Genomic DNA, 54,794 nt, shown 5'->3' on the forward strand with positions numbered 1-54,794 from the left:
ATCGCGCGTAGCGAGCCGAATCGCGCGTAGGAGGTCGAATCGCGCGTAGGAGGTCGGAAGTTCCGGCCTCCTACGCGCGATCCGGCTTCCTATTGCACGCGTTGTGGGAGGGAACGCGCGCGGTGCCGAGCTCGTCGTGCGCGGTCAGCGGACCGGGTGCAGGGCCACCAGCAGGATGCCGACCCACTGCGCGGCGAACGCGGCGACCGTCAGCGCGTGGAAGACCTCGTGGAACCCGAAGACGGTCGGGGACGGGTTCGGCCGCTTGAAGCCGTAGACCAGCGCGCCGACGACGTACGCGAGCCCGCCGGACAGCACGAGCACCGTCATCGGGACGCTCGCCGCGAAGAGCTGCGGCAGGATCCCGAGCGCAGCCATGCCGAGTGCCAGGTAGAGCGGCACGTAGAGCCAACGCGGTGCGCCGATCCAGAACACCCGGAACGCGATGCCGAGGAGCGCGCCGCCCCACATCACCCAGAGCACGACGAGCATGAGCGTGTGTGGCAGGGCGCACACCGCCACGGGCGTGTACGTGCCGGCGATGAGCAGGAAGATGTTCGTGTGGTCGATCCGCTTCAGGACCTTCTTGACCACCGGTCCCCACGGGAAGCGGTGGTAGGTCGCGGAGACGCCGAACATGATCAGCGACGTGGCCATGAACACGGCGGACCCGGCCTTCGCTGCCGGACTCGCAGCGAGCGAGACGAGCACGATGCCCATCGCGATGGCGAACGGGAACGTGCCGAGGTGGATCCAGCCGCGCCAGGCCGGACGCGGTTCGACGGCCGACGCGGCTGCCTGCGACGCTTCCTCCGCGGCCTCGTCCGCCGCTTCCTCCGTGAACGGGACGTGGGGGAGGGTGTCGCTGTCCCGGTCGTGCTGCATCCTCCGACGATATGTCCGGCCGGCACCCGGACGGCTGGGAGTCCGCACCGAGGAGCCGTGCACTACAGTCGTTGCGTGACCGGCAGGCTGGGACGGGAAGGACGCGGGATCCTCTACCGCGCCTACCAGCAGCGCATCCGGAAGCAGATCGACGGTGCGCCGACCCCGAAGCACGTCGCGATGATCGTGGACGGGAACCGCCGCTGGGCGAAGCAGCTCGGCCTCGAGACCGCCGCGCACGGACACCGGGCAGGCGCGGCGAAGATCCCCGAGTTCCTGACCTGGTGCGAAGACCTCGACGTGCAGGTCGTCACGCTCTACCTGCTGTCGGCGGACAACCTCAAGGGCCGCGGCGGCGACGAACTCCAGGAACTCATCGGCATCATCGCCGCGCTGGCCGATCACCTGTCGCGGCAGGGCACGTGGCGTGTGCAGCACGTCGGTTCGAACGACGGGCTTCCAGACGAACTCGTCGCGGCGCTGTCGGAAGCGGAAGCCAGGAGCGCCGGCAACACCGGGCTGCACATCAACCTGGCGGTCGGGTACGGCGGCCGGCGGGAGATCGCCGACGCCATGCGCAGCATCGTCCGCGCGCACGGGGAAGGCGGTGGGACGCTCGACACCCTCGCCGAGGTGCTGACCCCCGAGCTCATCGGCGACCACCTGTACACGCAGGGGCAGCCGGACCCTGACCTGATGATCCGCACCTCCGGTGAGCAGCGCCTGTCGGACTTCATGCTGTGGCAGAGCGCGCACAGCGAGTTCTACTTCGTCGAGGCGTTCTACCCGGACCTGCGCGAGGTGGACTTCCTCCGGGCCGTGCGCGACTTCGGGCGTCGGTCGCGGCGCTTCGGCGGCTGAGGCGTCAGCGCGCGTTCCGGCGTCGATTCGGGTGCTGACCCGGGTCCCAGTACACTCACAGGGTTCTGTTCCTGTGAAAGGTGTCCGCTGTGACCACGATCGACGAGTACGCCGCCGGCTTCGCCGAGGATCCCGGGTACCTCGACCACGCCGCCTTCGGGCCCGTGCAGACCGCCGTGCTCGAGGAGCAGCGCGTCCTCGGGACCATCCAGGAGCACATGCGGTTCGGCGCGATGGAGACGCTCGACGAGCAGGACGCCCGCGTCCGTGCCGTCGCTGCACGGCTGGTCGGCGTCCGCGAGGAGCAGGTCGTGTCGCAGACCGCGACGACGCCCGGGCTGCTCCACACCGCGTTCGGGCTGACCGGTGGCGTGCTCGTCGCCGCGGACGAGTACCCCTCGATGCCGCTGGCGCTGGCGAGTGCCGCGTCGGCCACCGGGGGCCGTGTGCGCCCCGTCGTCATCGAGTCCGGCGCGGGGTGGGTGACGCCGTCGCTGGTCGCGTCACGACTCGCCGCGGCCGCCGACTCCGGCGCCGATGACATCACCGCCGTCGCCGTGTCGCTCGTGGACTGGCGTACCGGGTACCTCGCCGACCTCGCCGGCATCCGCGAGGTCATCGGCGACCGTCTGCTCATCGTCGACGCGATCCAGGGCTTCGGCGTCGTCGACGCCCCGTACGAGGCCGCCGACGTCGTGGCGACCGGTGGACAGAAGTGGCTGCACGCCGGGTGGGGCACGGGGTTCGTGTCGTTCAGCGACCGTGCGCTCGGCCGCCTGCAGCCGGCGCTGTCCGGCCCGCACGGCACGACCGGGTGGCCGGTCGAGGTGCCGTCGGTGCGTCCTGGAGCCGCCGGCTTCACGATGACGCGGATCGACCCCGTCGCTCAGGCGCGGCTCGCGGTCTCCCTCGAGCGGCTCACCGCGGTCGGGGTGTCCGCCGTGCAGGAGCGCGTCGCGGACCGCGTGGAGCGGGTGTTCCAGATCGCGGACGAGTTCGGGCTCGAGGTCGAGTCGAGCCGCGACCCGGCCGAGCGTGCGGGCATCGTCGTGCTCCGGCCCGCCGAGGGACGACTCACCGCGCTGTCGGCGGCGCTGCACAACCACGGCGTCACGGCGAGCACCCGACTCGGCACGGTCCGGGTGTCGGTGTTCGCGTCGACGACGGACGAGACGCTCGACATGTTCCGGGACGCCTGCATCTCCTACGCCACCTCGTTCTGACGCGCGCGCGTGCGCGTCAGCCCCGTCCGTCCGTGCTGCCAGAGCGACACCCGTTCGCCCGGGGGAGCCGTCCGTCCCGCGAAAGCGACAGTTCCCCGCACGCGTGTGGCGGGAAACTGTCGCTTTCGCGGGACCGGCCGGATCGATCGGCCCAGCCCGGGGATCGCATCGCGCGCTCAGGTCGCGTTCACATGAACGTAACCGAGCAATCCGCGTGTCGCTCGCGCGCTGTCAGAGGGCCGTCGTAGCTTTGCCGCATCGGGCACCGCGCCCGATCGAAGCGGCCACAGATGGTGCTTCGGGACCCGCTCCGTGGCCGTGTCGAGGACTAAGGACCGGGTCGCGTGCGGCCCGGGGATGGAGTGGTCGTGACCTCTCAGAACGTCTCCCACGGAACCTCGTCAGCAGCGTCGACCTCGGCTTCCGCCGCGGTGTCGACCGGCACGGACCAGCGCACCTACGTGCTGGACACCTCGGTGCTGTTGAGTGATCCGCGGGCCCTGTTCCGCTTCGACGAGCACGCCGTCGTGCTGCCCGTCGTGGTCGTCAGCGAACTGGAGTCCAAGCGCAACGACCCGGAGATCGGGTACTTCGCCCGGCAGGCCCTCCGGATCCTCGACGAACTCCGCATCGAGCACGAACGCCTGGACTTCCCGGTCGCGGTCGGCGAAGGCGGGTCGCTCCGCGTCGAGCTGAACCACTCGAACCAGTCCGTCCTGCCCTCCGGCCTCCAGCTCGGCGACAACGACTCCCGGATCCTCGCGGTCGCGTCGAACCTCGCGAACGACGGGCTCGATGTCGTCGTCGTATCGAAGGACCTCCCGCTGCGCGTCAAGGCCGCCTCGATCGGCCTCGCGGCAGAGGAGTACCGCGCCGAACTCGCCGTCGACTCCGGGTACACGGGCATCGCCGAGCTGCAGGTCTCCGGCGAGCAGATGTCCGACCTGTACGAGAAGGAGGAGATCCGGTCGTCGCAGCTCGACGGTGTCCCGGTCAACACCGGCGTCGTCATCCACTCCGAACGGGGATCCGGTCTCGGCCGGGTGCACACCGCCGGTTCGGTCGCCCTCGTGCGCGGCGACCGCGAGGTCTTCGGGCTCCGCGGCCGCTCCGCCGAGCAGCGGCTCGCGATCGACGCGCTCCTCGACCCGGAGATCGGCATCGTCTCGCTCGGCGGCAGCGCCGGCACCGGGAAGTCGGCGCTCGCGCTCTGCGCCGGACTCGAAGCCGTGCTCGAACGGCAGCAGCACAAGAAGATCATGGTGTTCCGGCCGCTCTACGCGGTCGGCGGGCAGGAGCTCGGCTTCCTCCCCGGCGACGCGAGCGAGAAGATGAACCCGTGGGCGCAGGCCGTCTACGACACGCTCGGCGCGCTGGTGTCCGACAACGTCCTCGACGAGGTCGTGGAACGCGGCATGCTCGAAGTGCTCCCGCTCACGCACATCCGCGGGCGCTCCCTGCACGACGCGTTCGTCATCGTCGACGAGGCCCAGTCGCTCGAACGGAACGTCCTGCTGACGATGCTCTCCCGCATCGGGCAGAATTCCCGCGTCGTGCTCACCCACGACGTCGCGCAGCGCGACAACCTGCGGGTCGGACGGCACGACGGGGTCGCGTCGGTGATCGAGCGGCTGAAGGGACACCCGCTGTTCGCGCACGTCACGCTGACGCGTTCCGAGCGCTCCGCGATCGCCGCGCTGGTGACGGAGATGCTGGACTCGCCCGACCTGGTCTAGTCGAGTCCTTCGCCAAAGCGACAGATCCCGCGATCGACGGGCCGAGTCCTTCGCCAAAGCGACAGATCACCGCAGGGTGTCTGCGGTGATCTGTCGCTTTTGCGGGTCGAGGACGGAGGCGCGGCGCACGAACCGAGCCGAGACGGACGGGAGGCCCGGTGCCAGCTGGCACCGGGCCTCCCGTCCGTGAGGGGGTCGCGCGGATCAGTTCGGGTGCGTCATCGAGAGCACGTCGAGCGCCTCGTCCAGCTGCGCCTCGGTGACCTCACCGCGCTCGACGAAGCCGAGCGCGACCACGGCTTCCCGCACGGTGATGCCCTCGGCGACGGCGTGCTTGGCGACCTTCGCAGCGGCCTCGTACCCGATGACGCGGTTGAGCGGGGTCACGATCGACGGCGAGGACTCGGCGAAGGCGCGCGCACGCTCGAGGTTCGCCTGCAGCCCGTCGACGGTCTTGTCGGCGAGGACCCGCGAGCTGTTCGCCAGCAGACGGATCGACTCCAGCAGCGCGGTGCCCATCACCGGGATCGCGACGTTGAGCTCGAACGCGCCGGACGCGCCGGCCCATGCGACGGTGGCGTCGTTGCCGATGACCCGTGCCGCGACCATGAGCGTCGCCTCGGGGATGACCGGGTTGACCTTGCCGGGCATGATCGACGACCCCGGCTGCAGGTCCGGGATGTGCAGCTCGCCGAGCCCGGTGTTCGGCCCGGAGCCCATCCACCGCAGGTCGTTGTTGATCTTCGTCAGGCTGACCGCGAGCACCTTGAGCGCGCCGGATGCCTCGACGAGGGCATCACGGGCGCCCTGGGCCTCGAAGTGGTCGAGGGCCTCGGTGATCGGGAGTCCGGTGTCCTCCGCCAGCTGGGCGATGACCTGCTGCGGGAAGCCCTTCGGCGTGTTGATGCCGGTGCCCACCGCGGTGCCGCCGAGGGGGACCTCGGCGACGCGGGGGAGCGTGGCGTTCACACGCTCGATGCCGAGGCGGATCTGCCGCGCATACCCGCCGAACTCCTGCCCGAGGGTCACCGGGGTGGCGTCCATCAGGTGGGTGCGGCCCGACTTCACGGCGTCGGCCCACAGCGTGGCCTTCGCTTCGAGGGACTCGGCGAGGTGCTCGAGGGACGGGACGAGCGACCGGATGAGGGCGTCCGTCACGGCGACGTGCACCGAGGTCGGGAAGACGTCGTTCGACGACTGCGAGGCGTTGACGTGGTCGTTCGGGTGCACGGCCGTGCCGCTCCGGGACGCCAGGGTCGCCAGGACCTCGTTCATGTTCATGTTCGACGAGGTGCCGCTGCCGGTCTGGTAGACGTCGACCGGGAACTGGTCGTGGTGCTCGCCCGCGATGATGACGTCCGCGGCACCGACGATGGCGTCGGCCACGGCCCCGTCGACGATGCCGAGCTGCCCGTTGACGATCGCCGCGGCACGCTTGATGCGCGCGAGGGCGACGATCTGCGCCGACTCGAGCCCGGTGCCCGAGATCGGGAAGTTCTCCACCGCGCGCTGCGTCTGGGCGCGGTAGAGCGCCGAGACGGGCACACGGACCTCGCCCATGGTGTCGTGCTCGATCCGGAAACCGTCGTCGGTGGTCGGTTCGGTGCCGGAGGCGGTGGGTGTCGTCGCGGTGGTGTCGGTCACGTCGTCGTGGTCCTTCCTGGTGGTGCTGCCGGTCGCGGTCGCGCCCGGGGTGTCGTTCGGGTCGCGGTGGATCGCCGCGGCTCGTGTGCCGTGCCGGTGTCCGTCGGACCGGCGGCGGCCCGTCGTCAGGCCTGGCCGACGACGGTGTCGATGCTGACCTCGCCCGTGGTCAGGTCGTAGGTCGCGCCGACGACGGCCAATCTACCCTCGGCGATGGCGTCGGACACGGCGCCGGAGCGCTCGAGGATCGCGCCGAGGGTGGACTCGAGGTGTGCGGCGCCGATGGCTTCCTGCGGCAGGTCGGCGTCGGTCGCCCTGACCCGCTCGACACTCGGCGAGATCGCGTCCACGAGCGCCTGCAGGTGCGGCGCCGGGACGGGTTCGCCGGATCGTGCCGCCGCCACCGCCCCGCACTTGGTGTGGCGCAGGACGACGACCAGCGGGGTGCCGAGCGCCACGACGGCGAACTCGATCGACCCGAGCACGACGTCGTCGACGATCTGCCCGGCGTTGCGGATCGCGAACACGTCGCCGATGCCCGCGTCGAAGACGTGCTCGAACGGCACGCGGGAGTCCGAGCACCCGAGGACGGCCGCGAACGGCGCCTGCGAGCCGGCGAGCTCGTTGCGGCGGTCGGGGTCGATGCGGCCGGTGCGGCGCTTGTCGGCCGCGAACCGGGCGTTGCCCTCGACGAGGAGTCGGAGGGCGTCGGCTGGGGTGGACGCTGCGCGGTCGGTCATGGGTTCGGCTCCTCGGTGCTGCTTCGGGTGACGGGTTCGGCCTGGATCAGTCGCTCAGCTGCTTCGCGACGCCGGCGGCGATCTTCCGGAACGAGGCGTCGTCGGCGGTGCCGGCCAGCACGACGGTGTTCCGGCCGAAGGTCGCGACGAGGGAGTACGCCTGGTTGCCGGCGTCCTTGCCCTCTGCACGGCGGTCGTACACGGTCCACTTCGTCCCGCCGATGGACCGTGAACCTGTCGCCGCGTGCTGGTCGAGCTGGTTCGCCACCCAGGTCGGGTTGGCGTCGATGCCCTGCTGCAGGCCGACGTACTGCTTGTCCGGCGTCAGGAAACCCACGGTCCAGACGTCCACGCCGTCGGCGGCCTTGTCCTTGTAGTCGGCGCGGTTCGCGCTGTACGAGTCGGGGAGTTCCGGCGCAGCGAGCGTGACCCCCGGGACGTCCGCCTGGGCGGCGACCTGTTGGTAGTCGACGCTGCGGTCCACGGCGCCGTCCGGGCGTGCCACGACCGCGACCAGGAACACCACGATGCCGAGCGACGCGATGAGCGCGAGCACGAGGTTGAAGGCCGTCTGGTGCTGCCGGCGTGCACGGCGCGCCGAGTCCTTGCGTGCCCAGGTCTCCTCGGCCGTCTCGGGGCGGCCGAGCTCGGCGACGACCGGGCGGCCGGTCTCCGGATCGGTCACCGGGACGCCTCGGCAGCGTCACCGTCGCTGGCCGCGCGGGCGGCGTCGAGGCGCGCACGGGCTCCGACGAGCCACTCTTCGCAGCGTGCCGCGAGGGCTTCGCCGCGCTCCCAGAGGGACAGCGAGCGCTCGAGCGTCGCGGAGCCCTGTTCGAGCTCGTTGACGACGCGGACGAGTTCGTCGCGCGCGGCCTCGTAGCTCAGGGACCGGACGTCTGTCTGCCCGCTCGGGGCAGTCTCGGGCTGTTCCTCGGATGACACCCCTCGATCCTACCGAGGGTCCACCGACGCGTTCGTCGGAAGGCTGCGCCTGTGGAGAACGCCGTGGCTGTCGACATCCCCCGCCTGTGGGGAACGCTCAGCCCTCGCCGTCGGGCCCCGGCCCCTCGGGTTCGAGCGTGCCCGTCGCCGTCCCGGCACCGAGCGTCACGCGGACGCCGGTGCTGCCGTCGAGGTCCGCGGCGGCCCGGACGACGCCACCGTCGGCCGTCTGGACGATCGCGTACCCGCGCCGGAGCGTGTCCCGCGGCGAGAGCGCACGGAGGCGTCCGGTCAGGTGCCCGACGTCCGCGTGCGAGCGCTCGATGCGACGGTCGAGGAGCTCGCGCGCCCGGGAGAGGTCTCGTGCCACCTCCTCGGCACGGGTGTCGACGAGCCACGCCGTGGAGGCGAGTGCCGGACGGGAGCGCAGCGCGGCGATGCGGTCCGCCTCGACGGACAGGGTGTGCGAGAGCCGGAGCCCCAGCCGGGCCCGGGCCTGCCGCACGTTCGCCAGTTCCTCGGCGACGTCGGGCACGACCCGCTTCGCGGCGTCCGTCGGGGTCGAGGCGCGCAGGTCGGCGACCTCGTCCAGAATCGGGCGGTCGGCTTCGTGGCCGATCGCCGAGACGATCGGGGTCGTCGCGGCCGCCGCTGCCCGGACCAGTCCCTCGTCGCTGAAGCCGAGCAGGTTCTGGAAGTCGCCGCCACCGCGGGCGACGATGATGACGTCGACCTCGGGGTCGGCATCGAGTTCCTGGATGGCGGCCGTCACCTCGGTCACGGCACGCTCGCCCTGGACGGCTGCGTGGATCGTGCGGAACTCGACCTGCGGCCACCGGAGCTGCGCGTTCCGCTTGACGTCCTTCTCGGCGTCGGAGTCCTTGCCGGTGACCAGCCCGATGCGGTGCGGCAGGAAGGGGAGCCGCTTCTTGCGGGAGACGTCGAAGAGGCCTTCCTCGGCCAGGGTCCGCCGCAGCCGTTCGAGCCGTTCGAGCAGGTCCCCGAGGCCGACGTGCTTCATCTCGACGACCTGCATCGTCAGCGAGCCGCCCTTGACCCAGTAGTTCGGCTTGACCGCGGCGACCACCCGGGCGCCCTGCTTGAGGTCGGCCGGCACCCGGGAGCGCACGCTCGACCAGATGGAGAACGACACGGTGGCGTCGACCTCGACGTCCTTGAGCTTGCCGTACACGTTGCCGCCCGCGACGTTCCACTGCGTGATCTCGCCTTCGACCCACGCGGTGCCGAGCCGGTCGATCCAGTCCCGCATCTTCGCGCCGAGCAGCGCGACGGGCCACGGGTTGTCGGCCGTCGGTGGTCCCTGTTCGATCGCCATGCGCTCCTCCTCGTGGTGCCGTCCCATGGTGCCGGACACCGGTGACACCCGCGCCCAGGCGCCGCCGGACACCGGTGACACCCGTGCCCAGGCGCCGCCGGACACGGACGTTGCCCGCGCCCAGGCCCCGTCGGTCCCGCTCACCTATCATCGGGGACGTGACGATCACCAACGGCCACTCGGTCCCACTCGCCCCGCCGCGCATGCCCGCGCCGCGCGGACGGCTGCGGAACGACCCGGTGACCGGCACCAAGAAGGTCCTGCTCGCCGCCCCGCGCGGGTACTGCGCCGGCGTGGACCGCGCAGTCGTCGCGGTCGAGAAGGCGCTCGAGCAGTACGGCGAACCCGTCTACGTGCGCAAGCAGATCGTCCACAACGTCCACGTCGTGTCGACGCTCGAGCAGCGCGGCGCCGTCTTCGTGGACGACGTCGACGAGGTCCCCCGTGGATCGCATGTCGTCTTCAGCGCGCACGGGGTGTCCCCGGCGGTCGTGGCCGGTGCCGCGGACCGGGACCTGCACGCCATCGACGCCACGTGCCCGCTCGTCACGAAGGTCCACCGCGAAGCCACCCGGTTCGCCAAGGCCGAGCGCACCATCATCCTGATCGGGCACGCCGGCCACGAAGAGGTCGAGGGCACGATGGGGCACGCCCCGGAGCGCACGATCCTGGTCAACGGGCCGGAGGACGTCGCCGCCCTCACCGTGGACGACCCGGACAACCTGGTGTGGCTCTCGCAGACCACGTTGAGCGTCGACGAGACGATGGAGACCGTCCGCCGGCTGCGCGAGAAGTACCCGACGATCCAGGACCCGCCCTCCGACGACATCTGCTACGCCACCCAGAACCGGCAGGTCGCGATCAAGAAGGTCGCCCCACAGGCGGACCTGGTGATCGTGGTCGGTTCGGCGAACTCCTCGAACAGCGTCCGCCTGGTCGAGGTCGCGCTCGAGCACGGCGCCCGTGCAGCGCACCGGGTCGACTACGCCGAGGAGATCCGACAGGAGTGGCTCGACGGCGTCCGCACGGTCGGCGTCACAAGCGGAGCGTCCGTCCCCGAAGAGCTCGTCCACGAGGTCCTCGAGCAGCTCGCCGACGCCGGCTTCGGCTCCGTCGAGGAGGTCGTCACCGCGCACGAGGACCTGATGTTCTCCCTCCCGAAGGAACTCCGCACGGACGCGTCGGGCAAGCCGACGCGCGCCCTCGGCGGTCGTACCCGATGAGCACGGGGGACTGGTCGTCCGTCCCGTCGCGCGGGCACGGCGACGGACAGGAGGCCCGGCTCGATCCGCCGACGTCGGCCGCCGGTACCGCGGACGGTCGCGTCCACGGCCGTCCGGCACCGCAGTACGGCGAGTACGCCCCGGAAGGCTGGGTCAACCCGGTGTTCGTCGAACAGGAACGTGCCGAGCGCGAGCGCCAGGCGCACGAGGCCGCCGTCGCCGCGCGCGAGTCGGCTGCGGCCGGCCCCGGCCCCGGAGCGCAGCCGTCGCGCACGTCGTCGCGCACGCCGTCGAGCGCAGCCGTGCCGACGTCGCGGTTCGGGAAGTCACCAGGCGACTTCCTGCTCACCGTCATGCTGCTGGCGTTCGGGCTCGTGTCCGTCGTCCAGTCGCTGTCCGTCGGCACCGTCGCCTCCGGTGTCCGGCGGGAACTGGAACTCCGCTACACCGCGTTGGAGGACCCCGGCGCACTGACCACAGCGGCACTCGTGAGCGCGATCGTCACGGTCGTGCTGTTCGTCCTCGTCGCCTGGTGGTCGATCGTGCGCCTGCGCCGCCGGAAGCGCACGGTGTGGGTGCCGCTCCTCGGTGGTGCCGTCGCGTCCCTGGTCACCCTGGGTGCCTTCGCGACGGTGCTCGCCAACGACGGGCACTTCGTGGCCTGGATGATGCAGAACGCCGGCGGCTGAGTCCGCTCCGGGCGCCCCGGCTCAGCCGGCCAGGAACGCTGCGACGGCGCCGTGCAGTGCCGACAGGTCGTCGACGTGCACGAGTTCACGGACCGAGTGCATCGAGAGCAGCCCGACACCGATGTCGACGGTGGGGATGCCGAGCCGGGTCGCCGCGATCGGTCCGATCGTCGAGCCGCCGGGGATCGTGTTGTTGTTCACGAACGGCTGGAACGGCACCCCGGCCGATGCGCACGCGGCAGCGAAGACGGCCTCGCCCTTCGCCTCCGTCATGTAGCGCTGGTTCGCGCTGATCTTCAGGAGCGGGCCACCACCCGGACGCGGACGGTTCGTCGGGTCGTGCTTCTCGGAGTGGTTCGGGTGCACCAGGTGTCCGGCGTCGCTCGACAGCAGCCACGAGGCGCGGAATGCCCGTGCTGCTTCGGAACGGGTGGCGCCGAGGCCCTCCTGCACGCGGCCGAGGACGTCCTCGAGGAACGGCCCACCGGCACCGGACGGCGTCGCCGACCCGACCTCTTCGTGGTCGAACGCCGCGAACACCGCGATGTGGTCCGTGTCGTCGGGGGCATCCACGATGCCGCGGAGCCCGGCGTGCACGCTCGTCAGGTTGTCCATCCGCCCGGAGGCCAGGAACGACCCGTCGATCCCGACCCGGGCGGGCGCCTGGGTGTCGGCGAGGAACAGGTCCCACGAGACCGCCGTTTCGCCGACCCGGCCGCGGAGCCACTCGAGGGCGTCGACGCCGCCGGACTCGGTGCCGTCCGTGCCGACGACCGGCAGGGTGTGGCGCTGCCGGTCGATCTCGTTGCCGGTGTTCACGCCGCGGTCGAGGTGGATCGCGAGGTTCGGGATCCGTGCGACCGCGCCGGTGTCCAGGAGCGTGATCGATCCGTCCGCGTGCACGACGCGACCGGCTATGCGGAGGTCGCGGTCGAACCAGGTCGAGAGGATCGGGCCGCCGTAGACCTCGACGTTGAGCTGCTCCCAGCCCCCGACGCGCACGGTCGGGTTCGGCTTGATCCGGAAGCCGGGGGAGTCGGTGTGTGCGCCGAGGATCCGGAAGGGCGTCGTCGCGTTCGCACCGGACGGCGTCCGCCAGGCGATCACCGCGCCGTCGCGGACGACCACGTGGGCACCGGGCTCGGTCGGCCACGCATCGAGCTCCGAGAGCTCCGTGAACCCGGCCGCCACCAGGCGGTCCCGGGTCTCGGCGGCGGCGTGGAACGCCGTCGGCGATCCGGTGACGAACTGGGCGAACTCGGAGGCGATGGCGTCGACGGTCACCCGACCATGGTGGCACGGGACGCGTCCGACGGACGCGCCCCGAGCCTCCAGGCCGATGTCAGCTCTTGCTGTTGCCCGCCGAGCCGAGGACCTTCGCGGCCTCGCCGACGCGGGCGGCCATCGCCGTCTCGGCGACCTTGCCCCATGCGCGCGGGTCGTACTGCTTCTTGTTGCCGACCTCGCCGTCGATCTTCAGGACGCCCTCGTAGTTGGTGAACATCGAGCCGGCGATCGAGCGCGTGAACGCGTACTGCGTGTCCGTGTCGATGTTCATCTTGATGACGCCGTTGCGGACGGCCTCGTGGATCTCGTCGTCGGTCGAGCCGGAGCCGCCGTGGAACACGAGGTCGAGGGGGTTCTCGCCGGTGCCGTGCTTGGCGGCGACGGCGGCCTGGATCTCGCCGAGGAGTTCCGGACGGAGCTTCACGTTGCCGGGCTTGTAGACGCCGTGCACGTTGCCGAAGGTCAGGGCGGCGATCCAGCGACCCTTGTCACCGAGGCCGAGTGCGTCGACGACCCGCTCGACGTCGTTCGGGGTCGTGTAGAGCGCGTCGTTGGTGCCCTCGTGCTGGACGCCGTCCTCTTCGCCGCCGACGACGCCGATCTCGACCTCGAGGATGGCGTTGATGTTGCGGGTCTTCTCGATCATCGTGCGGGCGATCTCGATGTTCTCGTCGAGCGGCACGGCCGAGCCGTCCCACATGTGCGACTGGAAGATCGGGTTGCGGCCGTGGCGCACCTCTTCCTCGCTCGCTGCGATGAGCGGCAGGACGAAGCCGTCGAGGGCGTCCTTCGGGCAGTGGTCGGTGTGGAGCGCGACCGTGATCGGGTAGTTCTTGGCGACCTCGTGCGCGAACTTCGCCATCGCGAGCGCACCGGCGGCGCGGTTCTTCACGGTGTGGCCGGCGAAGTAGTCCGCACCACCCGTGGTCACCTGGAGGATGCCGTCCGACCCTGCCTCGGTCAGGCCCTGGAGGACCGCGTTGATGGTCTGGGACGAGGAGACGTTCACGGCGGGGTACGCGAACTTGCCCGCCTTCGCTCGGTCGATCATCTCGGCGTACTGTTCCGGCGTTGCGATGGGCACTGGGATCTCCTTCGACTTCGGTGGTGGCCGGTCCGATCGTAGTCAGCCGGACTGGAGGCGCGGTGCGGGTTACGCGGTCGCGTCGCGTCGTCCTGCACATCCGTCCACGGCGGCGGCGTCGCCACAGCCGCTCGGTAGGCTGGAGCTGTGACTCCCACGACTGAAACCGGATCCCTCTTCCTGCAGCCCGACCGCAACCTCGCGCTGGAACTCGTGCGTGCGACCGAGGCCGCGGCGATCCGTGCGCAGCCGTGGGTCGGTCGTGGTGAGAAGAACCTCGCGGACGGTGCTGCCGTCGACGCGATGCGGAAGTTCCTCGGCACGGTCAACTTCGACGGCGTGGTCGTCATCGGCGAGGGCGAGAAGGACAACGCCCCGATGCTCTACAACGGTGAGCACGTCGGGAACGGGCACGGCCCCGCGTGCGACATCGCGGTCGACCCGATCGACGGCACCTCCCTGACGGCTGCCGGTCGCCAGAACGCCATCTCCGTGATGGCCGTCTCGGACCGTGGCTCGATGTACGACCCGTCCGCCGTGTTCTACATGGACAAGATCGCCGCCGGGCCCGACGGCCGTGGGGTCCTGGACCTCGAGAAGCCGATCGGCGAGAACATCCGCGCGCTCGCGAAGGCGAAGCACAAGGACCTCGAGGACATGCAGATCGCCGTGCTCGACCGTCCCCGCCACGACGAGCTCATCCGCGCGATCCGGGCGACCGGTGCCGGTACGCGACTGCTGCTCGACGGTGACGTCGCCGGTGGGATCGCGGCGGCCCTGCCCGGTTCGCCGATCGACATGTGCGTCGGCGTCGGCGGGACCCCCGAGGGCATCATCACGGCGTGCGCGATCAAGGCGCTCGGTGGTGTGATCCTCGGCAAGCTCCAGCCCAAGGACGACGAGGAGCGTGAGAAGGCGATCGCCGCCGGGCACGACCTCGACAAGGTCCTCGACCAGGACGACCTCGTCACGGGCGACAACACGTTCTTCGTCGCGACGGGTGTCACGGACGGCGTGCTGGTCGACGGTGTCCGTCGCTCGCGCGGCGTCATCCACACGGACTCGCTCGTGCTGCGGTCCCGCTCGAACACGATCCGCCGCATCCAGGCGGACCACCGCGCCGAGAAGTGGTTCTGATCCGCTGATCCGCGCCGCTGATCCGCTGCGTCGCTGGTCCGGCCTGCCGGGTCGCACCCCTGCACGAACATCGCACCCTGGTCCGACGGGGTGCGATGTTCGTTCCGGGGTGCGACACCGAGGGGCGTCGGCGCGACGTCGGCGCGGGCTCGCCGTTCGTCGCGCACCGACCGCTGGGCGCCGCTCAGTCGCGGTCGGGGGAGCCGACGAGCTCGGGCGCGGTGAGCAGCCGGGGCTCGTCGTCGAGCGTGGCGGGTTCGGCGATGACCTTCGACTCGTCGAGGAGTGACAGCCGTCGAGCGCTCGGCAGCACCTGGCGTTCGAGCGACCCGACGAAGCGGTTGTAGTCGACGACCGTGCCCCGGATCGACCGGCCGAGCTTGTCGACGTGTGCCGCCATCGTCGAGAGCCGGCCGTGCAGCTCCCGCGAGATCGTGAAGAGCTCGCGGGCTTCCTGCGTGACGACGTCCTGCTGCCAGGAGAACGCCACCGTCTTGAGCACCGACCAGAGCGTCACGGGCGAGGCCAGTGCGACCCGCTTGCGGAAGGCGTGGTCGAGCAGTCCCGGGTCGGCGGCGAGGGCGCTGGCGATGAGCGACTCGGACGGGATGAACGCCACCGTGAGTTCCGGCGAGGCGTCGTACCCGGACCAGTACTCCCGGGCGGCGAGGGCATCCACGTGCGCCCGTAGCGCCTTGACGTGCTGCGCCATCAGCTGCGTGCGGCGCGCACCCTCGGCGCCGGTGGCCGACGCCGGGATCTCCATCGCCTGCAGGTAGGCGCTGAACGGCACCTTCGCGTCGACCGCGATGCTCTTGCCACCGGGCAGGTGCACGATCATGTCGGGTCGGGCCGCTCCGGCTGCGGTCGTCACGGAGGACTGCACGTCGAAGTCGACCCGTTCGAGGAGCCCCGCCGCTTCGACCACGTTGCGCAGCTGCGTCTCGCCCCAGACACCACGCGTGCTGTTGGCCGACAGGGCGCTCGCGAGGGTCTCGGCCGTGGCGCGCAGGCGTTCCTCGGACTCGGCGGCAGAGCGGAGCTGGGTGGAGATCGCACCGTACTGCTCGCTGCGGGAGCGTTCGAGCTCGGCGATCTTGGCGCGCATCACGTCGAGGGTCTCGGCGACGGGGCTGAGCGCCGTGAGCACCTTCGATTCGTCCTGTGCCCGGGCGGACTCGGCACCGTGCATGCGCTGCACGAGGTGCTCGAGCTCGGCCGCCCGGCGTTCCAGCGAGTCGACCTGCCGCCGGTACTGGGCGTCCTGTGCATCGAGCCGTTCCTCGGCATCACGGCGCACTTCGTCCAGGCGCGCGCGGAGCGCGGTGGCGGTGGCATCGGCCGCACCGGACCGGGCGCGCGCGACCGACCACGCGATCGCGGCGCCGGCGACGGCGCCGACCAGGAGGCCGATGAGCAGGGCGGTGAAGTCCATGCCCAGACCTTCCCAGGACCCACCGACACCGGTGTTCCGGCGGTGATCCGAGCCTCCAGATCGACCGCTGGAAGCGGTTGGCAACCATGTCATGACATTAAGCCAAGGAGGGTGTACAGTCGTGATCGTCCGCCGATGAAGCCGCACGGAAGGTCCCGCACGTCGCATGACGAACGAAGCTCCCCACGCCTACGACGTGATCACCATGGGTCGCGTGAGCGTCGACATCTACCCGCAGCAGACGGGTCCGCTCGAAGACGTCGAGACCTTCTCGAAGTCGGTCGGCGGCAGCGCCACGAACGTCGCCATCGCCGCTGCACGGCACGGCGCCGACGCCGCGGTCATCACCCGCACCGGCAACGACCCGTTCGGCAGGTACATCGCCAGGACGCTCCCGGAGTTCGGTGTCGCCAACGCCTTCGTGGACACCGTCGACGGGCTGAACACCCCGGTCGCCTTCTGCGAGATCTTCCCGCCGGACGACTTCCCGCTCTACTTCTACCGGGCACCGAAGGCCCCCGACCTGATGATCACCGCCAAGTCGCTGCCGCTCCACGAGATCGAGCGGGCGAAGGTGTTCTGGACGACCGTGACCGGCCTCAGCGAGGAGCCGAGCCGACAGGCGCACCACACCGCGTTCGCTGCCCGCTCCGCGTCGGAGCACAGCACCAAGGTGCACACCGTGCTGGACCTCGACTACCGGTCGATGTTCTGGTCCTCCCCGGAGTCCGCGACGCGCGAGGTCGCCGTCGCACTCGAGCACGCCACCGTCGCGGTCGGGAACCGCGAGGAGTGCGAGGTCGCGGTGGGGGAGACCGATCCGGTCCGCGCTGCCGACGCGCTGCTCGAACGCGGCGTCGAGATCGCCATCGTGAAGCAGGGCCCCAAGGGCGTGCTCGCGAAGACCCGCGACGAGTTCGTCGAGCTCCGCCCGCACCACATCGACGTCGTGAACGGCCTCGGCTCCGGCGACGGCTTCGGCGGCGCGCTCACCCACGGCCTGCTGCAGGGCTGGGGCCTCGAGCGCATCCTCGCGTTCGCCAACGCGGCCGGTGCGATCGTCGCGACGCGGTTCGAGTGCTCCACCGCGATGCCGACGAGCGACGAGATCGAGACGTTCCTGCAGGAGAACCCGACGGAAGAAGCGGTCAATGCCTGAGATCAGCAGTGTCGACTTCCAGCGGCTGCGCGACGTCCGCGCCGGATCACCGGAGACGATCGCGAGCACGCTCGCAGCACGGACCAAGCGGCCGCTCCTGGCCGACGACGGCAAGCTCTTCATCGTCGCCGCGGACCATCCGGCCCGTGGCGCCCTGGCGGTGCGCGACGACGAATCCGCGATGGCCGACCGCTACGACCTGCTCGAGCGGCTGGTCACGGCCCTCGGCCGCCCCGGTGTCGACGGCGTGCTCGGCACGCCGGACATCCTCGAGGACCTGGCGCTACTCGGCGCCCTCGACGGCAAGGTCGTCGTCGGCTCGATGAACCGCGGCGGGCTGCGCGGTGCGACCTTCGAGATGGACGACAGGTACACGGCGTACTCGGCCGGGTCCATCGCGGACGCCGGCCTCGACTTCGCCAAGCTGCTCGTCCGCATCAACCTGTCGGACGCCGGCACCGCTCCGACCCTCGAGGCGACCGCCCGGGCCGTCACCGAGGCCGCCCAGCACCGCCTGCCGATCATGCTCGAGCCCTTCATGTCGACGTGGCGGGACGACAAGGTCGTGAACGACCTGACCGCGGACGCCGTCATCACCTCGATGGCGATCGCCGCGGGGCTCGGCGAGTCCAGTGCCTACAGCTGGCTGAAGATCCCCGTGGTCGAGGACATGGAGCGCGTGATGGCCGCGACGACGCTGCCCACGCTGCTGCTCGGCGGCGACCCGTCGGCGCGTCCGCTCGAGACCTACGCCAAGTGGGCTGACGCGCTCGCACTGCCCGGTGTCCGCGGGCTCGTCGTCGGACGGACCCTGCTCTACCCGCCGGACGGGGACGTCGCGACGGCCGTGGACGTCGCAGCGGGTCTCGTCCACACCCAGGAGGCTCGGGCCGGGTTCTCCACAGATGCTCACGACCCAGCCGCGCGGCTCGCGGGCCCCACCACCATGGACTCGTCCATCTCGGAAGGAACCAACGCATGACCATCTCGGACACCGTCACCACGACGATCGGCCACTGGATCGACGGGGCGCGCGTCGCCTCGACGTCTGGCAACACTGCTCCGGTCTACGACCCGGCGCTCGGCGTCGCGACGAAGCAGGTCGCGCTGGCGAACGAGGACGAGATCCAGGCGGCGATCGCCAGTGCGAAGGCCGCGTTCCCGAAGTGGGGCAACCTCTCGCTGGCCAAGCGTCAGCAGATCCTCTTCGCCTTCCGCGAGATCCTGAACCGCGACAAGGCCGAGCTCGCCGAGATCATCACGAGCGAGCACGGCAAGGTCCTCGACGACGCGCTCGGTGAGATCGCCCGCGGGCAGGAAGTGGTCGAGCTCGCGACGAGCATCCCGCAGCTGCTGAAGGGCGAGTTCAGCGACCAGGTCTCGACGGGCATCGACGTCTACTCGATCCGGCAGCCGCTCGGCGTCGTCGGCATCATCAGCCCGTTCAACTTCCCCGCGATGGTGCCGCTGTGGTTCCTGCCGATCGCCATCGCCGCCGGCAACACCGTCGTGCTCAAGCCGAGTGAGAAGGACCCGAGCGCCGCGATCTGGCTGGCCGAGAAGTTCCAGGAGGCAGGCCTGCCGGACGGCGTCTTCAACGTGCTCAACGGCGACAAGCTGTCCGTCGACGGGCTCCTGACGAGCCCCGACGTCGAGTCGATCTCGTTCGTCGGTTCGACGCCGATCGCGCAGTACGTCTACGAGACCGGCACGAAGCACGGCAAGCGCGTGCAGGCCCTCGGCGGCGCGAAGAACCACATGCTCGTGCTGCCGGACGCCGACCTCGACCTCGTCGCGGACAACGCCATCAACGCGGGCTTCGGCTCCGCCGGCGAGCGCTGCATGGCGATCTCGGTCGTCGTCGCGGTCGAGCCCGTCGCGGACGAGCTCATCGAGAAGATCAAGGACCGTGCTGCCACGCTGCGCATCGGTGACGGGCGTCGCGGCTGCGACATGGGCCCGCTCGTCACGAAGCAGCACCGCGACAAGGTCGCCTCGTACATCGAGGTCGCAGAGCAGGACGGCGCGGTGGTCGTGGTGGACGGCCGCACCGTCCGACCCGACGGCGACGAGAACGGGTTCTGGCTCGGCCCGACCCTGATCGACAAGGTCCCGACGACGAGCCGCGTCTACACCGAGGAGATCTTCGGGCCGGTGCTGTCGGTCGTGCGCGTCGCCACCTACGAAGAAGGCCTCGAGCTGATCAACTCCGGTGCGTTCGGCAACGGCACCGCCATCTTCACGAACGACGGCGGCGCGGCCCGACGCTTCCAGCGCGACGTGCAGGTCGGCATGATCGGCATCAACGTCCCGATCCCCGTGCCGGTCGCGTACTACTCGTTCGGCGGCTGGAAGAACTCGCTGTTCGGCGACCACAAGGCGTACGGCGCCGACGGCGTGAGCTTCTTCACCCGGCAGAAGGCGATCACGAGCCGGTGGCTGGACCCGTCGCACGGCGGCATCAACCTCGGCTTCCCCTCGAACAACTGACGCGACCGATGGCTGAACAGAACTGGTTCAACCCGCGCGGGAGCCGACCGGAGGCCGGCTGGACCGACGTCGTCGACGGGCGCATCGCGGGGTGGGAACACACCGGCCTGCGGACCGGCACGTTGTCCGACGGGGCCGAGTTGCGCCTCCCGGCTTCTGCCGTCGAGCGCATGGTCGTGCCGCTCTCGGGGAGCTTCCACGTCGCGTGGTCCGGCGCCGAATCCGGCGAGCAGGGGCTGGAGGGACGTGGCGGGGTCTTCGAGGGGCCCACCGACGTCCTGTACCTGGGGTCCGGCCTGGAGGCTCGGATCACCGGATCGGGACGGGTCGCGGTCGCCGAGGCGCCCACCGACGTCGTCAAGCCGGTCGGGTACATCGCGAAGGCCGACGTGCCCGTGGAGCTCCGCGGTGCGGGGCAGTCGTCGCGGCAGGTGCACAACTTCGGGACCCCTGCCGGGCTCGACGCGGTGAAGCTCCTGGTGTGCGAGGTCATCACGCCGGCCGGCAACTGGTCGTCGTACCCGCCGCACAAGCACGACACGAACGTCCCGGGCGGCGAGTCGAACCTCGAGGAGATCTACTACTACGAGTCGGCGGTCGCTCGTGGCGTGGATGCCCCTGCAACGGCCGATCCGTTCGCGTTGCACCGGACGTACGCCTCGGACGACCGCGCGATCGACGAGTTCCGTGAAGTCCGGACGGGCGACATCGCGCTCGTGCCCTACGGCTGGCACGGACCGGCTGTCGCGGCTCCTGGCTACGACATGTACTACCTCAACGTGATGGCCGGGCCCGACCCGGAGCGCGTGTGGAACATCACCGACGACCCTGCCCACGGGTGGGTCCGCCAGGTGTGGGAGACCGAGACCATCGACCCGCGCCTGCCCTACGCATCGCAGAAGGAGGACGTGTGACCACCAGCACCACACGCCGCATGACCGTCGGTCAGGCCCTCGTCGAGTTCCTGGCGAACCAGTGGACCGTCGACGGCGACCACCGCGAACGCACCATCCCGGGGATCTTCGGCATCTTCGGGCACGGCAACGTCGCCGGCGTCGGTCAGGCCATCAAGCAGCTCCACGTCGAGCAGCCCGGCCTGCTGCCCTACCACCAGGCCCGCAACGAGCAGGCCATGGTGCACGAGGCAGTCGGCTTCGCCCGCATGCACCGCCGTCGCGCCACCTTCGCCGCGACCGCATCGGTCGGCCCCGGGGCGGCGAACATGCTGACCGCCGCCGCGCTCGCCACGACGAACCGCCTGCCTGCCCTGCTGCTGCCGTCGGACACCTTCGCGACGCGGACCACCGACCCGGTGCTCCAGCAGATCGAGATGCCGCACGACACCTCGCTGCAGGTCACGGACGCGTTCCGCCCGCTCTCCCGGTTCTTCGACCGGGTCGAGCGTCCCGAGCAGTTGTTCTCGATCGCGCTCGCCGCGATGCGCGTGCTCACCGACCCGGCCGAGACCGGTGCGGTGACGATCGCGCTGCCGGAGGACGTGCAGGCCGAGGAGTTCGACGTCCCGGTCGCGTTCCTGCAGCCACGCGAGTGGCACATCCGTCGTCCACTGCCCGAGCACGGGCCCCTCGCCCGTGCGGTCGCTGCGATCCAGGCCGCGGAGCGCCCGGTGATCGTCGCAGGCGGAGGCGTCCTGTACTCCGCGGCGTCCGAACAGCTGCGGGCCTTCGTGGAAGCCACCGGCATCCCCGTCGGCACGTCGCAAGCCGGAGGCGGCGCGCTCGCGTGGGACCACCCGCAGTACCTCGGCGGCATCGGCGCGACCGGCACCGCCGCCGCGAACGCGATCGCGGCAGGAGCCGACCTCGTCATCGGCGTCGGGACCCGCTACAGCGACTTCACGACCGCGTCGCGGACGGCGTTCCAGAACCCGGACGTCACGTTCGTGAACGTCAACGTCGCCGCGTTCGACGCCTACAAGCACGGCACCCAGCTGCCGTTGATCGCGGACGCCCGGGAGGCCCTGGTCGCCCTGACGGAGTCGCTCGCGTCGTTCTCGGTGTCGGACCGGTACGCGTCCGAGATCGCCGAGCAGAAGCGCGCGTGGGACGCGCTGGTCGACGCCGCGTTCGCGCCGTCGGGCAACGCGCTGCCCGGCCAGCCCGAGATCATCGGTGCGGTCCAGTCCGTGTCGGACCCCCGCGACGTCGTGATCCAGGCGGCCGGTTCGCTGCCGGGCGACCTGCACAAGCTCTGGCGCGTCCGGGACGAACTCGGCTACCACGTCGAGTACGCCTTCTCGTGCATGGGCTACGAGATCGCCGGTGGCCTCGGCGTCCGTCGGGGTGCTCCCGACCGCGACGCGATCGTCATGGTCGGCGATGGCTCGTACCTGATGCTGCACACCGAGCTCGTCACCGCGGTGGCAGAGGGCATCAAGATCATCGTCGTGCTCATCCAGAACCACGGGTACGCGTCGATCGGGCACCTCTCCGAGACCGTCGGTTCCGAGCGGTACGGCACCAAGTACCGCTACCTGGACGACACCCAGTCGTTCGAGGACGGCGAGCCCCTGCCCGTCGACCTCGCGGCGAACGCCCGTTCCTACGGTGTCGACGTCATCGAGGTCGAGCCGGGCCCGAACGCGATCGAGGACCTCAAGGCCGCGGTGCGCCAGGCCAAGGCGAACGACCACACCACCCTCGTGCACATCAACTCGGACCCGCTCGTCTACGCCCCGGACGGCGACGGCTGGTGGGACGTCCCGGTCGCGCAGACCTCGACCCTGTCCACCACCCAGGCCGCACGCGCCGACTACGAGCAGCAGGTCGCGGCACAGCGCCCGCTCCTCGGCTGATCCCACCACCACCTCGTGCAGAAAGAAGACGACGACGTCATGACCGACACCGCCACCCCGACCGGCGCCCCGTCCACGGACGCCACCACCGCGTCGATCCGCATCGGCACCGCTCCCGACTCGTGGGGCGTCTGGTTCCCGGACGACCCGAAGCAGGTCCCGTGGCAGCGCTTCCTGGACGAAGCGGCGGCCGCCGGGTACGAGTGGATCGAGCTCGGCCCGTACGGGTACCTGCCGACCGACCCAGCGCAGCTGTCGGACGAGCTCGAGTCGCGCGGGCTGAAGCTGTCCGCGGGGACCGTCTTCACCGGGTTCCACAAGGGCGACGACCAGTTCCAGCGGGCGTGGGACCAGGCCGTCGCGGTGGCCGGACTCGCGGCGAAGCTCGGCGCGGAACACCTCGTGACGATCCCGGACCTCTGGCGCTCGGACGCCACCGAGGAGGTCCTGGAGCCCCGGACGCTCACGGACGAGCAGTGGGAGCGGCTCGGCAAGGGCCACGACCAGCTCGGCAAGGCACTGCTCGAGGAGTTCGGCGTCCACCAGCAGTTCCACACGCACGCCGACAGCCACGTGGGGACCTACAAGGAGACCGTGCGCTTCCTCGAGGTCACGGACCCGCAGTACACGAACCTCTGCCTCGACACCGGGCACTTCGCCTACTACGGCGGCGACAACCTCAAGCTCATCGCGGCGCACCCCGAGCGCATCGGCTACCTGCACCTCAAGCAGGTCGACACCGACCTGCTGTTCGACGTGCTGAAGAACGACGTGCCGTTCGCGACCGCCGTCTCCCAGGGCATCATGACCGAGCCGCCGCACGGCACCCCCGAGCTCGCGCCGATCATCGAGGCAGTGGCCACGATCAACCCGGACGTCTTCGGCATCGTCGAGCAGGACATGTACGGCTGCTCGGTCGACGCTCCGGGCCCGATCGCGGAGCGCACGTTCCAGCACATCTTCGGTTCGACGTCCGCCGCCCGCGCGTCCTGACGCCGACACCGTCCACGCAGCGCCACCACCTCCAGGAGACATCCAATGAGCACCACTGACAACCTCCGCGTCGCCGTCGTCGGCGCCGGGGCCATGGGCAGCGACCACATCCGCCGCATCACGTCGACCATCGCCGGTGCCGACGTCGTCGCGATCGTGGATCCCGACACCGCGCGGGCCACCGCCGCGGCCGCGAAGGCCCCCGGCGCGATCACCGCCGCGTCGTTCGAGGACGCCCTCGACGCCACCCCCATCGACGCCGTCATCGTCGCGACCCCGGGCTTCCTGCACGAGCCGGTCCTGGTACCGGCGATCGAACGCGGACTCGCGGTGCTCTGCGAGAAGCCCCTCACGACGAGTGCTGAGGACTCGCTGCGGATCGTCGAGCTCGAGCAGGCGAAGTCGGACCGCCCGAAGATCCAGGTCGGCTTCATGCGTCGCTTCGACAAGGGCTACCAGGAACTCCGGGCGCTCCGCGAGTCGGGGTCGAACGGCGCACTGCTCGCCCTGCACCACGCGCACCGCAACCCGACCACCCCGCCGAACTTCAGCGAGTCGATGCTCATCCACGACTCGGTGATCCACGAGATCGACATCATCCCGTTCATCACCGGCGAGGCGATCACGAGCGTCGAGGTCAAGAAGCCGCGCAAGAACTCGCTGGCGCCGGCCGAGCTGCCCGAGCCGCAGTTCGTGCTGTTCACGACCGAGTCGGGGACGATGGCGATCGTCGAGATCAACGTGAACGCGCAGTTCGGGTACCAGGTCACGACCGATGCCGTGTTCGAGTCCGGCGTCGCGTACATCGGGCGTGAGACCTCGCTGAACCTCGTGTCGCAGGGTGTCTCCGGCCAGGGCGTCACGCCGTCGTTCGTGGAGCGCTTCGGTGCCGCCTACGACGAAGAGGTCCAGCGTTGGGTCGACGCAGCCAAGCAGGGCGGGATCGACGGCCCGAGCGCATGGGACGGCTACACGGCGTCCGTCGTCGCCGAGGTGGCCGTCCGAGCGCAGCAGTCCGGTGCCCTCGAGGCCGTGACGTACGCCACGGCGAAGCCCGCGTTCTACGACGCCGCTCCGAACGAACTCGCAGACGTCTGATGCCGAAGATCGCGCTCGACCCCACCCCGTTCCACCACGACCTGTCGCTGCTGGAGTTCCCGCGCAAGGTCGCTGATCTCGGCTACGAGTACCTGCAACTCACCCCGCACAAGGACTTCATCCCGTTCTTCCGACACCCGAAGGCGGACGACGACCTCGTCGATGCGTTCGCTGCAGCCTGCGCGGACGCCGGTGTCCAGGTCGCGTCGGTGCTGCCGGTGCTCCGGTGGTCCGGGCCGGACCGGGAGACCCGCGAGACCGCGGTCAAGCAGTGGAAGCGCGTCATCGAGATCACGAAGCGCCTCGGCGTCGACACGATCAACACGGAGTTCTCGGGTCGCCCGGAGCGCGCCGAGGAATCGGAGGCGCAGTTCTACTGGGCGATGGAGGAGCTCCTGCCGATCATCGAGGACGCCGACCTGCGCGTGCTCATCGACCCGCACCCGGACGACTTCGTCGAGGACGGCCTCGAAGCCCTGCGGGTGATCCGTGGGCTCAACTCGAAGAACATCGGTTTCGTCTACGTGGCGTGCCACACCTTCCACTACGGCGGGGACATGGACGCGATCATCGACGCCGCGGGTGACTCGCTCCAGCTCATCCACGTCGCGGACGCCTACGACCACCACCGGTCGCACGGCCTCCGCTACATCACCAACCCGCCCGGCAACGCCGTCCGCGTCCACCAGCACCTGCCGGTCGGGCAGGGCGACGTCGACTTCGACGCGTTCTGGGCCGCGCTCGACCGCGTGGGCTTCTCGGCGAGGCCGGACACCGTCGCGGTGTCGAGCGTCTTCGCCGAGGACGAGAACGCCGACGAGGTCTCACGCTTCCAGCTCGACACGATCACGAAGGGACTGCACCGATGACCGACACCCTGGCGACCCCGGCCTCCTCCGACGTCGACACCCGCCCCGTCACCCTCCAGGCGGCGGAGCAGACGATCACCGCACTCTGGAACGACTCCGCCGATCCGCGCGAGCTCTCGACCGCGATCCACGAGTACGGCGCCGTCGGGGCGACCTGCAACCCCGTGATCGCCTACACGTGCATCAAGCAGGACCCGGACACCTGGGTCCCGCGCATCCGCGAGATCGCCGCGGAGCACCCGACCGCGGGGGAGTCCTGGATCGGCTGGAAGGCCGTCGAGGAGCTCTCCGTCGCCGCCGCTGCACAGCTCCTCCCGGCGTTCGAGGCATCGGGCGGCCGCAACGGGCGACTGAGCATGCAGACAGACCCGCGTCTCCACCGGGACCGGGACGCCCTCGTCGAGCAGGCCGTCCGGTTCTCGGCGCTCGCACCGAACATCATCGTGAAGATCCCCGCGACGAAGGTCGGCATCGCCGCGATCGAAGAGGCCGCCTACCGCGGAGTGTCGATCAACGCGACGGTGTCCTTCACGGTGCCGCAGGTCGTCGCCGTCGGAGAGGCGATCGAGCGTGCACTCGACCGTCGTGCCGCCGACGGGCTGCCGGACCAGGAGTTCGGCCACGTCGTCACCCTCATGGCCGGGCGACTCGACGACTGGCTGAAGGCCGTGGTGCAGCGCGACCACGTGATGGTCGACCCCGGCATCCTCGAGTGGGCGGGCGTCGCCGCCGTGAAGAACGCCTACCGGGTGTTCCAGGAGCGCGGCTTCCGGTCCCGTGTGCTCGTCGCGGCGTTCCGCAACGCGCTGCAGTGGTCCGAGTTCCAGGGCGGCGATCTCGTCGTCTCGCCACCGTTCCAGTGGTCGAAGGACATCAACGCCAACGCGTTCCCGTTCCGGCCGGATGCCATCGACGACGAGGTCCCCTCGCACGTCATCGACGCGCTGCGTGCCGCCACGCCGGAGTTCGCCCGCGCCTACGACGTGGACGGCATGACGATGGACGAGTTCGACCGGTTCGGCGCCACGGTGAAGACCCTGCGGCAGTTCCTCGACGCGGACGCACAGCTGGACGCCCTGGTCCGCGACATCATCGTCCCCGCCGAGTAGCTCACTCGTCGCCACGGCCACGCAACGCCATGGCTACGAAACACCACGCACCACCACGAACAGAGGAACTCAATGGACACGATCGGCGTCGGCCTCATCTCGGTCGGGTGGATGGGGCGGCTGCACTCCCGTGCCTACCGTGCCCTGCCCGACCACTTCCCGGAACTCGGCATCGCGCCGCGCCTCGTGGTCGTCGCGGACCCGGTCCCGGCCGCCCGTGACCAGGCGATCGAACGACTCGGGTACGAGCGTGCCGTCGCCGACTACCACGAGGTGCTCGCCGATCCTGAGGTCGACGTCGTGTCGATCTGCTCCCCGAACTTCCTGCACCGTGAGATGGCCGTCGCCGCTGCCGCCGCGGGCAAGCCGTTCTGGATCGAGAAGCCGATGGGTCGCTACGCCAGCGACTCCCGCGAGATCCACGAGGCCGTCCAGCGGGCCGGCGTGATCACGAGCGTCGGCTTCAACTACCGGCACGCCCCGGCGATCGAACGTGCCCGCGAGCTGGTTCGGAGCGGACGCCTCGGCCGGATCACGAACGTCCGCGGGTCACTCCTCGCGGACTACTCCTCCGATCCGGCAGCGCCGCTGACCTGGCGGTTCGAGCGGAAGCGCGCCGGTTCCGGGGTCCTCGGTGACCTGTTGTCGCACGGCCTCGATCTCGCGCAGTACGTGGTCGGGCGCATCGCGAGCGTGACGGCGTTGGCGGAGACGTTCATCACCGAACGGCCGCTGCCCGGTGCCGGGATCGTCGACCGGTCCGCAGCTGCGACCGGCGAACGGAAGCCGGTCGAGAACGAGGACTACGCCGCGCTGCTGTTCCGCTTCGAGGACGGCGCGGTCGGCACGATGGACTCGAGCCGGGTCATGCACGGCCCGCACGCCGAGTACACGATCGAGGTCTACGGCACGAAGGGATCCGTCCGCTGGGACTTCCAGCGCCTCAACGAGCTCGAGGTGTCCCTCGACGGGCAAGAGGTCGACGGGTACGCGACGCACTACGTCGCCGGCGGGGACGGCGAGTTCGCGCGCTTCCAGCCCGGCGCGGGCACGGCCATGGGCTACGACGACCTGAAGACCATCGAGGCCGCCCAGTTCGTCGCGAGCGTCCGTCGCGGGGAGCAGCTCGCGCCGTCGGTCGCCGACGGCCTGGCGGCCGCGTCGATCGTGGAAGCGGCGGAGGCCTCGCTCGCCGACGGAGCCTGGCACGACGTGGCGCGCGTCGACGGACCGCTCACCTACGCAGCGGCGACCCCCGTGATCTAGACCCAACCGGAGACGGACGGGAGGCTCGGTGCCAGCTGGCACCGAGCCCCCCGTCCGTCTGGTGCTCGGGAGCAAGCCATGTTAGTTTGTTAGGACAAAGTCCCGAACTGCAGGAGGCGCCATGCCGCTCGTCCGTATCGACCTCGCCACCGGGCGCAGCCCGGAGGCCGTCCGCGCCATCGCCGACGCGATCCACACGGCCATCGTCGAGGTGTACGGGATCCCGCCGCGCGACCGCTTCCAGATCGTCACGGAACACCCGGCCGGCCAGATCATCGCCGAGGACGCAGGGCTCGGCTTCGAGCGCACCGGCGGTGTCGTGATGATCCAGGTCTTCACGCAGCGCGGCCGCACGGACGAGGCGAAGACGACGCTCTACGCGGCGATCCACGACGCGCTCACCGGCGTCGGTGTCGCATCAGAGGACGTCTTCATCGGCTACGTCGAGAACGGCCCGCAGGACTGGTCGTTCGGGTTCGGTCGCGCGCAGTACGTCACCGGGGAGCTCGGCGTCCCGTCGGCGGCGTGAGGCCTACTTGTCGACGAGCGTGACCTCGAACGAGTAGCGGTCGGGGCGGTAGCAGTGCACGCCGTACTCGACCGCGCGGCCCGAGGCGTCGTACGCGGTCCGGCTCATCGTGAGGACGGGGTCGCCGTCCTCGATCTCGAGGAGGTTCGCCTCTTCGTCGGTGACCGCGCGGGCGCCGATGCGCTGCTTCGCCACACGCATCGTCACGCCTCGGCCGCGGAGCAGCTGGTACAGGCCGTGCTCCTGGAGGTCGATGTTGGTGATCTCGAGGAACTCCGGCGGCAGGTAGTTCTCGAGGATGGCCATCGGCACGTCCTCGGCGAACCGGACCCGGCGGATGTGGGCAACGGTCGTCCCAGGCGCGACACCGAGGGCCTCGGCGACGACGTCCGACGCGGGGACGTCGTTCCGCTCGAGGAGCTTCGTCGCAGGGGCCTGTGAACCCTGCGCGAGGTCGTCGTACAGACTCGTCAGCTCGACCTTGCGTGTGACCGGGCCGTGCACGACCTGCGTCCCGATGCCACGACGGCGGACCAGGAGGCCCTTGTCGACGAGGTCCTGGATCGCCCGGCGGATCGTCGGACGCGACAACCCGAGCCGTTCACCCAGCGCGATCTCGTTCTCGAGCCGGGCACCCGGTGGCATCGCACCGGAGCGGATCGACTCCTCGATGCGGGATGCCACCTGGAAGTAGAGGGGCATCGGACCCGACCGGTCCAGGTCCATGAACAGGTCGGACGGCAGCTGGCCTTCGTTGGTCATCGCGGTCCTTCGGGGGAGTACGGGTCCGGCGACTGCGCCGGGGGAATGTCGTGACAATACCACCGGGCTCGCGGCCCACCGGGCGACGGGGTCAGTCGGCGAAGATCATCGGGCGGCGGGACAGCCGCGGCTGGTTCGCCGCCTTCGGCTTCTCCGCGCGGATCCGCACCGGGTTGATCGACACCCGGGTCGCGGCACCGAGTGCCTCGACCGTGTCGACGTCGTGCCGGCCGGCGGCGTGGACGACGATCGCCGCACAGGCCTCGGCGTCGGCGGCGGCGTCGTGGTGTTGGAAGCCCTCGAAGCCGGCGGCCATCGCGGCGACGGGCAGGCGGTAGGAGTCGAGCGTGTACGTCTTGCGGGCCACCTGCAGGGAGCACATCGAATGGTGCTCAGACAGCGCGATGCCCGTTGCGGAGCAGCCGCCGGCGATGACACCCATGTCGAAGCGGGCGTTGTGCGCGACGAGGACGTCACCCTCGGCGAAGGCGACGAGGTCCGGGTACTGCTGCTCCCACGTCTTGGCGCGGACGACGTCCTCGGCGACGATGCCGTGGATGCGGGTGTTCCACTCGAGGAAGTCGTCGTGCCCCATCGGCGGGCGGATGAACCACGACGCGCGGTCCACGACCTTGCCGGACCGGACCTTGACGAGTCCGACGGAACACGCGCTGGCGGGCGAGCTGTTCGCGGTCTCGAAGTCGATCGCGGTGAAGTTCAACGGCACGCGTCCGATCGTCGCACGGAGCGCCGACATCCCCGGAAGCCGGGTCGGCGTTGCGCGGGCGCGGTCGGATCAGCGGCGTCGGGTCAGCGTTGCCGGGTCAGCGCCGTCGGGTTCGGCGGGAGCCCCGGCGGCGGCGCGCGGTCGTTCGCCACGTCGCGGCCTGACGCGCACGCTCCGCCGCCCAGTACGGGTCGAGGAGCGTCCCGACGAGCTCGAACGCCACCGCGACGGCATCGAGTCGCCAGCGCGGCGGGAGGCTCTCGACGTGGGTGGTGAAGGCATCGGCGAAGCCCGAGGTCGTCGACGGGAACGCGAACTCGACCGGGAGCGTCGCCAGCCGGAAGCCGTCCTCCTCGGCGTGGTCGATCGTCGCGGCCTCCGGGTCGTAGTCGACGAGGACGTCGGCCTCGAGTTCGGCGAGCGTGTCGTGCAGGGTCTCGAGGTCGCGTGGTGGTGTCGCGGCGAGCGCGTCGATCGTCTCCGGGGTGAAGTACCGCCGTTGCCCTCGGGCGTCGTACCCCATCGAGTGCACACCGAGCTGATCGCGTTCGAACCACATGCAGGCCAGGCTGCCACGTACGGTGAGGTCATGGTGACAGTGCTGCTCCTCGCCGGTGCCGGGTACGGGCAACAGGCGCCGCTGCTCTGGTGGTCCCGGCAGATCGCGCTCGAGGCCGGGTGCGATGTGGTCGCGCCGAACTGGGTCGTCGACGACGCGGCGGGGGAGGCGCCCGTCGCATTCGTGGAGGGCGAGATCGCGACGGCCCTCGGAGACCGGCTGCCCGACCTCGTCGTCGCGAAGTCCTTCGGCTGCTTCGCGCTGCCGTGGGCGGTCCGGAACGGGGTCCGCGGCGTGTGGCTGACGCCGGTGCTCACACACGACGGCGTCGCGGCGGCGCTCGCCGCCGCTGCCGACGGGAACGTCGCGATCGGCGGGTCGGACGACCCCATGTGGCGGCCCGAGCGTGTCCCGGGGACGGCTGCGAGCCTCCAGACCGTTGCCGGCGCCGACCACTCGCTCCACGTGACCGGAGACTGGCGGCGAGCGCAGCGGTTGCAGGCCGACGTCTTCGAGACCGTCGCGGCGGCCGTCCAGGCGCTCGGCCGTTAGGCTCTACTCCCGTGGCTCTCACCATCGGAATCGTCGGTCTCCCGAACGTCGGCAAGTCGACGCTCTTCAACGCGCTGACCAAGAACCAGGTCCTGGCCGCGAACTACCCCTTCGCGACCATCGAACCGAACGTCGGCGTGGTGAACCTGCCCGACTCGCGGCTCGACGACCTCGCCGGGCTGTTCCACTCGGAGAAGACCGTGCCCGCGCCGGTGTCGTTCGTCGACATCGCCGGCATCGTCAAGGGCGCGAGCGAAGGCGAGGGGCTCGGCAACAAGTTCCTCGCGAACATCCGCGAAGCCGACGCCATCGCGCAGGTCGTCCGCGGGTTCACCGACGACGACGTCGTGCACGTCGCGAACAAGGTCTCCCCGAAGGACGACCTCGAAGTGATCAACACCGAGCTGATCCTCGCGGACATGGAGACCATCGACAAGGCGCTCCCGCGGTACGAGAAGATGCTCAAGCTGAAGCAGGCCGAGCCGATCGTGCTCGAGACGGCGAAGGAGGCACGGGCGGCGCTCGAGCAGGGCACGCTCCTCTCCGCCACGTCGATCGACCTCGCACCGATCGCGGAACTCGGGCTGCTCAGCGCGAAGCCGTTCATCTTCGTCTTCAACGTCGACGAGGCGATCCTCACCGACGACGCCCGCAAGGCCGAGCTCGCCGCACTCGTCGCTCCCGCGCAGGCCGTGTTCCTGGACGCGCAGGTCGAGTCCGAGCTGATCGAGCTCGACCCCGCTGACGCCCGCGAGCTCCTCGAGTCCACCGGGCAGACGGAATCAGGGCTCGACCAGCTCGCACGCATCGGGTTCGACACCCTCGGGCTGCAGACCTACCTGACGGCCGGGCCGAAGGAAGCGCGTGCGTGGACGATCGGCAAGGGGTGGAAGGCTCCCCAGGCCGCCGGGGTCATCCACACCGACTTCGAGAAGGGCTTCATCAAGGCGGAGGTCATCTCGTTCGCCGACCTGATGGAGGCGGGCTCGATCGCGGAGGCCCGTGCGCACGGCAAGGCCCGGATCGAGGGCAAGGACTACGTGATGCAGGACGGCGACGTCGTCGAGTTCCGCTTCAACAACTGATCTGAGTCGAAGGTTCCCCGTGGCTCCGCACACGCACGCTGGTGTCTACGGCGCCTGGTGGCAGCACGGGTTCCTCATCACCGTGGAGAAGGCGGTGTCGAACTCGCGAGTGTCACGTCGTGGCACGAGCACACGTTCCAGGTCGATCGCGCCAGTGACGGCGCTGCGATCGACTTCCGACACCGGGCGACGATCGCCCTCATCCGGGTCACCGGCGACGTCACATCGGTTGACGACGCCGAGGACGTGGCGCGCGTGGTCCTGCACCCGCCCGGGACGTCTGCCCTGGTGACGCCATCCGTGGTCGTCGCCGCTCGACTGCTCGGGCTCGCTCCGTTCGGGTCGTGACGGATCCGGTTCGCTCGGCCCGGCCCCGGCGGACCAGATTCGTCAAACTGCAGCGTGGAGTACGGCCTCGGCAGCGGTACCGTGCTCCCATGACGTACACGGTCGACTTCGTCGATGTCTCCACCACCGGGCTCGAGTCGTCCCCGGTCGCAGAAGCACTCGCCGGGCTGCGCGCGAACGAAGCCCGGTACTACAAGAACAAGTACGACCACGTGTTCGTCACGAGTACGCCGGACGAAGCCCCCGAGGTGCTGGACCTCGTCACGCGCGTGCTGCACGACGAGCGGGGCATCGTGATCGCGGCGCCCCCGCTCGAGGTCAGCGGGTTCGAGGTCGGCGGACTCCGGATGTCGTACGTGTTCTACGAGTCCGGGCTGGCGATCAACGTGATGTACGCGATCGAGGACGGCGGGAAGCGCGCGGTCGGGTTCAAGCTGTCGATGGGCATGGACGTCCCAGCCGAGCTCGATGCGTTCAAGTTCGCCCGGCAGCGGTCGAAGCTCGCGGGGGAGATCCGCGGCTCCTACTTCGTCATCAAGGGCGAGTACGCCTGATCAGCTGACGGTCACGGTTCGGTCCCTGGATGGACGCCGTAGCGCCGGAAGTACGTCTCGGCGAACCGGCCGGCGTGCACGAATCCCCAACGGCGGATGACGTCGGCGAGGGGCTCGTCGCCGGCCGAGCGGAGTTCTGCACGGGCGCCCTCGAACCGGAGACCCTGAAGGTACTGCATTGACGAGATCCCGAATCGTGCGCGGAACCCCCGTTGCACCTCGCCGGGGCTGACGCCGGCAGCGGCCGCGATCGTCTCCGTCGTGAGGGGTTCGGCGATGTGCGTCGACATGTACGCGACGGCGATCTCCACGCTGTCGGGCCGCGCGGTCATGATCGTCTCCTGTCGTCGGGAAGTTCCGGTGTTCCGGCGACCAGGGTCTCGGGCAGCTGTGACGACACAGTAGACAGCGACGTCTCGGTGCGCAATGGGCGTCTGCGTCACCCCCGCAGCGTCAGGACCTCCGCGCCGTCTTCGGTGATCGCGATGGTGTGCTCGCTGTGGGCGGTCCGCGCGCCGGTGGCGCTGCGGAGCGTCCAGCCGTCCGGGTCGGTCACCAGCACGTCGGTGTCCGCCATCACCCACGGCTCGAGCGCCAGCAGAAGCCCCGGCCGGAGCACGTAGCCGCGGCCCGGCCGTCCGTCGTTCGAGATGTGCGGGTCTTGGTGCATCGTCGACCCGACTCCGTGCCCGCCGAACTCCGTGTTGATCGGGTAGCCGGCCTCGTGCAGGACCGTACCGATCGCGTGGGACAGATCACCGATGCGTGCTCCTGGGGCGGCAGCGGCGATGCCGGCTGCGAGGGCGCGCTCGGTCGCATCGATCATCGCGCGGTCCTCGGGCCGTGTCGCTGACCCGACGACGAAGCTCACGGCGGAGTCCGCGACGACGCCGTCGAGCGAGACGGCGAGGTCGAGCGTCAGGAGGTCACCGTCGCGGAGGGCGTGGTCGTGCGGGAGTCCGTGCAGCACGGCGTCGTTGACGGCAGTGCAGATGTAGTGGCCGAACGGGCCGCGGCCGAACGACGGCGCGTAGTCGACGTAGCTCGACACGGCGCCGGCTTCGAGGATCATCGCCTTCGCCCACCGGTCGATGTCCAGGAGGTTCGTGCCCACCGTCGCCCGCCCCTGCAGGGTGTGCAGGATCCGTCCGACGAGCGCACCGACGGCGCGTGCGCGGGGGAGTTCGGTCGGGGTGAGGAGCTCGATCATGCAATAACTATACCGGTACTAGTATGGGCGTCATGGTCAGGCTCCCACTCACCGCCGCAGACGTCGAACGCGGTCAGCGCCTCGGTGCGCTGCTCCGTCAGGCGCGCGGTGACCGGTCGATGCTCCAGACGGCGCTCGACGCCGGGGTGTCCCCGGAGACGTTGCGGAAGATCGAGACCGGGCGGGTGGCGACACCGGCGTTCCCGACGATCGCCGCCATCGCGGACGTCCTCGGGCTGTCGCTCGACGAGGTCTGGGCGGAGATCACCGCCGCCGAGCGCCGGCTCGCGTCCTGACCCTCAGTCGACGATCGCGATGATCGCCTGGGGGATCCGCTGTTCGATGACGTCCCAGACGATGTTCTTCTGCGCCGCTCGGTAGTCGTGCGACAGGATGTTCCGCGTACGACGGACCGATGCGAGCGGGAGGTCAGCCGGGAGCAGCGCCGAACGGTCCGTCGGAAGCCTGCTCAGGAGGTCGTCAAAGTGGATGATCACGGCCTCTGCGGCTCGGTACGTCAAGCTGCGGTTGGCCATGAACGCATCAGGTCCGTGTTCGACGATCTGCGCGCACTCGGAGAGGAGATCGATGAGGCTCGCCTCCAGGGCAGGCCAGCGGTCGATCGTCGATCCGGCGCGCGCGGGATCGACGCGGGGCCTCGGCGTGAACGATCCGGTCACAGCGGGACCGCTTGTTCCCGGACGTGTGCGAAGTGTTCGTCGACGACCTGGCCGTCGGTGAGGAGATCGACGGCGAAGCCCGTGATGCCCTCCACCGCGTCGGCGAATCCGCCGAGATCGAACAGCGATGCTCCCGGGCGGAGGGTCACGAGCAGGTCGATGTCACTGTGCTCGTCGTCCTCGCCGCGCACAGCGGACCCGAACACGCGGACGTCGGTGAGGTTGAAGCGCGTCGCCTCGGTTCGGATCGCGTCGGCGTACACGGACAGCGGGATGCTCGGGCGCATGCGAGCCGCTGTCAGCAGGCGTTCGAGCGACTCGACGCGAGGGAGCTTCCGGCCGCTCTCGTACGCGGAGATCGTCGGCTGCTGCACGCCTGCGACGCGAGCCAGGTCCGACTGTGACATCCCGATGTCCTCGCGAGCGGATCGGATCAGCTCGGCTGCCTTGTCGGTGCGCATCAGGACCTCCTATAGCTCCCGACTATAGCGGTGGACTCGCCCGCCATGGGGCGCGGTGGCGTGCGCCCGGTTCATCCACCGAACGCATCCACTGGGCTGTCGTGGACCCGCGAGTGCCTACCGTGCACTGCGGAGGTGGAACGTGAAGTACATCAACTACGACGGCAGCATCGTCATGACGGGTGATCGCATCGCCGAAGCACTCGCCGACTACGCGGCGATCCTCGGTGCCAACGGGCGTACGGACTCGGTCCACGTCCCGACCGTCGCCGAGGACGGTTCGATCGAGACGACCACGCTCCTGGTGGGGCCGGCGAGCGAGCTGGTGCTGACGGCGGCGCCGGACGACGAACTCGAGTACGAGGACCCCGGCTTCATCCGTCGCCTCCGCGATGCGGCGACGCACGCGGGCCCGGACAGCCCGCTGAACGCCGACGGCCGCACACCCTTCGCGGGAGCCGACGACCCGGAACCGCTTCCGGACGCCTGAGGCGCCCCGGGAACGACGAAACGCCGCCGGAACCGGCGGCGTTTCGTGTGTTTGGACCCGTCAGGACGAGCAAGCAAGCAAGCAAGGCGTCCGGACGGGAGGCTCGGCTCAGGCTGCGAGCGCGAGCTCCGACCGGCGGACGGTCGCCGCCTGGAGGATGGTGCGGCTCGACTCGCCGAGCCAGGAGCGCCCGGGGACGGTCCAGCCGGCTTCGCCGTCGACCTCGACACGGGTGCCGGGGGTGACGAACAGGTCGAGCACGTCGACGGGTACCCGCACGACGTACTCGCGCTGGGTGCCGTTGTCGCGCACGGGGAACTCCGCGATGCGGTCGGGGGAGACGACGGGAGCCGCGGTCGCGGTCCCGATGATGGTGATTCGTTCGTTGCTGGTCATGGTGCTGTCTTTCTCGTCTTCTGGCGGGCCCACGCTGCGGTCCGACGGACGACTGAGTCGCATCGGTCGCGTGTGGTGGGCACGCGCACGTCGGCATTCGACGTGCTGTTCGGCCTGGCCTCGATCGGAAGGATCCGGATCGGACGTTCGGGCGAACGGTGGTCTCGGGGGAATACGACTCGGGTGAGTCGGCTTCGAGACGGTTCGGTGTGCGCGAGTCAGATGGGTTCGCTGCAGTGCACCAGAGAACAACACTACACGACTGCGCCCCGAATGTCCACCGATCAAGCGCGTAACGCGGTGGAAACCGATCGCGTCCGTCCGCGAAACACCGCGTCGTTACGGTTCGAGAGCTGAGCCCCCGCTCAGCAACCACCCGGACGAAGGACCTGCACGGATGCAGCACCGAACACGCCAGCGCCCCCGCGCGGCGATCGCCACCGCGACGGCGGTCATGACGGGAGCCCTCGGGCTCGTCGTCCTGACGGCCGGCCCGGCACAGGCGGCCCCGACAGCTACCACAGCGACCATCGACGCCCCTGCGACCGTCACGGTCGGCGACGACTTCGACGTCGACGTGACGATCCCCGCGACGGCGGACGTCTTCGCGTACGAGATCACGCTCGACGCCGACGAGGCTGCCGTCACCTACCAGGACGGCAGTGTGACCGGCCCGGACGGCGGCTTCGACAGCGTCACCCAGGACGGCGACGAGCTCACCATCGTGCACACCCGACTCGGTACGTCGCCCGCGATCGGGGGCGACCTCGCGAGTTCGATCGGCATGACGGCGACGGGCGCCGGCACGGTGGACCTCGCGGTCACGAGCATCACGCTCCTCGACGAGGACGGTGCAGCGACCACGCTCGACGCCCCCGCGGCGACGGCCATCACGATCGAAGCGGCGGCGACCACCGCGCCGACCGATCCGGCAACGCCGGGCACCCCGGGAGGCGACCCGACGAACGGGGCCGGAGCGGGCGGTGGAACCGGCACCGGCGGCACCGCGACCGACGCGGACGCCGTCAGCGGTGCCTCCCGTCCGGCCGCAGGCCAGCTCGCCTGGACCGGTGCACAGGTCGCACCGTGGATCGCCGCAAGTCTCGCCCTGCTACTGGCCGGCGGCGGCGTCCTCGTCGCCCGAGCCCGCGCCCGCCGGAACGGAGCCACCCGATGACCACCCAGCGCACCACCCAGCGCACCACCCAGCGCACCACCCAGCGCACCACGCACACCCCCAAGCGAGCTGCCGCCGGCGCTGCCCTCATCGCCCTCGTCGGCACCGCCCTCGCCGCGACACCGGCGCTGACGGCACAGGCGGCCGACCCCACCGTCGACGCGAGCCCTGCCGCGATGCTCGCGCCGTACTACACGTCCCTCGACCTGACCGGCGACGACCAGGTCACGACCGAGGACCTGGCCGTCCTGACGAAGTCCCTCGGCACGACGAGCACCGACGCGGGCTGGTCCGCCGTCGCGAAGGCGGACACCGACGGCGACGGCACCATCACGGTCGCCGACGTCGCCGCGCTGTCCCACCGCATGATCTACGACGACGGCCCGTTCCAGCTCGTCGAGGCCTCGACCCTCGACATGCAGGCCGCGATGAACGCGGGCGTGACGACCTCGGTCGCGATCACCCAGGACTACCTCGACCGCATCGCCGCCTACGACCGCACGACCGTGCAGGCCGGCGGACGTCCACTGAACTCGATCATCACCACGAACAGGGAAGCACTCGCGGCCGCGAAGTCCGCCGACACCGAGCGGGCCGAGCACGGGATGACGAGCATGCTCCTCGGCGTGCCGATCGCCCTGAAGGACAACTACGACACGAAGGACATGCCGACCACCGGTGGCTGCGGCTGCTGGGACGACAACCAGACCGACTCCGACGCCGCGATGGTCACGGGCCTCCGCAGCGCCGGCGCCGTGATCCTGGCGAAGGCGAGCCTCGACGAGTTCGCGTACGGCTTCGTGTCGGAGTTCTCCTCGAACCAGCCGGCGGGGTCCTCGCTCCTCGTCGCGAGCCCCTACGTCACGACGCAGACAGCAGGCGGGTCCAGCGGTGGAACCGGTGCTGCGATCGCCGCGAACCTGGCGGGCATCGGCTTCGGCACCGACACCGGTGGGTCGATCCGCATCCCGTCCTCGTACAACCAGCTCGTCGGCATCCGTCCGACGGTGGGGCTGACGAGCCGGGACGGCATCATCCCGCTCGCGCTGTCGCAGGACACCGGTGGGCCCATCGCCCGCTCGGTGACCGACGCCGCGGTGGCACTCGACGCCGTCACCGGGGTCGATGCAGACGATCCGGTGACGAGCGGCCAAACGGGCAAGGTCCCGACGTCCTACACCGCCGCGCTCGACCCGGAGGCGCTCCAGGGCGCGCGGATCGGCTACGTCACGTCGATGGTCGGCACGAACGCCACCACGCTCCGGCTCTTCAACGAGTCCGTCGCGAAGCTCACCGCCGCCGGGGCGACGGTCGTGCCGATCAGCAGCACCGCGGACTTCGCGAAGGTGCTGAACGAGGGCAGCGGATCGACGAACGAGTTCAAGCACGACCTCGACGAGTACGTCCAGAAGCACCTCGACCCGGACGTCACCGCCCGGAGCATCTCGGGCATCCTCGCATCGGGTGAGTACGTGCCGAGCCGGAAGTCGACGTACGAGGCACGCGACAAGATCACGGATGCCCAGTACCAGGCGTGGGCTGGTCCGAGCGGGACGCACACGACGCAGCTCGCCACCGGCAAGCAGGTCGTCACGTCGATGATGGACGCACAGGACCTCGACGCGCTCGTCTACCCGTCGGGCACGCCGTACGGCACGCAGTCGACGAACATGCGCCTCAGCCCGAACACCGGCATGCCGGCCGTGACGGTCCCGATGGGACAGGCCACCGCGGCCGACAACACGGTCACCGGCGGCGGCGTGAACCTGGAGTTCCTGGGCCGCTCGTACGACGAGAGCACCGTGATCGGGCTCGGCTACGCCTTCGAGCAGGCGACGCACGCGCGCACCACGCCGGCCGCGTACGGCCCGCTCGGGTAGTCCCGCCCAGATCGAACAGGAGGCTCGGTGCACGTCGTGCGCCGAGCCTCCTGTCCGTCGGCCGGTTCAGTTCAGGGCCGGGGTGTCCTCCGGCACGACGCCGCCGTCGTACAGGTCGGTCGCCAGGTCGCGGAGCGCCCGGAGGGCGACGCGCTGCGTCAGCGGACCGTAGGAGATCCTGGCGACGCCGAGGGCCTCGTACTCCGCCGCGGGCAGCGCACCGGGGAGCCCGATGACGCTGAGCTTCCCACGGCCGAGCCCCCCGACGAGCCGCTCCACGACGTCGCGCTGGATCGCACCCGGGACGAACACGAGCGGTGCGCCGGCGTCGAGGAACGCCTTGCCGCGGGCGATGGCGTCGGCGATGCTCTCGTCGAGCGGGCGGTCGCCGCCGCGGGCGATCGCATCGGTCCGCGCGTTGAGCTGGAACGCCACCCCCTCGGCCTCCGCGGCCTTCGTGATCGCGGCGACGCGGGCGACGGCCTCGTCGAAGGGACGGAGGCGGTCCTCGACGTTCGCGCCGACGACGCCGAAGCCGATCGCGCGACGGATGGTCTCGGCGGGGTCCTCGTACCCGTCGTCGAGGTCGGCCGTCACGGGCAGGTCGACGGCCTCGGCGACGATCCGGGCGCCCTGGAGCGCGAGATCGAGGGGCATCCCGCCGTCGTCGTAGCCGTACGACGCGGCGATCGAGTGCCCGGCGGTCGCGATCGCGTGGGTGTCCGGCAGTGCCGCGACGGTCTTCGCGCTGATCGCGTCCCACACGTTCACGACGCGGAGGATCTCGGGGGCTTCGTGCAGGGTCTTGAGGGTCGACGCCTTGTCGACGGTGCTGCTCGCTGTGCTGCTGGTCATGGCACCGACAGTAGGCCGACGTGTCGGACCCCGGCCCGAGGTGACCCGGAGACGACGCGAGATGACGGACGGACTCGCGCCGAGCCTCCTGTCCGGTGCACCATGAGGGGATGGCGAGTGACGAGGAGGACCCGGTCGGCACGATCCGCGGGGTCCGCACGAGCATCAAGTGGACGCGGTACGCGCCGGACGTGCTGCCCCTGTTCGTCGCCGAGATGGACCACGAGGTCGCGCCGGAGATCCGGCAGGCGCTCGTCGAACGGGTGCAGCAGTCCGACCTCGGCTACCTCGACGGACCCGGGCCGCTGGCGCCGGCGTTCGCGTCCTTCGCGCGTGAGCGCTGGGGCTGGGAGGTCGACCCGGCCCGCGTGTACCTGGCCACCGACGTCAGCGTCGGGATCGTCGAGACGCTGCGGCTGGCGCTTCCGGACGGTGGTCGCGTCGCGATCACCCCGCCGGTGTACCCGCCGTTCTTCGAACTCGTCGAAGAGGCCCGATGTCAGGTGGAAGAGGTCCCGCTCGCCGAGCAGTGGGGCGTCTACCGGCTCGACCTCGACGGGCTCGAGCGCGCCTTCGCATCCGGGGTCCGGGTGTTCCTGCTCTGCAACCCGCACAACCCCATCGGGCTCGTGCACGACCGTGCCGACCTGCTCGCGCTGGCAGAGCTGGCCGCACGGTACGACGTCCTCGTGATCTCGGACGAGATCCACGCGCCGCTGACCCACCCGGGCGTGCAGTTCACTCCGTTCGCCTCGATCGCGTCGTCCGTCGGAGCACGCAGCGTCTGTGTCACGTCCGCGAGCAAGGGTTGGAACCTCGCCGGGGTGAAGTGCTCCGTCATCGTCGCCGGGGACGACCGGACCGCGGCGCTCCTCGACACCCTGTGGGAAGAGGTGGCGTGCCGGACGAGCATCCTCGGGCTGCACGCGAACCTCGCGGCGTTCTCGCTCGCGGTGGGGTGGCTCGACTACGTCATCGACCGGATCGTCGCGAACGACCGCCTGCTCGCGAAGCTCCTCGCCGAGCACCTGCCGGGGGTCGTGTACTCCCGGCCGCGTGCCGGTTACCTGGCGTGGCTCGACTTCCGGGGGATCGGCCTCGGGGACGACCCGGCCGTGCAGCTCCGCGAGCACGCCTTCGTGGCGCTGAACTCCGGCGTGCCCTTCGGGTCAGAGGGACGCGGGTTCGCCCGGATCAACCTGGCGTGCTCGCCGGACACCCTGCGCGAAGCGGTGCTGCGGATCGCGGCCGCGTACCCGTCGAGTGCGCAGGAAGCCGTGGTCTGGCACGTCGCGTGAGCTGCTCGGCGCGACGAGCTGGTGCTCACGCGTCGATGTACTGGTTCCGGCCGACGACGCGGATCGACAGATCGACCTCGCTGGAGGGGACCTCCTCGGTCATGGCGACCCATTCCCGTGCGACGAACCCGACCGAGCCCCAGCGGGGGACCTCGGTGACGAGGAACCCGTCGATGAACACCTGCCACATGCCCTTGTCCCGGACCGCCTGGACCTCGTGCGTCGCCATGCCGCGAGCGTAGCAAGCGTGCCCGGCGGCGCTCAGCCGACGCGCTTGGCGTAGTAGCGGAGCATCGGCGTCTCGCCGGAGGGCTTCGACCAGTCGGCCGGCCCGGTGCCCGTCAGGTGCCATCCGCGGCGCTCGTACAGTCGCCACGCCCCTGGTGTCTCCTCGGTGACGTCGAGTCGCACGTGGGTGCCGGGTGCCCCGAGTTCCGCGGCAGCGAGCAGATCGTCCGCGAGCCCGCGGCAGCGGTGCGCCGGGTCGACGAAGAGCCGCGTGACCGACGGCATGCGACCTGGTCCGGCGACGGCGATGCCGACGTGCCCGACGACCCGTCCCTCGTCGACGGCGACCCAGGCGGCGAGGAGTCCCTCCGGGGAGAGCCACGCGCGTGGGTCGTCCGGCCAGGTCGCGGGGTACCCGTCGGCGTGCACGCGCCAGAGCACCTCGACCAACGTGTCGAGGTGGGCGTCGGTGCGTTCGTGGATCCGCATGGCGTCAGGCACTGTCGGCAGCGCCCCGCGATCCGTCAGGAGCACGACGTGATCCGTCACGCGCGCCCCGTGATCCGTCGGGTCGTTCGTCCCGGTCGTCGAAGAACCCCTTGGACCCGAACGCGAACGACAGGATGCAGAGCAGAGCCCCGACGACGAACCACACGATGTCGCCGGTCGTCGGGTCGGCCACGGCCGAGCGTCCGAAGAGCAGGCCGATCGCGATGACGAAGTTGGTCATGCCCCACGCCACGTTGGTGCGCGGCGACGAGTACCGCCCGAACGGCGTGCGGAACACGCGACCGCCGAGCCCCGCCACGAAGTGCGGCATGCCGTTGGTCAGCGCGAACCCTGCGATCGCGAACAGCACCACCCCGATGATCCCCATGCGCACACCCTAGGACGTGCGGCGCGTCGGGGTCAGGTCGGGCCTCAGTCCAGATCGAGCGCCATGTGGACGTTCGCGCGCGTGTAGGGGCTCGGTTCGTGTTCGTCCGCGCCGAGGTGCCGGAACCCGGTCGTCTCGTAGAGGTGTACGGCGCTGGCGAGGTCGGCGTTGCTCTCGAGCACCACGCGTGTCGCGCCGAGCAACCGGGCGCGGTCGATGGCGGTCTCGATGAGTCGTCGACCGGTGCCGTGCCCCTGGTGGTCCGGAGCGACCGCCATCTTGACGAGTTCGAACACCCCGGGGCGCACCGGCGCGATCCCGATGCAGCCGACGACGGTACCGTCCGCCAGGCGTGCGACGAGCACGGCGCCGCCGGGTTCGACGATGCGTCCCACGGGGTCGCCGAGGTACCTGCGGTCCTCGTCCTCGAGCGCGAAGAAGCGGGTGATCCACGCCTCGTTGAGCACGCGGAACGCCTCGGCGTCCGCGGGGGTGGCGAGGTCGGCGATGGTGATGTCGGCGGTGTCGGGCATGGCTCCATCCTCGGACCGACCCCGAGAAGAGTCCAATACTCGTTCGCGTCGATCGATACGCTGGATGCATGGATCACGACGTCGACCTCCGGCAGCTCCGCGCGTTCCTGGCGGTCGCCGACGAACTGCACTTCGGCCGCGCCGCCGAGGCCCTGCACATCGCGCAGCCCGCGCTCTCCCAGCAGATCCGACGGACCGAACGCGCGCTCGGTGTGGACCTCTTCGCCCGGACCTCGCGGAGTGTCGCGCTCACACCGGCCGGTCGCGCCCTGCAGGGGCGTGCGCGGTCGCTCGTGGCCCAGGCGGCGCGGGACCTCGACGAGACGGTCCGCGTCGGACGTGGTGAAGCCGGGCGCCTCGACGTGGGGTTCGTGGTCTCGGCGCTGCCGCTCGGTCCGATCGAACGCGTGCAGCGGTTCCGCGAGCGCTACCCCCTGGTCCGCGTCGAACTCACGGAGGGCTACACGTCGCAGCTGCTCACGCGCATCGTCCGGGGCGAGCTCGACCTGGCGATCGTGCGCGACCCGGACCCGACGGACGGTGTCCGGACCACGCCGTTCCGGAGCGAGCGGTTCGTCGCGGCCGTCCCGCGGGACCACCGGTTCGCCGAGCGTGCGGAGATCGACGGCACCGAGCTCGTCGACGACCCGTTCGTGTTCTTCCCCGCCGAGGCGGGCACCGTCGCCACCGAGCGGAACCTCGCCCCGGTGGTGCGGGGTGCGAAGCGTCCGACGGTCGTGCAGGAGGCGACGACCTGGGCCACGGTGCTGCACCTCGTCGGTGCCGGGCTCGGCGTCACGATCGCGCCGGCGAGTGCGACGCTCGCGGCACCGGACACCGTCGTGCTGCTGCCGCTGACGAGCGACCACCGCAGCGAGCTGTGCTGGGCGGTCCGCGCCGACGACGACCGCGAGATCCTCCGGAACTTCGTCGCAGCGGCCGACTGACCGAGCTGCCTACCGCGGCAGCACCGGTGCCCGCTGGTCGCCGAGCTCGTCCTGTCGCCACGGTCGCGAGCCGCGCAACCCGAGCCCGAGCTGCACGAGCACGAACGACACGTGCGGCTCGACGTCGGGGTCCCACGGACCCTCGACGCCCAGGCCGAAGGCGCCGAGCTCGTCATCGGCCTCGTCGCGGACCGTCAGCCGCCAGCGTCCGTCGCCCTGTTCCTCGACGACGACCCATCGCGCAGTGGGGAACCGGCTCACGCCGTCTTCATGATGTCGGCCGTGAAGTTCTGCACGCGCTGCAGGAGTGCTTCGCCCCGCATGGCGATGGTCGCCGGCGGGTTCAGGTGCGGGGGAGCGGTCCGGATGAGCATCGAGCACCCGAGGTCCTCGCAGATGTAGGACCCGATGGTGTTGCCGTTGCGGCCGGACTCGCCGGCGCGCGCCGCCGAGAACAGGCGGACCTGCGTGGCGGGCTGCGGCGAGTGGCAGAACGAGCACATCGCGGCGATGCCCGGGCGGAGCGACCCGCCGGCCGAACGCACCACGATCCCGACGGCGACACCGTCGATCCAGGACACGATGTACCCGCGCCGGGCCGCCTGGGGGTCGCGCCAGCCGAGGAACTCGCGCTCGTCCCAGAGCATCTCGTGCAGCCCCGGGATCGGGAGCTGGGCGAGCTCCTCCGGGGTGGCGTTGACGAACGACGATCGGATGTCTGCTTCGGTCAGTGGTTTCACGGTGCGAACACCCTATGCCTCGCCTCCGACAGACGGTCCGTCAGCCCAGCCTGGAGGCCCGGATCACCGCGAGCGCGCTCGTCTCGTCCGCCACCAGGACGGCTCGACGCACCGCGTCGCGTCCGGTACGGCGCGCGGCCGCGTCGTCCGCGGCGAACTCGACGAGGACGCGTGTCGATCGCGCCATCGCGCGCGCACCGGGGATCCACGGGACCGCACGCTCGATCGATTCGGCGACCGCGACGACGGCCGCGTGGCGCTGCTGCAGGTGGGCGCGTTCGTGGGCGACCACTGCCTCCAGTTCGTCGGTCCGCAACCGGTCTGCGAGACCGGTGCTGACCAGCACCCCGCCGCTCCGGCCGGGGACGGCGCAGGCGAGCGCGTGCTCCGCCTCGACGACCGCGACCAGGGTGCCGTCGATCTCGCGGTGCGGGGCGACGCCGGAGCGCATCGCCTCGCGGACGGCCTGGTGCTCCGGGCCCGGCCGGACGCGCACGGCGACGACGAAGGCAAGCACGGCCAGCACGGCGACCCCGATGTTGAGGCCGTGCGTCGGAGAAGCACCGAACGTGATCGGGCGGTTCGCGAGCACGACGAGGGTGATGCCGGCGACGAAGCCGAGTGCGCCGAGGAGGACGGCGACCGACCAGCTCAGGAGCGCGGTGCGGGGGCGGTCGATCGTCCAGGCGGAGCGGGTCAGGATGCGGGGCGCGACGACCACGACGGCCAACGCCAGCACGATGAGCACGATGCCGGTGATCACCACGTCGCTGTCGCCATGCTCGTCGTGTTCCGGCTCGTCGTGTGCTGGCTCGTCGTCAGGATCGGGCGCGGGCGTCGAGTGCCCGGCGGATGACGTCGAGGTCGTCGGAGGCGAGCGAGCCGGTGAACTGCAGCAGCGCCGCTTCGCGGTCGGACGCAGCTGCGAGCGCGGTCGACATGAGCGACGCGGTCTGCTCTTCCCGGCTGTGGGTGGCGCGGAAGGTCAGGGGTGCCTCGGTGTGCTGCTGCCGCTCGACGGTGCCCTTGCGGCCGAGCCGGTCGAGCACGGTGAGGACGGTCGTCAGCGCCGGTCGGGGCTCCGGGAAGGCGTCGAGCACCTGGCGTGCGGTGAGGCCCGAGTCGTCGGCGGACCAGAGCGCGTCGAGCACCGCCTGCTCGAGCTGCCCGCGGGGGCGCTGTCTCTGTCCTGCCACCAGGCCACTCTACGAGATGTCGAAGCGGTCGTGGCACGTGTCACATGCCCGTAACGCGATCTCGGTAAGCTTCCCGCGGACAACAGAACATCGAGGCCGACCACCCGCCGCGGGAGACGTCGTGCCGGCCACCGCTCGCCGGTGGTCGCGCGACACCGAAGGAGCATCCTCCCCGCCAATCTCTCAGGTCCAACACCGCAGCGGACAGGCCACTCTGAAAAGCAGGCGCTCCTCCACCCTCCGGGTGCGGAACGGCTCGCCCACGGTGAAAGCCGCCGGACCTCACGGGCCGCGGTGAAACTCTCAGGCCCATGACAGAGGGGGAGTTCGCGCCCGGCGATCGTCGTCGGGGGCTGCCCGACCTCGGGAGAACTCCGCATGTCAGATCCTTCTTCGTCGCCGTCGCCGTCGCCGTCGCCGTCGCCGTCGCCGTCGTTGCGCTCGTCGCCGCTGGAGGCCGCGCACGAAGCGGCCGGCGCGACCTTCACCGACTTCGCCGGGTACCGCATGCCCGTGCGCTACTCGTCCGACCTCGCCGAGCACCACGCCGTGCGCCAGGCCGCCGGCGTCTTCGACCTCTCGCACATGGCGGAGATCGGTGTCTCGGGGCCCGACGCCGTGGCGTTCCTCGACCACGCGCTCGCCGGCGCGTTCGGTGCGATGACCGTCGGCCGGGCGAAGTACTCGCTCCTGCTCGAGGACGCCGGCGGCATCCTCGACGACCTCGTCGTGTACCGGACCGACGACGACACCTACCTGGTCGTCGCGAACGCCGCGAACCGCGAGGTCGCCGTGTCCGCGCTGCGATCGCGGGTCGACGGGTTCGACGTCGTCGTCTCGGACGACTCCGACACCACAGCGCTCGTCGCGATCCAGGGGCCGGCTGCCGCGGGGACCCTCGACGCGCTGGTCGTCGAGGACCGGCTGCAGCCCGAGTCCCCGCTCGACGAGCTCCGCTACTACCGGGCACTGCACGCGACCTTCGACGGGTCGTCGGTCCTCGTTGCCCGCACCGGCTACACCGGCGAGGACGGCTTCGAGATCTACAGCGACCCCGAGGTCGCCCCGGCGATCTGGGACGCACTGCTCGACGCGGGGTCCTCGCGCGGTGTCGTCCCCGCTGGACTCGCGGCTCGGGACACCCTGCGGCTCGAGGCAGGCATGCCGCTCTACGGCCACGAGCTCACCGTGTCGACCCGTCCGGCGCAGGCCGGGCTCGGTCGGGTCGTCGCTCCTTCGGGAGACTTCGTCGGTGCTGCCGGCGTCGCGCCAGCCGAGGACGCGCCCGTGCTCGTCGGGCTCGTGATGGAGGGACGCCGAGCCGCTCGTGCCGGCTACCCGGTGCTGCACGACGGGGACGTCGTCGGCACGGTGACCTCCGGCGCGCTCTCCCCGACGCTCGGCCACCCGGTCGCGATGGCCTTCGTCGCCCCGTCGGCCGCCGCCGAGGGACAAGTCCTCCACATCGACGTCCGCGGCACCGCCATCCCCGCGACCGTCACCCCGTTCCCCTTCTACCGCCGCCCCGCGAAAGGCTGACCGTCATGACCGACCAGAGCGCACTGCAGTACACCAAGGACCACGAGTGGCTGCTCGTCGAGGGTGACGTCGTCACCGTCGGCATCACCGACCACGCCGCCGAACAGCTCGGTGATGTCGTGTACGTCGAGCTGCCGGCCGTCGGCACCGCCACCACCGCCGGTGAGCAGCTCGGCGAGATCGAGTCGACCAAGAGCGTCGGCGAGCTCTTCGCGCCGATCGAGGGCGAGGTCGTCGAGGTCAACGACGCCGTCGTCGACGCGCCCGACACCGTCAACCAGGACCCGTTCGGTGCCGGCTGGCTCGTGAAGATCAAGGTCGAGGGCACGGACTTCCCCGAGGACCTCATGGACCACGACACGTACCGGGCGTCCATCGCATGACGGACACCGACCTGAACCTGCAGACGTCGTTCGCCGACCGGCACATCGGGACCACCCCGGCCGACCAGCGGACCATGCTCGACGTCGTCGGGCAGCCGTCCCTCGACGCCCTCGTCCGTGCGGCGATCCCGGAGTCGATCCACGCCGAACCGGTGTCGTCGTCGTCGATCCCGACCGCGGTCGGTGAGACCGAGGCACTCGCCGAACTCCGCGGGATGGCGGCGAAGAACACCGTCCGTCGGGCGATGATCGGCCTCGGCTACTACGGCACCCACACGCCGGCGGTCATCCAGCGCAACGTGCTCGAGAACCCGAGCTGGTACACGGCCTACACGCCGTACCAGCCGGAAATCTCGCAGGGGCGCCTCGAAGCGCTCATCAACTTCCAGACGATGGTCGCCGACCTCACCGGCATGGCCACGGCCGGCGCCTCGATGCTCGACGAGGGCACCGCCGTGGTGGAGGGCATGCTCCTCGCCCGCCGCGCGTCGAAGGTCAAGGGCGACGCGTTCCTCGTCGACGCCGACCTGCTGCCGCAGACGCGGGCGCTGCTCGACCACCGTGCCGACGCCGTCGGGATCACCCTGCGCGCGTTCGACGCCGTGTCCGGGCCCACGGACGAGCAGCTCGACGGCGCGTTCGGTGTGGTGCTGCAGTACCCGGGTGCCTCCGGGCACGTCGTCGACCCGTCGTCGACGATCGAGCGTGTGCACGCGGGCGGCGGGATCGCCGTCGTCGCGGCCGACCTGCTCGCGATGACGCTCCTCGCGTCCCCCGGGGACCTCGGCGCGGACGTCGCCGTCGGCACCTCGCAGCGCTTCGGCGTGCCGCTCGGCTTCGGTGGCCCGCACGCCGGGTACCTCGCCGTCCGCGCCGGGCTCGAACGACAGCTGCCCGGCCGGCTGGTCGGGGTGTCCTTCGACGCAGCAGGGGGCATGGCCTACCGCCTCAGCCTGCAGACCCGCGAGCAGCACATCCGTCGCGAGAAGGCGACGTCGAACATCTGCACCGCGCAGGTGCTCCTCGCCGTCATGGCGTCGATGTACGCGGTCTACCACGGGCCAGAAGGGCTCCGGTTCATCGCGAACCGCGTCGCACGCACGACGTCGGCGCTCGCCGATGCCGCACGGGCCGCCGACGTGGAGGTCGTCCACGACTCGTTCTTCGACACGCTGACACTCCGGGCGCCCGGACGCGCCCGCGAGCTCGTGGACGCCGCGCACGCTGCCGGGTACCTGCTGCACCTCGTCGACGCGGACACGCTCCTGGTCTCCGTCGACGAGACGACCACGCCCGACGACGTCCGCGTGCTGTCCGGGCTGCTGGCCGGGGGCAGTGCACCGGACCAGCGTGCGGTCGAGACGGCCGTGGCGGACGCGACCACGAGCCTCCCGTCCGGCCTGCTGCGGCAGAGCGAGTACCTGACGCACCCCGTGTTCAGCGCGCACCGGAGCGAGACCCGCATGATGCGGTACCTCAAGCACCTCGCCGACAAGGACTACGCGCTCGACCGCGGCATGATCCCGCTCGGCAGCTGCACGATGAAGCTCAACGCGGCGACCGAGATGGCCGCGGTGACGTGGCCGGAGTTCGCGGACATCCACCCGTTCGCGCCGCGCTCGGACGTCGAGGGCTACCTCGGGATGATCAGCGACCTCGAGACCTGGCTCGCCGAGGTCACCGGGTACGACACCGTCTCCGTCCAGCCCAACGCCGGCAGCCAGGGCGAGCTCGCCGGGCTCCTCGCGATCCGCGGGTACCACCGGTCCCGCGGGGACGACGCGCGCACCGTGTGCCTCATCCCCTCGAGCGCGCACGGCACGAACGCCGCGTCCGCCGTGCTCGCCGGCATGAAGGTCGTGGTCGTGGCGTGCGACGAGAACGGGAACGTCGATCTCGACGACCTCCGTGCTCGTGTCGCCGACCACGCCGAGACGCTCGCGGCGCTGATGATCACGTACCCCTCCACCCACGGCGTGTACGAGCACGACATCCGTGACATCTGCGACGCCGTGCACGACGCCGGCGGCCAGGTCTACGTGGACGGCGCGAACCTCAACGCGCTCCTCGGGCACGCACGCTTCGGGGACTTCGGCGGGGACGTCTCGCACCTCAACCTGCACAAGACGTTCTGCATCCCGCACGGTGGTGGCGGCCCCGGTGTCGGGCCCGTCGCGGCGAAGGCGCACCTCGCGCCGTTCCTGCCGGGGCACCCGTTCGCGCAGGACGACGACCGCCGACCCGGGTCGACGTCGTCTTCGGACCAGCGGCTCGCGCATGCCGGTGGTCCGGTCTCGGCCGCGCCGTACGGCAGCCCGAGCATCCTGCCGATCACGTGGTCGTACGTCCGCATGATGGGGCTCGAGGGGCTCACCCGTGCGACGGAGACCGCCGTGCTCGGTGCGAACTACATCGCGGCGCGCCTCGGTGACGCGTTCCCGGTGCTCTACACGGGCGAATCGGGGCTCGTCGCGCACGAGTGCATCCTCGACCTCCGTCCACTCCGAGACGCCACCGGCATCACCGTGGACGACGTCGCCAAGCGCCTGGTCGACTACGGCTTCCACGCGCCGACCATGTCGTTCCCGGTGGCGGGCACGCTCATGGTGGAGCCGACCGAGAGCGAGGACCTCGCGGAACTCGACCGTTTCGTCGACGCGATGCTCGCCATCCGCGCCGAGGCCGGGGCGGTCGAGCGTGGGGAGTGGCCGGCGGACGACAACCCGCTCGTCGGGGCGCCGCACACGGCTGCGTCGGTGATCTCGGGGGAGTGGACGCACGCCTACACGCGGGAGCAGGCGGTGTACCCGCTGCCCGGCATCGCCGAGCGGAAGTACTGGCCGCCGGTGCGTCGTATCGACCAGGCGTACGGCGACCGCAACCTGGTGTGCGCGTGCCCGCCGGTGGAGGCGTTCGCGTAGACCCCGTCCACACGTCGACGGCCCCGGAGCATCTCGCTCCGGGGCCGTCGGCGTTTGCGGGCGCGGGTGCGTTCGTCGGGTTGCGGGTGCGGGGTGCGCCGTGCGGTGTCCGTCCGTGTCCGTCGGCGTTTCCGAGCCGGAACGACATCGTCGCTGTCGTACGACAGCGATCCTGTCGTCCGTTGCGGACGCTGCCTGTTGTGCACGCGCAGAAGCGACACCCTCGTCGTCGTACGACAGCGGTGTTGTCGTTCTGAATCCGCGCCGCCGACCCCAGCTCCCTGCCCTCGAACCTCCTACCACGCCCCCGAAACCCGGTGGAGCGGTCCGATTCGTCCAAGCGGTGGATCATTGCGTCCAGACGCCGCACAGCCCACACATGGGGTCGGGCGTGTCATGCCCGCCGAAACGCGGACACGAGCCTCCGTGACATGACCCCCGAAGAGGTGGCACACTGCGAGGAACTGTTCCGATGCGCAACGAAGATGATGCAGATGCAACAATCCAGCATGTTGCGCCCTGAAACGCGCATATCTTGCAGCATCTCGCAAGGATCATGCAAGTTGGTTACCAGCGTGTAACCGTTCGTTCCAGGGTTTGGCGGGTTCTCAGCGCACTGCCTACAGTGCAAAGGTCAAACGCGCCTGGCGACACCTCTGTGCCGGGCGCGTCCCATGCACCAGGAGGAACTCTTGATCAAGAAGCGCGCTGGGCTCGCAGCCCTCGCCGTGCTCGGGGCCACAGCAATCGCCCTGGCCGGCTGCTCCAGCAACAGTGGTAGCGGCAGCAACTCGGGCTCCGGCTCGACGAACGCGAACGGCATCGTCACCACCAACGGCAGCGAGCCCCAGAACCCGCTCATCCCCTCGAACACCACCGAGACCGGTGGTGGCAAGATCATCAACTCGATCTTCGAGGGACTCCGCTCCTACGACGCCGACGGCAAGCCGGTGAACGAGGTCGCGAAGAGCATCACCACCGACGACTCGAAGACGTTCGACATCAAGCTCAACACGGGCTGGAAGTTCACGAACGGCGAGAAGATCACCGCAGAGTCCTTCACGAAGGCGTGGAACTGGGCGGCGCAGAAGTCCAACGCCCAGGGCGCGAGCTACTACTTCGAGAACATCGAGGGCTACAGCGCCGACGCCGACTCCGAGCTCACCGGCCTCAAGGTCGTCAGCGACGACGAGTTCACCGTCACCCTGAAGTCCCCGCAGTCGGACTTCCCGCTCTCGCTCGGCTACTCGGCGTTCGTGCCGCTGCCGTCGTCGTTCTACGACGACCCCAAGGCGTTCGGTGAGAACCCGATCGGCAACGGCCCGTACAAGCTGGCCAGCAAGAGCGCGTGGACGCACAACACGGACATCAAGCTCGTCACCAACAAGGACTACGAGGGCAAGCGCAAGCCGAAGAACGGTGGTCTGACGATCACGTTCTACACCTCGCAGGACACCGCGTACTCCGACGCGCAGGGTGGCAACCTCGACATCCTCGACGCCGTGCCGGACAGCGCGTTCGCGAACTACAAGTCGGACTTCCCCGACTCGAACGTGAACCAGCCGGCCGCGATCTTCCAGGGCATCTACCTGCCCTACTACCTCGACCACTGGAAGGGCGAGGAGGGCAAGCTCCGTCGCGAGGCGGTGTCGATGTCCATCAACCGCAAGCAGATCACCTCGAAGATCTTCGACGGCACCCGGACGCCGGCCAGCGACTTCACCTCGCCGGTCATCGACGGCTGGTCGAAGGACCTCAAGGGTTCCGACGTCCTGGACTACAACAAGTCCGAGGCGAAGAAGCTCTGGGCCGAGGCCGACAAGATCTCGCCGTACAACGACACCCTCACCATCTCGTACAACGCCGACGGCGGGCACGAGGCGTGGGTGACCGCGGTCGCGAACAGCATCTCCAACACCCTGGGCATCAAGGCCGAAGGCAAGGCGTACCCGACCTTCCAGGAGGCGCTGGACGTCCAGACGAACGACAAGCTGACCGGCGCGAGCCGTACCGGCTGGCAGGCCGACTACCCGTCGCTGTACAACTTCCTCGGCCCGACCATGGGTGAGGGCTCGTCGAACAACTACTCGCGCTACGACTCGGCAGAGTTCAACGACCTGCTCAAGCAGGGCCAGTCGGCCGACAGCGTCGAGGCAGGCAACAAGATCTTCGACCAGGCCCAGGAGCTCCTGCTCAAGGACCTGCCGGAGATCCCCCTCTGGTACTCGAACGTGACCGGTGTGTGGTCCGCTGACAACGTGTCGAACGTCAAGTTCGGCTGGGACTCGGTGCCGCTCTACTACGACGTCGAGGTCAAGAAGTAACGAACTGATCGCAGGTATCCTGCATCAGCAGCAACACCACCGGACGGGGGTTCGGGGACGATCAGTCCTCGGGCCCCCGTACCGCGGCGGCAACACCTCCCCCCCACGACCCAAGCGGGCGCCGCCTCCCGCGCCGGGCAGCCGTGTCAACTCACGCGACGTCCACCCACGACGAAATGACTGTGATCCACATGCTCGCTCCGAACCAGGCGGAGATCTGATGCTCTGGTACCTCGGGAAGCGCCTCCTGCAGCTGATCCCCGTGTTCTTCGGTGCCACGTTCCTCATCTACCTGATGGTGTTCCTCCTCCCCGGAGACCCCATCGCCGCGCTCTTCGGCGACCACCAGCCGTCGCCGCAGGTCATCGAACAGATCCGCGCGCAGTACAACCTCGACAAGCCCTTCATCGTCCAGTACCTGCTGTGGATCGGCGGCGTGTTCCGCGGCGACCTCGGCATGACGTACTCGGGGATCCCGGTCACCGAGCAGCTCGCGCAGGCGTTCCCGATCACGGCACGCCTCGCGATCCTCGCGCTGGTGTTCGAGTCGGTCGCCGGCATCGTCGTCGGTGTCATCGCCGGCCTCAGGAAGGGCAAGCTCTTCGACGCCACCGCGCTCGTCGTCAGCCTTTTCCTCATCTCGATCCCGGTGTTCGTCATCGGCTTCGTCCTGCAGTACGGACTCGGGATCCAGCTCGGGCTGTTCCGTGCAACGGTCTCCGGTCAGGCGCCGTGGTCGGAGCTCGTGCTCCCCGCGATCGTCCTCGCGACCGGGTCGTTCGCCTACATCGTGCGACTCACACGGGCCAGCGTCGCCGAGAACATGAGCGCCGACTTCGTGCGCACCGCCACGGCGAAGGGCCTCCCGCGTCGCCGCGTCATCGGTGTGCACATCTTCCGGAACTCGCTGATCCCGGTGGTCACCTACCTCGGCATCGACATCGGCAACCTGATGGTCGGCGCGATCGTGACCGAGGGCATCTTCAACATCCACGGCGTCGGCGGCACGGTCTACCAGGCCGTCAAGCTCGGCCAGGGTCCGACCGTCGTGTCGTTCGTCGCCGTGATGGTCATCATCTTCATGCTCGCCAACCTCCTGGTCGACCTGCTGTACGCCGTCCTGGACCCGAGGATCCGTTATGCCAAGTAACACCGAATCGCGCTCGGCGACGCACTACGTCGCGCCGCTCGAGGAGACGCCGCTCCAGGCGATCGACAACGTCAACGAAGACGAGAAGACCCGGTCGCTCTGGACCGACGCGTGGGACTCCATGCGCGTCCGTCCGATCTTCTGGGTGTCGAGCGTCCTGATCGTCCTGATCATCGCCGTCGCGCTGGTGCCGGGTGTGTTCGCACACGCCGACCCGCGTGCGTGCGACCTGTCGAACTCCGGGAAGGGCGGCAGTGCCGGCCACATCCTCGGGTACACCCGTCAGGGCTGCGACGTCTACTCCCGTGTCATCTACGGCACGCAGAACTCGCTGCTCGTCGGCCTCGTCGCGACGATCCTCGTGGTCAT

59 protein-coding genes and 1 riboswitch (1 of these 60 only partly in view) are annotated in these 54,794 nt (G+C 70.2%); of the genes, 33 read left to right on the plus strand and 26 right to left on the minus strand.

Annotated features, from left to right (window positions below; genetic code table 11):
• Positions 1 to 144: 144 nt before the first annotated feature.
• Positions 145 to 885, minus strand: a complete 741-nt coding sequence (locus ACIPJ2_RS12150; protein ID WP_402729035.1) for a hemolysin III family protein — start codon at positions 883 to 885, stop codon at positions 145 to 147.
• A 75-nt stretch (positions 886 to 960) separates the two neighbouring features.
• On the opposite strand from ACIPJ2_RS12150, the gene ACIPJ2_RS12155 reads away from it, so the two are divergent.
• The 3 genes from ACIPJ2_RS12155 (at position 961) to ACIPJ2_RS12165 (ending at position 4,705) form a co-directional block, all read left to right on the plus strand.
• Positions 961 to 1,746, plus strand: coding sequence for an isoprenyl transferase (locus tag ACIPJ2_RS12155; protein WP_402729036.1), 786 nt, complete (start codon positions 961 to 963; stop codon positions 1,744 to 1,746).
• Between the two features lie 89 nt (positions 1,747 to 1,835).
• Complete coding sequence (locus ACIPJ2_RS12160) at positions 1,836 to 2,969, plus strand: aminotransferase class V-fold PLP-dependent enzyme (RefSeq protein WP_402729037.1); 1,134 nt, start codon at positions 1,836 to 1,838, stop codon at positions 2,967 to 2,969.
• A 431-nt stretch (positions 2,970 to 3,400) separates the two neighbouring features.
• Positions 3,401 to 4,705, plus strand: a complete 1,305-nt coding sequence (locus tag ACIPJ2_RS12165) for a PhoH family protein (protein ID WP_281267673.1) — start codon at positions 3,401 to 3,403, stop codon at positions 4,703 to 4,705.
• Positions 4,706 to 4,909: 204 nt separating this feature from the next.
• Here ACIPJ2_RS12165 and ACIPJ2_RS12170 read toward each other — a convergent pair whose 3' ends face one another.
• From ACIPJ2_RS12170 to xseA, 5 genes are all read right to left on the minus strand, one after another.
• Positions 4,910 to 6,349, minus strand: a complete 1,440-nt coding sequence (locus tag ACIPJ2_RS12170) for a class II fumarate hydratase (protein WP_402729038.1) — start codon at positions 6,347 to 6,349, stop codon at positions 4,910 to 4,912.
• A gap of 125 nt (positions 6,350 to 6,474) precedes the next feature.
• Positions 6,475 to 7,089, minus strand: a complete 615-nt coding sequence (locus tag ACIPJ2_RS12175; protein ID WP_402729039.1) for a carbonic anhydrase — start codon at positions 7,087 to 7,089, stop codon at positions 6,475 to 6,477.
• A 46-nt stretch (positions 7,090 to 7,135) separates the two neighbouring features.
• Complete coding sequence (locus tag ACIPJ2_RS12180) at positions 7,136 to 7,774, minus strand: DUF4245 domain-containing protein (RefSeq protein WP_402729040.1); 639 nt, start codon at positions 7,772 to 7,774, stop codon at positions 7,136 to 7,138.
• Positions 7,771 to 8,034: an exodeoxyribonuclease VII small subunit gene (locus tag ACIPJ2_RS12185; protein ID WP_402729041.1), complete on the minus strand. Its 264-nt coding sequence runs from the start codon at positions 8,032 to 8,034 to the stop codon at positions 7,771 to 7,773. Before ACIPJ2_RS12185 ends, ACIPJ2_RS12180 begins: the two co-directional genes overlap by 4 nt.
• A gap of 97 nt (positions 8,035 to 8,131) precedes the next feature.
• Positions 8,132 to 9,370, minus strand: coding sequence for an exodeoxyribonuclease VII large subunit (xseA, locus tag ACIPJ2_RS12190; protein ID WP_281267140.1), 1,239 nt, complete (start codon positions 9,368 to 9,370; stop codon positions 8,132 to 8,134).
• A gap of 203 nt (positions 9,371 to 9,573) precedes the next feature.
• Between xseA and ACIPJ2_RS12195 the strand changes: the two genes are divergently transcribed.
• Both ACIPJ2_RS12195 and ACIPJ2_RS12200 read left to right on the plus strand, forming a co-directional pair.
• The gene (locus ACIPJ2_RS12195) at positions 9,574 to 10,593 is read left to right on the plus strand and encodes a 4-hydroxy-3-methylbut-2-enyl diphosphate reductase (RefSeq protein WP_402729346.1); all 1,020 of its coding nucleotides are present in this window, start codon (positions 9,574 to 9,576) and stop codon (positions 10,591 to 10,593) included.
• The gene (locus tag ACIPJ2_RS12200) at positions 10,590 to 11,282 is read left to right on the plus strand and encodes a DUF6264 family protein (protein ID WP_402729042.1); all 693 of its coding nucleotides are present in this window, start codon (positions 10,590 to 10,592) and stop codon (positions 11,280 to 11,282) included. Before ACIPJ2_RS12195 ends, ACIPJ2_RS12200 begins: the two co-directional genes overlap by 4 nt.
• A gap of 21 nt (positions 11,283 to 11,303) precedes the next feature.
• Here the strand turns inward: ACIPJ2_RS12200 and ACIPJ2_RS12205 are convergent, their stop codons facing one another.
• Both ACIPJ2_RS12205 and fbaA read right to left on the minus strand, forming a co-directional pair.
• Complete coding sequence (locus ACIPJ2_RS12205; protein ID WP_402729043.1) at positions 11,304 to 12,566, minus strand: M18 family aminopeptidase; 1,263 nt, start codon at positions 12,564 to 12,566, stop codon at positions 11,304 to 11,306.
• A gap of 58 nt (positions 12,567 to 12,624) precedes the next feature.
• A complete protein-coding gene (gene fbaA, locus ACIPJ2_RS12210) occupies positions 12,625 to 13,653 on the minus strand; it encodes a class II fructose-bisphosphate aldolase (protein ID WP_402729044.1) in 1,029 nt (342 codons plus the stop codon).
• Between the two features lie 147 nt (positions 13,654 to 13,800).
• Here fbaA and glpX point away from each other — a divergent pair, with 147 nt between their 5' ends.
• Positions 13,801 to 14,790, plus strand: a complete 990-nt coding sequence (gene glpX, locus ACIPJ2_RS12215; RefSeq protein ID WP_281267144.1) for a class II fructose-bisphosphatase — start codon at positions 13,801 to 13,803, stop codon at positions 14,788 to 14,790.
• Between the two features lie 184 nt (positions 14,791 to 14,974).
• Here the strand turns inward: glpX and rmuC are convergent, their stop codons facing one another.
• Positions 14,975 to 16,225, minus strand: a complete 1,251-nt coding sequence (gene rmuC, locus ACIPJ2_RS12220; protein WP_402729045.1) for a DNA recombination protein RmuC — start codon at positions 16,223 to 16,225, stop codon at positions 14,975 to 14,977.
• 166 nt (positions 16,226 to 16,391) lie between these two features.
• On the opposite strand from rmuC, the gene iolC reads away from it, so the two are divergent.
• The 11 genes from iolC to ACIPJ2_RS12275 all read left to right on the plus strand — a co-directional run bounded on the left by iolC (position 16,392) and on the right by ACIPJ2_RS12275 (position 28,553).
• Positions 16,392 to 17,384: a 5-dehydro-2-deoxygluconokinase gene (gene iolC / locus ACIPJ2_RS12225; protein ID WP_281267146.1), complete on the plus strand. Its 993-nt coding sequence runs from the start codon at positions 16,392 to 16,394 to the stop codon at positions 17,382 to 17,384.
• On the plus strand, positions 17,377 to 18,366 hold the full coding sequence (locus tag ACIPJ2_RS12230) for a class I fructose-bisphosphate aldolase (protein WP_402729046.1): 990 nt from the start codon (positions 17,377 to 17,379) through the stop codon (positions 18,364 to 18,366). The genes iolC and ACIPJ2_RS12230 overlap by 8 nt, the downstream gene beginning before the upstream one ends.
• A complete protein-coding gene (locus tag ACIPJ2_RS12235) occupies positions 18,363 to 19,874 on the plus strand; it encodes a CoA-acylating methylmalonate-semialdehyde dehydrogenase (RefSeq protein ID WP_402729047.1) in 1,512 nt (503 codons plus the stop codon). Before ACIPJ2_RS12230 ends, ACIPJ2_RS12235 begins: the two co-directional genes overlap by 4 nt.
• A gap of 8 nt (positions 19,875 to 19,882) precedes the next feature.
• A complete protein-coding gene (gene iolB / locus ACIPJ2_RS12240) occupies positions 19,883 to 20,788 on the plus strand; it encodes a 5-deoxy-glucuronate isomerase (protein ID WP_402729048.1) in 906 nt (301 codons plus the stop codon).
• Positions 20,789 to 20,808: 20 nt separating this feature from the next.
• A complete protein-coding gene (gene iolD / locus ACIPJ2_RS12245; protein ID WP_402729347.1) occupies positions 20,809 to 22,689 on the plus strand; it encodes a 3D-(3,5/4)-trihydroxycyclohexane-1,2-dione acylhydrolase (decyclizing) in 1,881 nt (626 codons plus the stop codon).
• Between the two features lie 39 nt (positions 22,690 to 22,728).
• Positions 22,729 to 23,682, plus strand: a complete 954-nt coding sequence (locus tag ACIPJ2_RS12250; protein WP_402729049.1) for a sugar phosphate isomerase/epimerase family protein — start codon at positions 22,729 to 22,731, stop codon at positions 23,680 to 23,682.
• A 45-nt stretch (positions 23,683 to 23,727) separates the two neighbouring features.
• A complete protein-coding gene (locus tag ACIPJ2_RS12255; RefSeq protein WP_402729050.1) occupies positions 23,728 to 24,780 on the plus strand; it encodes a Gfo/Idh/MocA family protein in 1,053 nt (350 codons plus the stop codon).
• Positions 24,780 to 25,649 (plus strand): sugar phosphate isomerase/epimerase family protein, encoded by an 870-nt coding sequence (locus tag ACIPJ2_RS12260; RefSeq protein WP_402729051.1) that lies wholly within the window; start codon positions 24,780 to 24,782, stop codon positions 25,647 to 25,649. Before ACIPJ2_RS12255 ends, ACIPJ2_RS12260 begins: the two co-directional genes overlap by 1 nt.
• The gene (locus ACIPJ2_RS12265; RefSeq protein ID WP_402729052.1) at positions 25,646 to 26,758 is read left to right on the plus strand and encodes a transaldolase family protein; all 1,113 of its coding nucleotides are present in this window, start codon (positions 25,646 to 25,648) and stop codon (positions 26,756 to 26,758) included. Before ACIPJ2_RS12260 ends, ACIPJ2_RS12265 begins: the two co-directional genes overlap by 4 nt.
• Positions 26,759 to 26,830: 72 nt before the next feature.
• Positions 26,831 to 28,024 carry a Gfo/Idh/MocA family protein gene (locus ACIPJ2_RS12270; RefSeq protein ID WP_402729053.1) on the plus strand — a complete coding sequence of 398 codons (1,194 nt, stop codon included), beginning with the start codon at positions 26,831 to 26,833 and terminating at the stop codon, positions 28,022 to 28,024.
• Positions 28,025 to 28,145: 121 nt separating this feature from the next.
• Positions 28,146 to 28,553: a tautomerase family protein gene (locus tag ACIPJ2_RS12275; RefSeq protein ID WP_402729054.1), complete on the plus strand. Its 408-nt coding sequence runs from the start codon at positions 28,146 to 28,148 to the stop codon at positions 28,551 to 28,553.
• A gap of 3 nt (positions 28,554 to 28,556) precedes the next feature.
• Here ACIPJ2_RS12275 and ACIPJ2_RS12280 read toward each other — a convergent pair whose 3' ends face one another.
• From ACIPJ2_RS12280 to ACIPJ2_RS12290, 3 genes are all read right to left on the minus strand, one after another.
• Entirely contained in the window at positions 28,557 to 29,315 is a 759-nt protein-coding gene (locus tag ACIPJ2_RS12280) for a GntR family transcriptional regulator (protein WP_402729055.1), read from the minus strand.
• Positions 29,316 to 29,406: 91 nt separating this feature from the next.
• A complete protein-coding gene (locus ACIPJ2_RS12285; protein WP_402729056.1) occupies positions 29,407 to 30,042 on the minus strand; it encodes an exonuclease domain-containing protein in 636 nt (211 codons plus the stop codon).
• Positions 30,043 to 30,139: 97 nt separating this feature from the next.
• Entirely contained in the window at positions 30,140 to 30,601 is a 462-nt protein-coding gene (locus ACIPJ2_RS12290) for a hypothetical protein (RefSeq protein WP_402729057.1), read from the minus strand.
• Between the two features lie 30 nt (positions 30,602 to 30,631).
• On the opposite strand from ACIPJ2_RS12290, the gene ACIPJ2_RS12295 reads away from it, so the two are divergent.
• From ACIPJ2_RS12295 to ACIPJ2_RS12310, 4 genes are all read left to right on the plus strand, one after another.
• Positions 30,632 to 31,153 (plus strand): hypothetical protein, encoded by a 522-nt coding sequence (locus ACIPJ2_RS12295; protein ID WP_402729058.1) that lies wholly within the window; start codon positions 30,632 to 30,634, stop codon positions 31,151 to 31,153.
• An 11-nt stretch (positions 31,154 to 31,164) separates the two neighbouring features.
• Positions 31,165 to 32,238, plus strand: a complete 1,074-nt coding sequence (gene ychF, locus ACIPJ2_RS12300; protein ID WP_402729059.1) for a redox-regulated ATPase YchF — start codon at positions 31,165 to 31,167, stop codon at positions 32,236 to 32,238.
• Positions 32,239 to 32,295: 57 nt separating this feature from the next.
• Positions 32,296 to 32,586, plus strand: a complete 291-nt coding sequence (locus ACIPJ2_RS12305) for a hypothetical protein (protein WP_402729060.1) — start codon at positions 32,296 to 32,298, stop codon at positions 32,584 to 32,586.
• Between the two features lie 89 nt (positions 32,587 to 32,675).
• Positions 32,676 to 33,140 carry a phage tail protein gene (locus ACIPJ2_RS12310; protein ID WP_402729061.1) on the plus strand — a complete coding sequence of 155 codons (465 nt, stop codon included), beginning with the start codon at positions 32,676 to 32,678 and terminating at the stop codon, positions 33,138 to 33,140.
• Positions 33,141 to 33,151: 11 nt separating this feature from the next.
• Here ACIPJ2_RS12310 and ACIPJ2_RS12315 read toward each other — a convergent pair whose 3' ends face one another.
• Together ACIPJ2_RS12315 and map are read right to left on the minus strand one after the other, a co-directional pair.
• Positions 33,152 to 33,472: a helix-turn-helix transcriptional regulator gene (locus ACIPJ2_RS12315; protein ID WP_402729062.1), complete on the minus strand. Its 321-nt coding sequence runs from the start codon at positions 33,470 to 33,472 to the stop codon at positions 33,152 to 33,154.
• Between the two features lie 107 nt (positions 33,473 to 33,579).
• Positions 33,580 to 34,350 carry a type I methionyl aminopeptidase gene (gene map / locus ACIPJ2_RS12320; protein ID WP_402729063.1) on the minus strand — a complete coding sequence of 257 codons (771 nt, stop codon included), beginning with the start codon at positions 34,348 to 34,350 and terminating at the stop codon, positions 33,580 to 33,582.
• A gap of 32 nt (positions 34,351 to 34,382) precedes the next feature.
• Here map and ACIPJ2_RS12325 point away from each other — a divergent pair, with 32 nt between their 5' ends.
• Positions 34,383 to 34,646 carry a helix-turn-helix transcriptional regulator gene (locus tag ACIPJ2_RS12325; RefSeq protein ID WP_402729064.1) on the plus strand — a complete coding sequence of 88 codons (264 nt, stop codon included), beginning with the start codon at positions 34,383 to 34,385 and terminating at the stop codon, positions 34,644 to 34,646.
• Between the two features lie 3 nt (positions 34,647 to 34,649).
• Here the strand turns inward: ACIPJ2_RS12325 and ACIPJ2_RS12330 are convergent, their stop codons facing one another.
• Together ACIPJ2_RS12330 and ACIPJ2_RS12335 are read right to left on the minus strand one after the other, a co-directional pair.
• Positions 34,650 to 35,030, minus strand: a complete 381-nt coding sequence (locus tag ACIPJ2_RS12330; RefSeq protein WP_402729065.1) for a HepT-like ribonuclease domain-containing protein — start codon at positions 35,028 to 35,030, stop codon at positions 34,650 to 34,652.
• Positions 35,027 to 35,491 carry a helix-turn-helix domain-containing protein gene (locus tag ACIPJ2_RS12335; RefSeq protein ID WP_402729066.1) on the minus strand — a complete coding sequence of 155 codons (465 nt, stop codon included), beginning with the start codon at positions 35,489 to 35,491 and terminating at the stop codon, positions 35,027 to 35,029. The genes ACIPJ2_RS12330 and ACIPJ2_RS12335 overlap by 4 nt, the downstream gene beginning before the upstream one ends.
• A 142-nt stretch (positions 35,492 to 35,633) precedes the next feature.
• On the opposite strand from ACIPJ2_RS12335, the gene ACIPJ2_RS12340 reads away from it, so the two are divergent.
• Positions 35,634 to 35,981, plus strand: coding sequence for a hypothetical protein (locus ACIPJ2_RS12340; protein WP_402729067.1), 348 nt, complete (start codon positions 35,634 to 35,636; stop codon positions 35,979 to 35,981).
• A gap of 108 nt (positions 35,982 to 36,089) precedes the next feature.
• Here ACIPJ2_RS12340 and ACIPJ2_RS12345 read toward each other — a convergent pair whose 3' ends face one another.
• Entirely contained in the window at positions 36,090 to 36,377 is a 288-nt protein-coding gene (locus ACIPJ2_RS12345) for a hypothetical protein (RefSeq protein ID WP_281267169.1), read from the minus strand.
• Positions 36,378 to 36,774: 397 nt separating this feature from the next.
• Between ACIPJ2_RS12345 and ACIPJ2_RS12350 the strand changes: the two genes are divergently transcribed.
• Positions 36,775 to 37,554 (plus strand): hypothetical protein, encoded by a 780-nt coding sequence (locus ACIPJ2_RS12350; RefSeq protein WP_402729068.1) that lies wholly within the window; start codon positions 36,775 to 36,777, stop codon positions 37,552 to 37,554.
• Positions 37,551 to 39,434: an amidase family protein gene (locus ACIPJ2_RS12355; protein ID WP_402729069.1), complete on the plus strand. Its 1,884-nt coding sequence runs from the start codon at positions 37,551 to 37,553 to the stop codon at positions 39,432 to 39,434. The genes ACIPJ2_RS12350 and ACIPJ2_RS12355 overlap by 4 nt, the downstream gene beginning before the upstream one ends.
• 66 nt (positions 39,435 to 39,500) lie before the next feature.
• Here the strand turns inward: ACIPJ2_RS12355 and ACIPJ2_RS12360 are convergent, their stop codons facing one another.
• Positions 39,501 to 40,289, minus strand: a complete 789-nt coding sequence (locus ACIPJ2_RS12360) for an isocitrate lyase/phosphoenolpyruvate mutase family protein (RefSeq protein WP_402729070.1) — start codon at positions 40,287 to 40,289, stop codon at positions 39,501 to 39,503.
• A 110-nt stretch (positions 40,290 to 40,399) separates the two neighbouring features.
• On the opposite strand from ACIPJ2_RS12360, the gene ACIPJ2_RS12365 reads away from it, so the two are divergent.
• Positions 40,400 to 41,587: a MalY/PatB family protein gene (locus ACIPJ2_RS12365; RefSeq protein WP_402729071.1), complete on the plus strand. Its 1,188-nt coding sequence runs from the start codon at positions 40,400 to 40,402 to the stop codon at positions 41,585 to 41,587.
• A gap of 25 nt (positions 41,588 to 41,612) precedes the next feature.
• On the opposite strand, the gene ACIPJ2_RS12370 is transcribed toward ACIPJ2_RS12365, so the two are convergent.
• Genes ACIPJ2_RS12370 through ACIPJ2_RS12385 form a run of 4 tightly spaced genes read right to left on the minus strand, consistent with a single transcriptional unit; the run spans position 41,613 to position 43,225 of the window.
• On the minus strand, positions 41,613 to 41,816 hold the full coding sequence (locus ACIPJ2_RS12370; protein ID WP_402729072.1) for a hypothetical protein: 204 nt from the start codon (positions 41,814 to 41,816) through the stop codon (positions 41,613 to 41,615).
• Between the two features lie 32 nt (positions 41,817 to 41,848).
• Complete coding sequence (locus ACIPJ2_RS12375) at positions 41,849 to 42,304, minus strand: GNAT family N-acetyltransferase (protein WP_402729073.1); 456 nt, start codon at positions 42,302 to 42,304, stop codon at positions 41,849 to 41,851.
• A gap of 4 nt (positions 42,305 to 42,308) precedes the next feature.
• Positions 42,309 to 42,692, minus strand: a complete 384-nt coding sequence (locus ACIPJ2_RS12380) for a hypothetical protein (protein ID WP_402729074.1) — start codon at positions 42,690 to 42,692, stop codon at positions 42,309 to 42,311.
• Positions 42,693 to 42,736: 44 nt separating this feature from the next.
• A complete protein-coding gene (locus tag ACIPJ2_RS12385) occupies positions 42,737 to 43,225 on the minus strand; it encodes a GNAT family N-acetyltransferase (RefSeq protein WP_402729075.1) in 489 nt (162 codons plus the stop codon).
• A gap of 68 nt (positions 43,226 to 43,293) precedes the next feature.
• Here ACIPJ2_RS12385 and ACIPJ2_RS12390 point away from each other — a divergent pair, with 68 nt between their 5' ends.
• Positions 43,294 to 44,172: a LysR substrate-binding domain-containing protein gene (locus ACIPJ2_RS12390; RefSeq protein WP_402729076.1), complete on the plus strand. Its 879-nt coding sequence runs from the start codon at positions 43,294 to 43,296 to the stop codon at positions 44,170 to 44,172.
• 9 nt (positions 44,173 to 44,181) lie between these two features.
• Here ACIPJ2_RS12390 and ACIPJ2_RS12395 read toward each other — a convergent pair whose 3' ends face one another.
• Genes ACIPJ2_RS12395 through ACIPJ2_RS12410 form a run of 4 tightly spaced genes read right to left on the minus strand, consistent with a single transcriptional unit; the run spans position 44,182 to position 46,108 of the window.
• The gene (locus ACIPJ2_RS12395; RefSeq protein WP_402729077.1) at positions 44,182 to 44,433 is read right to left on the minus strand and encodes a hypothetical protein; all 252 of its coding nucleotides are present in this window, start codon (positions 44,431 to 44,433) and stop codon (positions 44,182 to 44,184) included.
• Positions 44,430 to 44,912 (minus strand): FBP domain-containing protein, encoded by a 483-nt coding sequence (locus ACIPJ2_RS12400; protein WP_402729078.1) that lies wholly within the window; start codon positions 44,910 to 44,912, stop codon positions 44,430 to 44,432. The genes ACIPJ2_RS12395 and ACIPJ2_RS12400 overlap by 4 nt, the downstream gene beginning before the upstream one ends.
• A 40-nt stretch (positions 44,913 to 44,952) precedes the next feature.
• The gene (locus ACIPJ2_RS12405) at positions 44,953 to 45,678 is read right to left on the minus strand and encodes a M56 family metallopeptidase (protein ID WP_281267181.1); all 726 of its coding nucleotides are present in this window, start codon (positions 45,676 to 45,678) and stop codon (positions 44,953 to 44,955) included.
• A 52-nt stretch (positions 45,679 to 45,730) separates the two neighbouring features.
• Entirely contained in the window at positions 45,731 to 46,108 is a 378-nt protein-coding gene (locus tag ACIPJ2_RS12410; RefSeq protein WP_281267182.1) for a BlaI/MecI/CopY family transcriptional regulator, read from the minus strand.
• Positions 46,109 to 46,208: 100 nt separating this feature from the next.
• A riboswitch (glycine riboswitch) is annotated at positions 46,209 to 46,316 on the plus strand.
• Positions 46,317 to 46,486: 170 nt separating this feature from the next.
• On the opposite strand from ACIPJ2_RS12410, the gene gcvT reads away from it, so the two are divergent.
• The 6 genes from gcvT to ACIPJ2_RS12440 form a co-directional block, all read left to right on the plus strand.
• A complete protein-coding gene (gene gcvT, locus ACIPJ2_RS12415; protein ID WP_281267183.1) occupies positions 46,487 to 47,647 on the plus strand; it encodes a glycine cleavage system aminomethyltransferase GcvT in 1,161 nt (386 codons plus the stop codon).
• Positions 47,648 to 47,652: 5 nt separating this feature from the next.
• The gene (gcvH, locus tag ACIPJ2_RS12420) at positions 47,653 to 48,030 is read left to right on the plus strand and encodes a glycine cleavage system protein GcvH (RefSeq protein ID WP_281267184.1); all 378 of its coding nucleotides are present in this window, start codon (positions 47,653 to 47,655) and stop codon (positions 48,028 to 48,030) included.
• Entirely contained in the window at positions 48,027 to 50,951 is a 2,925-nt protein-coding gene (gcvP, locus tag ACIPJ2_RS12425) for an aminomethyl-transferring glycine dehydrogenase (RefSeq protein ID WP_402729079.1), read from the plus strand. The genes gcvH and gcvP overlap by 4 nt, the downstream gene beginning before the upstream one ends.
• 692 nt (positions 50,952 to 51,643) lie before the next feature.
• Positions 51,644 to 53,275, plus strand: a complete 1,632-nt coding sequence (locus ACIPJ2_RS12430) for an ABC transporter substrate-binding protein (protein ID WP_402729080.1) — start codon at positions 51,644 to 51,646, stop codon at positions 53,273 to 53,275.
• A 220-nt stretch (positions 53,276 to 53,495) separates the two neighbouring features.
• Positions 53,496 to 54,425: an ABC transporter permease gene (locus ACIPJ2_RS12435; RefSeq protein ID WP_402729081.1), complete on the plus strand. Its 930-nt coding sequence runs from the start codon at positions 53,496 to 53,498 to the stop codon at positions 54,423 to 54,425.
• A protein-coding gene (locus tag ACIPJ2_RS12440) for an ABC transporter permease (protein WP_281267188.1) crosses the window boundary here: on the plus strand, positions 54,415 to 54,794 show its 5' portion. It continues 571 nt past the right edge of the window; the window shows 380 of its 951 coding nt (coding positions 1-380); it begins with the start codon at positions 54,415 to 54,417; its stop codon lies off the right edge, out of view. Before ACIPJ2_RS12435 ends, ACIPJ2_RS12440 begins: the two co-directional genes overlap by 11 nt.

It is taken from the genome of Curtobacterium sp. NPDC090217, from assembly GCF_044746705.1.
Lineage (GTDB): Bacteria > Actinomycetota > Actinomycetes > Actinomycetales > Microbacteriaceae > Curtobacterium.

What these genes read in the sequence shown, in the direction of transcription:
- gcvP (WP_402729079.1), top strand. Translation starts at nt 48,027, where the DNA reads ATGACGGACACCGACCTGAACCTGCAGACGTCGTTCGCCGACCGGCAC.
- ACIPJ2_RS12345 (WP_281267169.1), bottom strand. Translation starts at nt 36,377, where the DNA reads ATGACCAGCAACGAACGAATCACCATCATCGGGACCGCGACCGCGGCT.
- ACIPJ2_RS12260 (WP_402729051.1), top strand. Translation starts at nt 24,780, where the DNA reads ATGCCGAAGATCGCGCTCGACCCCACCCCGTTCCACCACGACCTGTCG.
- gcvT (WP_281267183.1), top strand. Translation starts at nt 46,487, where the DNA reads ATGTCAGATCCTTCTTCGTCGCCGTCGCCGTCGCCGTCGCCGTCGCCG.
- ACIPJ2_RS12200 (WP_402729042.1), top strand. Translation starts at nt 10,590, where the DNA reads ATGAGCACGGGGGACTGGTCGTCCGTCCCGTCGCGCGGGCACGGCGAC.
- rmuC (WP_402729045.1), bottom strand. Translation starts at nt 16,225, where the DNA reads ATGGACTTCACCGCCCTGCTCATCGGCCTCCTGGTCGGCGCCGTCGCC.
- ACIPJ2_RS12350 (WP_402729068.1), top strand. Translation starts at nt 36,775, where the DNA reads ATGCAGCACCGAACACGCCAGCGCCCCCGCGCGGCGATCGCCACCGCG.
- ACIPJ2_RS12435 (WP_402729081.1), top strand. Translation starts at nt 53,496, where the DNA reads ATGCTCTGGTACCTCGGGAAGCGCCTCCTGCAGCTGATCCCCGTGTTC.
- ACIPJ2_RS12365 (WP_402729071.1), top strand. Translation starts at nt 40,400, where the DNA reads ATGGCGAGTGACGAGGAGGACCCGGTCGGCACGATCCGCGGGGTCCGC.
- map (WP_402729063.1), bottom strand. Translation starts at nt 34,350, where the DNA reads ATGATCGAGCTCCTCACCCCGACCGAACTCCCCCGCGCACGCGCCGTC.
- ACIPJ2_RS12270 (WP_402729053.1), top strand. Translation starts at nt 26,831, where the DNA reads ATGGACACGATCGGCGTCGGCCTCATCTCGGTCGGGTGGATGGGGCGG.
- ACIPJ2_RS12315 (WP_402729062.1), bottom strand. Translation starts at nt 33,472, where the DNA reads ATGACCGCGCGGCCCGACAGCGTGGAGATCGCCGTCGCGTACATGTCG.
- ACIPJ2_RS12325 (WP_402729064.1), top strand. Translation starts at nt 34,383, where the DNA reads ATGGTCAGGCTCCCACTCACCGCCGCAGACGTCGAACGCGGTCAGCGC.
- iolB (WP_402729048.1), top strand. Translation starts at nt 19,883, where the DNA reads ATGGCTGAACAGAACTGGTTCAACCCGCGCGGGAGCCGACCGGAGGCC.
- ACIPJ2_RS12250 (WP_402729049.1), top strand. Translation starts at nt 22,729, where the DNA reads ATGACCGACACCGCCACCCCGACCGGCGCCCCGTCCACGGACGCCACC.
- iolC (WP_281267146.1), top strand. Translation starts at nt 16,392, where the DNA reads ATGACGAACGAAGCTCCCCACGCCTACGACGTGATCACCATGGGTCGC.
- iolD (WP_402729347.1), top strand. Translation starts at nt 20,809, where the DNA reads ATGACCGTCGGTCAGGCCCTCGTCGAGTTCCTGGCGAACCAGTGGACC.
- xseA (WP_281267140.1), bottom strand. Translation starts at nt 9,370, where the DNA reads ATGGCGATCGAACAGGGACCACCGACGGCCGACAACCCGTGGCCCGTC.
- ACIPJ2_RS12375 (WP_402729073.1), bottom strand. Translation starts at nt 42,304, where the DNA reads ATGCGGATCCACGAACGCACCGACGCCCACCTCGACACGTTGGTCGAG.
- ACIPJ2_RS12230 (WP_402729046.1), top strand. Translation starts at nt 17,377, where the DNA reads ATGCCTGAGATCAGCAGTGTCGACTTCCAGCGGCTGCGCGACGTCCGC.
- ACIPJ2_RS12385 (WP_402729075.1), bottom strand. Translation starts at nt 43,225, where the DNA reads ATGCCCGACACCGCCGACATCACCATCGCCGACCTCGCCACCCCCGCG.
- ACIPJ2_RS12195 (WP_402729346.1), top strand. Translation starts at nt 9,574, where the DNA reads ATGCCCGCGCCGCGCGGACGGCTGCGGAACGACCCGGTGACCGGCACC.
- ACIPJ2_RS12280 (WP_402729055.1), bottom strand. Translation starts at nt 29,315, where the DNA reads ATGACCAACGAAGGCCAGCTGCCGTCCGACCTGTTCATGGACCTGGAC.
- ACIPJ2_RS12380 (WP_402729074.1), bottom strand. Translation starts at nt 42,692, where the DNA reads ATGGGGATCATCGGGGTGGTGCTGTTCGCGATCGCAGGGTTCGCGCTG.
- ACIPJ2_RS12265 (WP_402729052.1), top strand. Translation starts at nt 25,646, where the DNA reads ATGACCGACACCCTGGCGACCCCGGCCTCCTCCGACGTCGACACCCGC.
- gcvH (WP_281267184.1), top strand. Translation starts at nt 47,653, where the DNA reads ATGACCGACCAGAGCGCACTGCAGTACACCAAGGACCACGAGTGGCTG.
- ACIPJ2_RS12255 (WP_402729050.1), top strand. Translation starts at nt 23,728, where the DNA reads ATGAGCACCACTGACAACCTCCGCGTCGCCGTCGTCGGCGCCGGGGCC.
- ACIPJ2_RS12310 (WP_402729061.1), top strand. Translation starts at nt 32,676, where the DNA reads ATGACGTACACGGTCGACTTCGTCGATGTCTCCACCACCGGGCTCGAG.
- ACIPJ2_RS12235 (WP_402729047.1), top strand. Translation starts at nt 18,363, where the DNA reads ATGACCATCTCGGACACCGTCACCACGACGATCGGCCACTGGATCGAC.
- ACIPJ2_RS12355 (WP_402729069.1), top strand. Translation starts at nt 37,551, where the DNA reads ATGACCACCCAGCGCACCACCCAGCGCACCACCCAGCGCACCACCCAG.
- ACIPJ2_RS12150 (WP_402729035.1), bottom strand. Translation starts at nt 885, where the DNA reads ATGCAGCACGACCGGGACAGCGACACCCTCCCCCACGTCCCGTTCACG.
- ACIPJ2_RS12175 (WP_402729039.1), bottom strand. Translation starts at nt 7,089, where the DNA reads ATGACCGACCGCGCAGCGTCCACCCCAGCCGACGCCCTCCGACTCCTC.
- ACIPJ2_RS12370 (WP_402729072.1), bottom strand. Translation starts at nt 41,816, where the DNA reads ATGGCGACGCACGAGGTCCAGGCGGTCCGGGACAAGGGCATGTGGCAG.
- ACIPJ2_RS12275 (WP_402729054.1), top strand. Translation starts at nt 28,146, where the DNA reads ATGCCGCTCGTCCGTATCGACCTCGCCACCGGGCGCAGCCCGGAGGCC.
- ACIPJ2_RS12335 (WP_402729066.1), bottom strand. Translation starts at nt 35,491, where the DNA reads ATGCGCACCGACAAGGCAGCCGAGCTGATCCGATCCGCTCGCGAGGAC.
- ACIPJ2_RS12360 (WP_402729070.1), bottom strand. Translation starts at nt 40,289, where the DNA reads ATGACCAGCAGCACAGCGAGCAGCACCGTCGACAAGGCGTCGACCCTC.
- ACIPJ2_RS12390 (WP_402729076.1), top strand. Translation starts at nt 43,294, where the DNA reads ATGGATCACGACGTCGACCTCCGGCAGCTCCGCGCGTTCCTGGCGGTC.
- ACIPJ2_RS12295 (WP_402729058.1), top strand. Translation starts at nt 30,632, where the DNA reads ATGGTGACAGTGCTGCTCCTCGCCGGTGCCGGGTACGGGCAACAGGCG.
- ACIPJ2_RS12290 (WP_402729057.1), bottom strand. Translation starts at nt 30,601, where the DNA reads ATGTGGTTCGAACGCGATCAGCTCGGTGTGCACTCGATGGGGTACGAC.